Raw genomic sequence first — 55,429 nt, forward strand, 5'->3', positions numbered from 1 at the left:
TCATAACGGCGGCTCGACCAATAGATATCGCCTCCGTCCTGAACGCATTTCCAGCCGCGGCGGCGAAGGGGTGGACGCAGCATCCGGTTAAACCAGCCATGCGCACAGAGAACAACGGGTCCGTTTTGTGCGGCAATGACCAGCTTGTCGGCGGCACGTTCAGCCCGCAGCTCTGCTTCGCGGCGTGTCTCCAGACCGCGCGACGCGCCAAACCACCACCATATCCGGGCATAAACGCCCCAGGTGCCGGGCTTCAGCGTGCCGATCATCTGTGGCGGCGGCAACGGGGCCTCGACGAAGTCGGGATCGATCACCAGCCGCCGATTCGGGGCCGCAGCGCGCGCCGTTTCAATCGCGCGCGGCAAGGAACTGCAAAACACCACAGACGCCTCGGCAGCGGCCTTCACCAACAGGTCAGGCGGTGTCTGACCGGGCGCAAGGCCCGCCGCATCATAGCCCTTCCACCAATGCTCATAGCCTTGCCAGTCAATGCGCACCGTCCGGTCAGCATCAGGCTGTCCATGACGGGCGATTGTAATGGAGCCGGGTTGCGGCTTTTCATGGGAAAGGGTCTCAGCCATGAAGTCCGTGGTTCGGGGCGTTACAGGGCCGCCGACCGGCTCCCCCTAGCCTATCGACAGTGATTCGGTAAATGCGGCAGCCGAACGGCCCAGCGCTCCGTTGTCGTAACCGCCCTCAAGGCAACACACAAGCCGCGAGGATGCCGTTTTGCGCGCCAAATCACACAGCCGCGAGGCGGCCCAGATATAATCGCCCTCATCCAGCAGCAGTCCCCCCAAAGGGTCCGCCCTGTGTCCGTCAAATCCGGCAGAGACCAAGAGAAATTCCGGTTTGAAGGCGGCAATGCGCGGAAACAGGTCATTGTCCAGCCGCGCGCGCCACGTCGCGCCATCGCAACCGGCGCCAACCGGGACATTGACGACATTTCCATTCAGTCCGGTTTCGTCTTCCATGCCGGTGCCGGGATAGAGCGGCGACTCATGGATCGACGCAAACATGACGCGCGGCTCGCTTTCAGCCAGATCCTGCGATCCGTTTCCGTGATGCACATCGATATCGATGATGGCGACACGCGAGAGGCCGTGATGCTCCAGCGCATGCATGGCCGCCACGCCGACATTGTTGAACAGGCAGAACCCCATCGGGCGGTCGCGCTCTGCATGATGTCCGGGCGGACGGGTGGCGCAGAAGGCTGCCTCCCCGTTGCCCGCCATGATCATGTCGACGGCCTGCACCGCAGCACCGGCCCCGCGCAGGGCCGCATTCAGCGATCCCCGGCACATGAAGGTGTCGAAGTCGAAGCCATGAAAGGCTTCATGGTCGGCGGGCTCGCCGTTGAACACGGCGTCGACATGGCGGGCCGTATGCATCCGCCCCACTTCCTCGCGGCTTGCCGCCCGCGCCTGGATTCGATCCAGACCCGCCAGAGAGGGTGTATCGGCCATGGCATCAAGAACGGCCCGCAAGCGAACGGGATTTTCGAAATGCGGCGGTGGCACGCGATGATCAAAGCCGGCATCGGAGGTCAGAATGAGTATTTTCATCCTCCCGATCTAGACCGATGAAGCTCTGGCGGGAAGATGTCAGATATGCCGGTTCTGAAAATCCTGCACACGCGACGGCAGGATCACGAGACTGGGCATGAATTCGTTGTAATTACAGGTCAGCTCCTCGCCCTTGCGGATCGCCCGCCGGGCAAAGCCGTCACCGTCGGCGCGAAACTCGATCGCCGCATCATCGCTATGGTTCAGAAACCGGGAATGGTCGCCATCCAGAAGATAGCCGCCCAGACCGGCATCGAAATAGGCATAGCGCTCTATGAAGCGCTGATAGACCGGCGAGGCGCGCTCCAGTTCTTCAGGGGTCACGACCCGGTCGATGGAGAGGTCGAGTGTCCAGACGCGCGCGCCTTTCCGGACCGGCTCGGCAGCAAACACGCCAACGCCCTCGATCAGGCTGGGACCGGCAAAAGTATCAATGAGCAACATGGGTCGAAAACGCCAATACAGCCTGCGTCGACAGGCTGGAAAGACAAGCGAATCTACCGATCCGCAGAGTACGACGCTCCAACGCCCATATTGGGAGTTTTACGAAAAACGCAAATCACATTTTTCGGTACACCGATCAGTGCGTCAGCGACACATTCATGATGTTGACGCCGTCCGGCGCAGGCGGGTTTTCCGGCACAAAGAAGTCCGGCAGCAATTCCTCGCCCGGCGAGACCGAATACTGGTCCAGATCGGTCACGCCTTCGGACACCAGGAAGCTGTCATCGATCAGGAAATTGCCTGTGAAACTCGCCGCCGGCTTGTTCAGTACATGATAGGCTGTGTCGGCCAGAATCTCCGGCTTGCGGCAATTCTTGAAGGCTTCCGTGCCGGCCAGAACATTGGCAATCGCGGCGGTGGCGACAGCGGTGCGCGGCCAGATGGCGTTTGCGGCAATCTTGCCCCTGAACTCACCCGACCAGCCCAGAATGCACAGGCTCATGCCGTATTTCGCGCTGGTATAGGCGACATGCGGCGCGAACCATTTCGGATCCATATCCAGTGGTGGTGACAGCGCCAGGATGTGCGGGTTTTCGGATTTTTCCAGATGCGGCAGGCATTTTTGCGTCACCAGAAAGGTGCCGCGCGCATTGACCTGATGCATCAGATCCCAGCGCTTGATCGGCGTCTCGGCCGTGGACCGCGGGAAAATCGCCGAGGCATTATTGATGACCGCATCAATGCCGCCGAAATGATCCACGGTTCTGGCGATGGCCTGTTCGACATTGTCCTCCTCGCGGATATCGACGACCAGCGGCAAGGCCTTGCCGCCAGCCTTCTCGATCGCCTCGGCGGCGGTATAGATCGTGCCTTCCAGCTTCGGATGCGGATCAGTCGTCTTGGCAGCAACAACAATATTCGCCCCGTCGCGCGCACAGCGCTCGGCGATTGCGAGGCCAATGCCCCGGCTCGCGCCGGTAATGAAAATCGTTTTTCCTTCAAGCGACATGTCGCCCTCCCCCGGGACTAGTATTGTAATCCGCGCCAGACCCGTCCGGTCGGGCAATAAAGCCCGTCCTCACGGCGGCAACGATTCAGCGTGAACATGACGGTCTCTGCCCGGCCAACGACTTCCGTGAGATCGATATAGCCGGGGCCACCGCCTTGCGGATATTGCGGATTGGGCGCAACGCGGCTGTCGGTCGAGCTGTCACGATTATCGCCCATCACGAAAATCTGGCCCGCCGGCACACGGAAGGGGCCGGCATTGTCCAGAGGATAGGAATCCGAGCGCTCGTAGATGTCGTGCGTCACGCCATTGGGCAGGGTTTCCAGATAGGCATCGACGGTCACCGGCTGGCGTCCGCGATGATCGAGATAGGTGCGTTGTCCCACGGGTGCGCGCTCGACCATCTCGCCATTGATGAATAACCGACCATTCTGGACCATGATCACATCGCCCGGCAGGCCGATGACGCGCTTGATCAGATTGCGGCGCGTTTCCGGCGTCCGGAAAACAATGACGTCGCCGCGCTCGGGGTCGCGCGGGAAAATCCGTGTGTCGAGATTGTCCGGCAGATAATAGCCGAGCCCCAGCGGCAGCGAATGGCGCGAATAACCATAGGCCCATTTGGACACCAGAACCCGGTCGCCCACTTCCAGCGACGGCTGCATGCTTTCCGACGGGATGTGGAAAGGCGCAAACAGGAAGGTGATAATGGTCAGCCACACCGCGGCCACACCTGCAAAAAAACGAATTGTATCCATAACTTCACCGGCCGCATTTCCGGCCAGCCTTTTTATTGTCGACATCACTTGAGTTTTACCGCCGTTCCATAGGCCAGAATTTCTGATGACCCTTCCATAATGGCCGAGGTCGAGAAACGAAAGCTGATGATGGCGTCAGCGCCCATTTCTTGCGCATTTTTAAGCATCCGCGCATAGGCCTCATCGCGGGATTCTTCCAGCAATTCGGAATATTCATTCACCTCTCCGCCCAGAAGATTGCGGATCGAAGCGAAAATATCGCGAACAAAAAACCGCGCCTTCACGACGCTGCCACGGCAAATGCCGAGAATTTCACCCACCTCGCGGCCGGGAATGTCATGCGCCATGGTCACGGGAAGGGTCATGAAGAGCTCTTCTCATTGCCGTCCGTCCGTTCCTCGACGGCTGTCAGGAAAACCAGCGCAATGCCGGCAGACGGAATGACGGCAAGGATGAGCCATAATATCGACCAGGGAAAGGCAAGTATCCAGTCAGAAAGCCGGGCAATCGTGATCGCAATCGCCAGCGCGATGGCGCCTCCGAATACCAGCCCGTATCCGAGCCGCAAGCGGGTCTGAATGCGCTGCATGGGGGATTGCCTCCGTCGGACCTTTTCTGGTCATATTTCTATGGTGCGTTGCACCGGCAACGAAAACAAGCCTTTAAAGGTATGTCAGACGATCGAGGCGCAGATGAAAAATGTCACTCCCCAACCCGTAGCGACCGAAAATTCCGACGATCGGCTGATCGCCGGCATCGGGTATGTCCTGTTTCTGGTCGGCCCGACCAATCTGGTGACGATGATTATCGCCGCCGTCATCGCCTATATGCGGCGGGACAAGGCGCCGGAATGGATTGCCACCCACTATGAGTTCCAGCTTCGCACCCTGATTTATGCGGCCGCATTGCTTGTCGTTTCGATAATCTGCGCGGTGACTGTCATCCTGCTGCCGGTCGCCATACTCATCTGGGCGCTCTGGTCGATCTGGGTGATTGTCCGCGTGATAGTCGGCCTGATCCGGCTGGTCGACGGGCGGCCCAATCCGGACCCGACGACCTTCTGGGTCTAGGCGCCCAGAGCGGCATCATCCGCCAGCACGGCCATGCCGGACTGGATACCCGCGAGCGCGGCCGGGGCCGTACTCAGAACCGTCTCCGCAAAATGCCGCGCCAGCGTGATCTTGCCATGAGCGAAGGCCGGGTCGCCCTCGGCATTCTTCAAACGCCGCTGCGCTGAAACCGCACCGACGCACAAGAGCCAGCCGCCGGTCACATCCCCCGCCAGCTTGAGAAAGGCGGTCGCTCCGGCCAGCACATCCGAGCGATCCCGTCCGGACGCGGTCGCCCACTTGGCCGCCGCTTCCAGCGCATCTGCTGCCGGTGCGAGCCGCTTGGCCAGCTTGGGTAGTTCCGGATTGGACGAGGTCGCACAATCCTCGACGGTCTGCCGGATATCGGCCAGCAATTCGCGGATCGGCGCGCCTCCGGCCATGGACAGTTTGCGGCCGATCAGATCCATCGCCTGAATGCCGTTGGTGCCTTCATAGATCGGCGCGATCCGGGCATCGCGATAATGCTGGGCCGCACCGGTTTCCTCGATGAACCCCATCCCGCCATGAATCTGGATACCGAGCGAGGCGACCTCGACCCCGACATCGGTTGCCCAGGCCTTGGCAATCGGCGTCAGCAATTCCTCGCGACGCTTCGAATAGGCCCGGTCTTCCGCGTCCGGCTCGAATTCGGCCTCATCAGCCGACACCGCACAATTATAGCAAATGGCGCGCGCCGCCTCGATTTTGGATTTCATCGTCGTCAGCATCTGACGGACATCGGGATGGTGGATGATGGCGTGCGGCCCATCGCCTTCCGCGCCGGGCGCGCGGCCCTGTTTGCGGTCCAGCGCATAGGCCAGCGCCTGTTGATAGGCACGTTCGGCAATGCCGACGCCCTGAACGCCCACGGCCAGCCGCGCGGCATTCATCATGATGAACATCGCCGCCATACCGCCAAATTCCTCGCCGATCAGCCAGCCCTTGGCACCCGCCATTTCCATGACGCAGGTCGGGCTGCCATGAATGCCCAGCTTGTGCTCCAGGCCGATGGCCTGGATCGCATTGCGCTCGCCCAACGAACCATCCTCATTCACCAGGAATTTGGGAATCACGAAAAGCGAGATGCCTTTTGTCCCGGCGGGACCATCCGGCGTACGCGCCAGCACTGTGTGGATGATATTCCCGGCGCAATCATGCTCCCCCCAGGTGATGTAGATTTTCTGGCCACTGACCGCCCAGCTGCCATCGCCATTGGGTTCCGCCTTGGTGCGCAGCGCACCCACATCAGAACCCGCCTGCGGTTCGGTCAGCTGCATGGTCGCCGACCATTCACCGGTCAGCAATTTCGGCAGATACATGGCTTTCTGTTCGTCAGAGCCCTTGGCAATCAGCGCTTCAATCGCGCCGAAGGTCAGCATCGGGCCAAGGCTGAACGCCATATTGGCCGACTGCAGTGTCTCCATGACGGCGGCGCCGAGAACGCGCGGAAGGCCCATCCCCCCGACTTCGGTTGGAAATTGCAGGCCTTGCCAGCCGCCCTCGACGAATTGGGCATAGGCTTCCTTGATGCCTTTCGGCGTCGTCACCACGCCATCGTTCAGCGTGCAGCCTTCCAGATCGCCCGGCCGGTTCAGCGGCGCGAGCACATCGCCTGAAAACCTGCCGGCTTCCTCCAGTATCGCCGCCGTCAGATCGGATGACAGTTCCGGGAAGGCTCCCGTGGCCTTCAAGCCGTCCATGACGGCGATCTCTTCCAACGCAAAGCGAATGTCATCAATTGGTGCGCGATACATGGCCGGTCCCTCAGCTATTCCTCGCGACAAGATAACGCGGGAAAACGCCGCGTCGACCATTTGGAGATGCGGCAAAACACACTATCCTGTTTTCCATGAGATTTCTCTTGCCGGTTTTGATTCTCTCGATGGTGACGGCCTGCGTTAGTGCGCCGACACGAGACCCTGCCGAATTGCCGTCCGGCACATGGCAGCTGGATACCGATCACGCTTCGGTGCACTGGCGATCCCGGCATTTCGGACTGGCCTGGTACACGGCGCGCTTCGACCGGATAGATGCCAGCCTGACCTTTGATCCGGCCGAGCCGGGACAGGCCAGTATGACGGCCATCATCGACGCCGGTTCGGTTTCGACCGGTAATGAAACCTTCGACGACACATTGCGCGGACCCAACTGGTTTTCGGCCGAGCGTCATCCCCAAATCCTCTTCCAATCCAGCTATATCGAAGTCACGGGCGAGGAAACGGGCATTGTCGAGGGAGAGCTGACCATTCGCGGCGTCACCCGTCCGGCGCGCATGGACATCACTTTCTATGGCGGAAACTTCAACTTTCTGGAAAACAGGGATGTCATTGGTTTTGGAGCCGATATGGTCGTTGCCAGAAGTGATTATGGCATTGGTCCCTTCATTCCCGCAGCCATTGCCGGAGATGAAATCAGGATCCGGATCGAGGCGGAATTTCTTCGCGAGGAGTAGACTATGACGACGCAATCCAACCGGTACACCACGGTCGCGATCACCCTGCACTGGCTGATCGCCATCCTTATTGTCGTGATGATTTTTGCCGGCTGGCAGACCGACGATCTGCGCCAGGCCCTGTTTGAAGGTGACACTTCCGTCGATCCACAAACCGTTGCCTTTCTGTTCAACTGGCACAAGACCATCGGCATTCTCATACTGGCGCTCAGCGTTTTCCGGCTTGTCTGGCGGCTGACCCACAAACAGCCCTCTTTGCCGGACGGCATGAATGCTTTTGAACGCTTTGCCGCAACGGCAACGCACTGGGCATTCTATGTCCTGATCATCGGCATGCCGCTGGCCGGATGGATCACGGCTTCGGCATCGGGCTTCCCGAGCTTCTTTTTCAATTCGGAGAGTCTGCCGATCCCGGAACTCATGGGAGAGAATGAGGCCGTATATGGTGTTGTGTCCCAAATCCATTCGAAAAGCGCATGGGCGATTCTGGTGCTGCTCGGCCTCCATATTGCCGCCGCATTGAAGCACCATTTTATCGACCGTGACGATGTTCTGACCCGCATGGTCGTATTTCTGAAGCCAAGAGGCTGAAACCGATGAAGCTCCTCCCCCTTGCCCTGTCGCTTCTGGCGGCCGGCCCCGCCTTTGCGAGCGACTGGACACTGGACAGAGACGCCAGCACAGTACGCATCGAGACCACGGCATTTGGCCGCGAGGTCACCGGCACCTTTACGGATTTCAATGCCGAGATCCGTTTGGATCCGGCCCATCTCGACAACGCCCGTATTGAAGGTCTTGTAGACGTCACCAGCGGTGATACCGGCAATGCCCAGTATAATTCCCAGATGACGGGCAATTCCGGGCTGGACGGAGATGATCATCCGGTCGCCGACTTTGTTTCCGAGACGATCTCGCTTGGCGATGATTGCGAAGATGGTGATGGCGTTTGCTATGTGGCGAATGGCACATTGACCCTCGCCGGTAACGCCCAACCGGCCGATCTGTTTTTCCGGCTTTCGATCGACGGAGACCGTGCGGTCGCCAATGGTCAGATCACCGTCCTCCGTCAGGAATTCGGTATCGGTTCGCGAGAATGGGGCGATGCGGCAACAACCGTCGAGGTTCGCCTGCATATCGAAGCCACGCGCTAAGCGGTCTTGATCAAGCTGCGCTCCCGGCGCTAGGTGCGCATATGACGGCATCCATCCTTCCCGGCGACGACCCGGCCTCCATTGCGGCCGCCTGCCGCCTTCTGCGTGAGGGCGGGCTGGTCGGCATGCCCACTGAAACCGTCTACGGGTTAGCCGCCGATGCCACCAATGGCACCGCCGTCGCGGCATTGTATGCGGCCAAGGGCCGCCCGACATTCAACCCGCTGATCTCGCATGTGACCGGGCTGGACATGGCCGCATCGCTCGGCCGCTTCAATCCGGTCGCGCGCGAACTGGCCCTGGCTTTCTGGCCCGGTCCGCTAACGCTGGTCGTGCCGCGACGGGCCGATTGCCCCGTCAGTGAACTGGCCGGCGCCGGCCTGGAAACCCTCGCCCTACGCGCCCCGGATCATCCCGTCGCACAGGCGCTGATCGCCGCCTTCGGCGGACCACTTGTTGCCCCCAGCGCCAACCCCTCCGGCGGTGTCAGCCCGACACAGGCGGAGCATGTGGCCGACGGTTTGGGCGCGAAAATCGACCTCATACTCGATGGCGGCTCCTGCCGGGTCGGCGTTGAATCCACCGTCATCGGTTTTGACGGGGATCAGGCGCTACTCCTCCGCAAGGGTGGACTGGCCCGCCGCGACATCGAGGCCATCACCGGACCGCTCGGCCGGCCGGATGCGGCCTCCCCCAAAGCCTCTCCCGGCATGCTGAAGAGTCATTACGCGCCGCGCGCTGCACTGCGCCTGAACGCCACAAGCGCCCGCGAGGGCGAAGTCCTGCTCGGCTTTGGGAAGGTCAACGGCGCAAAGTTGAACCTGTCCTTAACCGGCGACTTGCAGGAGGCCGCCGCCCATCTCTTTGCCTGCCTTCGTGAACTCGATGCCAGCGGCGCACAATGTATTGCGGTTTCGCCGATTCCCGATGAAGGTCTGGGCGAAGCCATCAATGACCGCCTGCAACGCGCCGCGGCGCCAAGAGATGCCGAATGATTTCTGCCGATACCCTCAACGCCTTGAAGACCGCGCTTGGCCCCAAGGGCTGGAGCACAGACCCGCATGAACTGGGTCCGCACACACGAGACTGGCGCGGGCGCTGGCAGGGCGAAACGCCGATCCTCCTGAAGCCCTCCTCGACGGAGGAAGTCGCCAGCGTCGTGAAAATTTGTGCCGCGGCCCGCATCGCCATCACTACGCAGGGCGGCAATACCGGCCTCGTCGGCGGCTCCATTCCGCAAGGCGAGGTGCTTTTGTCTCTCGCCCGCATGAACGCCGTGCGTGAGGTCGACATCGCAAACGATTCCCTCACCGTGGAGGCCGGCTGCATTCTTGAGGCAATTCAAAACCTCGCCGCCGACCACAACCGCCTTTTCCCGCTCAGCCTCGGATCCCAGGGCTCGGCCACCATCGGCGGCCTGATCTCGACCAATGCCGGCGGCGTTCATGTTTTGCGCTATGGCATGATGCGCGATCTGGTGCTGGGTATTGAAGCTGTCCTGCCCGATGGCCGGATCTGGAACGGCTTGCGCGGCCTGAGAAAAGACAATTCCGGATATGACCTGAAACAATTGCTCATCGGAGCTGAAGGCACGCTGGGCATTATCACCGCCGCGACGCTCAAACTCTTCCCGCGGCCCGCCGAAATGACCGTCGCCTTTGCCGGAATCCCCTCTCCTGCCGCTGCGGTTGAATTGCTCGGCATCGCAAAAGCCGCCTCCGGCGGCACGCTCTCCGCACTCGAACTCATTCCCCGCAATGCTCTGGAAATGGTGATCGAGCACATTCCCGGCAGCCGCGATCCCCTTGCTGCCCCGCACCCCTGGTATGCCCTGCTGGAAATAGGAGCCGGACGAATCGGTGAAGGCCGCACGGCCATGGAAGCGGCGCTGGAAGCCGGACTGGAGCGCGGCCTTGTCGAAGATGCGGTCATCGCGGAAAGCGAGGCCCAGGCGCTGGCCCTCTGGCAATTGCGCGAACCCATCGCCGAAGCCGAAAAAGCCCACGGCAAAGCCGCCAAGCATGACGTCTCCATTCCGGTCTCGAAAATCGCCGCCTTTATCGAGGAAGGCACTGCCCTTGCCGGGGCGAAGGTTGACGGTGCCGAGGTCATCGCCTTTGGCCATGTCGGCGACGGAAATGTGCATTTCAACGTCGCGCGCAAGACGGCCGGTGCCGGAGAGGATTTCGTCGCCGCCTGCCTGCCGGCCACTGAAGCCATCTATGATCTGGTCCAGAAATATGGCGGGTCGATTGCCGCCGAACATGGCGTCGGCACGCTGAAAGCCGCCGATCTGGCGGCGCGCCGCCCACTCGAGGTCGAGCTGATGACGGCGATCAAATCGGCGCTCGATCCGCAGGGAATCATGAACCCGCGCGTTCTGATACCGGCGCGCTGAACTCGCACCCTTTAATCTCGACCCGCATCAGCCTAAATCTTCGATCAAGGAGATTGCCATGCTTGTTTTACTGTCGCCCGCAAAGCTGATGAATTTCGACGATGTCGCAACGCCGGCACCGACGCAGCCGGAATTACTCGACCGTGCCGCCACACTGTCGAAAACCACCCGCAATCTCACCAAAGCCAAAATCCGGGAGATGATGCATTTGTCGGATGATCTCGCCCAACTGAATTATGAGCGCTTCCGGGCCTTCGATCCCGAAAACACCGACGGAAAGCCCGCCGCGCTGACCTTCGCCGGTGATGTCTATCGCGGCCTGGACGCCAACAGCCTCGATGCCGATAGTCTGAACTGGTCTCAGGATCATGTCCGCATCCTGTCCGGTCTTTACGGCATTCTGCGGCCTTCTGACCGCATCCAGCCCTATCGCCTGGAAATGGGAACCAGGATCAAGACGCGGCGCGGCGAGACACTCTACGATTACTGGGGCAACGATATCGCCAAGGCGCTGAATTCCGCTCTGGAGACGTCACCCACGCGCACCATCGTCAATCTGGCCTCGAACGAATACTTCAAGGCGGTCGACAAAAAGACGCTGGATGCCGACATCGTCGACGTCGCTTTCAAGGAAGAAAAGGACGGCAAATCCCGGCCGCTTTTCATGTTCACCAAGCAGGCGCGCGGCAAGATGGCCCGCTGGATCATCGAGAACCGGATTGTTGATCCGGCGCAACTGAATGCCTTTGACGTCGACGGATATCGGTTTGACCCGGCGGCCTCGAGCGAAGGAAAGCTGGAGTTTTCCCGGCCCCAGCCCGCCCCCAAGGCCGCACAGAAGGCCGCCTGACATCTGAATCTTCAAATGGTGCATTGCAGCAAGTCCTGCTAAGGGCTGATGTATGAGCACGATCCAGACCGACCTCTCCGGCCAGACGGCCGTCATTACCGGCTCCACCAGCGGTATCGGGGCAGCACTCGCAGACGGCCTCGCCGCCAGCGGCGCGAATATCATTCTCAATGGTCTGGGTGACGCGGACGCCATCGAAGCCTTGCGCGCCGACATGGCCAAGCGTCATGGCGTCGAGGTGCGATATCATCCTGCCAACATGCTGAAACCTGAAGAAATTACCGCTATGGTCGGTTTCGGACACCAGGAATTCGGCCGTTTGGATATTCTGGTCAACAATGCCGGCATACAGCACGTCGAAAAGATCGAGAATTTCCCGGACGAGAAGTGGGATGCGATCATCGCCATCAATCTCACCTCCGCCTTCCACTCCATCAAGGCCGTTGTGCCGATCATGAAGGCACAAGGCCGCGGCCGCATCGTCAACATCGCCTCCGCTCATGCCCTCGTCGCCTCACCTTTCAAGTCCGCCTATGTCGCGGCCAAGCACGGCATTATGGGCCTGACCAAAACCGTGGCGCTGGAAGTCGCTGAACACGGCATTACGGTGAACGCCATCTGCCCGGGCTATGTGAGAACGCCGCTCGTCGATGGGCAGATTGCCGACACGGCCAGAGCGCGCGGCATCAGCGAGGAGGCGGTCGTGCGCGATGTCATGCTCACAGCCCAGCCGACAAAGAAATTCGTTGAATATGACGAGCTGGTCGGGCTGATGCTCTATCTGGCCTCTGATGCCGGCGCATCGTGCAACGGCGCGGCCTTCCCGGTCGAGGGTGGCTGGACCGCCGCCTGAGGTTTCGCCCGGGCATCCGGCAACCCCCTGCGCTGTCCTCTCCGTGCTGTCCGCTTGCGTTCGCTTTGAATTGCGCCACGCCATTTTTTGTCGGCTCCTGATTGCCGACTGGAAAAAATGATGCCGGTGAACACAGACACCTGCGCTTGAATGATATCATTATTGACACTATGTTGTGCGGGTGACGTCGTTGGACAAAACCCTGAACCAAATGAAATCCGCGCCGCAGAACGTGCGCTTTTCGGATTTGGCGGCGGTGTGTGCACACCATTTCGGTGAACCACGCCAGCAGGGCACGAGCCATCACGTCTACAAGACACCATGGCCTGGCGACCCGCGGGTGACTATCCAGAAAGCCAGGAACGGCAAGGCAAAAGCCTATCAGGTGAAACAGGTGCTCGCCGCTATCAAAAAGCTGAACGAGCAACAGAAGAAGCGAAAAGAACAACGCAAGGAGAAGGGCGATGATTGACCATAAACAATATGCATATCGGGTCATCTGGTCCGATGAAGACGCTGAGTTCGTCGGACTCTGCGCCGAGCTTCCGAGCTTGTCACATTTGGCTTCGCAGCAATCTGATGCGCTTGAAGGTATCGTCACCCTCGTCGGAGAAATCGTGGCGGATATGGCCGCGAATGGCGAAACCCTGCCCGAACCCCTTAGCGGAAAGCGCTATAGTGGGAAATTCCAGGTCCGCATGCCACCCGAACAACACCGGAATCTGGCGATCAAGGCTGCTGAACAGGGAATCAGCCTGAACAGGCTCGTTTCATCGCTTCTCACAGCCTGACCCGCCGCCTAGGCCGCCGCTACCGTCAGCGTGCCGTCCGGCGCGGGTGCCGCCATTTCCAGCAGCATTTGCGGATCGGCTTCGGGATCGAGCCAGATTTTCTGCGCCTTCTCGTCAAGGACCACCGGCATGCGGTCATGATAATCGGCCGCATCGGCATTCGGCGTGGTCGTCAGCACGGTGAAGGTCAGCTGCTTTTCGCCATCGCCGCGATCACGCGCCTCCCACAGGCCGGCGAAGATCAGGAGCGATCCGTCGGCTTTTGAAAACCGCCACTTCGTCTTCGCCCCCGGCTTGCCCGTCCATTCGTAGAAAGCCACGGCGGGAACAAGGGCACGTTTGCGTTTGAATGCGGCCCGGAACATCGGCTTCTCGGCGACCGTTTCGGCGCGCGCATTGAACATCGGCCGGGTGGGCTTTTCCTTCAACCAGCCGGGTTCCAACCCCCAGCGCATCAATACGACCTTGGTCTGCCCGTCCTGACCGACGGCAATGACCGGGCCGGTATCGCCCGGCGAAAAGTCCGCATCGCGCACAAAATCCGGCACATCCAGCCCGAGCATTTCGCTCAGCGCCTTGGCGTCGACCTCTATGTCATAACGTCCACACATGGGGTGTTCCTGCCGTGATTCCGGTCTAGCTTGGCGCCCAGCACATGATCGTCAAGGATGGAAAATGACCAAGCAAAAGCGACCATTGGCCTGTGTCGGCGTTGTTTGCCGCCGCGGCAATGATGTCCTGCTGATCAAACGCGGGCGCGAGCCGCTGAAGGGCAAATGGTCCATCCCCGGCGGCAAGATCGACTTCGGTGAAGCCGTTCGGGACGCCGCCCTGCGCGAGCTGAAAGAAGAAACCGGCGTCGAAGGGCGGATCACCCGGCTGATCGATGTGGTCGATTCCATCATTGACGGCCAACACTATGTGCTGATCGATTTCGAAGCGGAATGGGTCAGCGGCGAGCCGGTGGCCGATGATGATGCCGCCGCCGCAGAATTCGTGCCCGTGGAAGAGGCGATGCGGCGCGTCAGCTGGGATGAAACCCGCCGCGTCATCACTCCCGCCTAGACCTTGCCGCAATCCTTTGCCAGAGAGTGTCCATGCGCTGGATTGTGATCCTCTGTCTGACCCTGACTGCCCCGGCCCTTGCCCAGCAAAAGCCGGGCACGGGCGCGTCGGCCATGACCGGAAGAGTCACGCAGGATGAGACCGATCCGTTTCGCGATCCGGGCCGCACCCTGCCCTATCTCGCTTATACGCTGGGGCAATTGCACTATCTGGCATTTGCCTGCGAAAGCGATGACACGCAGGAATGGCGCAATCGCATGATCGAGCTGCTCGAACTCGAGGCCCCGCTAAGCGGCAATCGTCGCGAGCGTCTTATTGATGCCTTCAACGATGGCTATCGGGTCGAGGAACGCGCTCGCATTCGCTGCGGCGCGGATGCAGAAGCCGAACGGCGTGACCTCGCCCGCCGCGGCGCGCAAATGAGCCAGGCTCTGCTCAACGAAGTTCTGGACTAGCCGTAATAATCGCCTTCGGCCGCCCGCAGCTTGGATTCTTCCTTGTGCGGCGGAAAGACTTCCAGCTTCACATGCTGGCGGCGATTGGTGGAAATCACGAAAAACCGCTTGTCCGGATAGTCCATCTTGCACTCCAGCATGGCCGAGGTGATGAGGTCGACATTCTTGGTGTCATCGTCCGACATGCCGAAACTGTGCGGCAGATCGCGCCCGTGGGCATCCAGCCCGCGTTCAACGCACATGCGGATCGCCTTGCGCTTCAGGCCCGCTGTGGTCAGGTGCGGTCCCAGCTCATTGCGGACCTCGGTGTTGGAAACGCCAAAAATCGCGATGTAGAGTGGATCTTCGGGTAATTCGCCGGCCTCTTTCAGGATGGCGATGCCTGCCTTGATCGTTTCGCTGGAGTGCTGGCGGGCGGTCACAAAGGCCACCGGCCGCTTCTTCAACACGGCATAACGGAAAATGTCCCAGGAGGGGCCTTTCCAGCCATCGCCCGCCTTCAGCGCCCGGCGGATATCGCGGTGCAGATATTCCTCGCCATTGCGATCTTTGCCATCGGCAAATTCACGAAACGCCCGTTCTGGCGGTGCCGCCCAGTCTTCCCAGTCGCCGGCCACGCCGAGATAGGCCCGGATGCCTTCAAACTCGCGTTGCGACATCGACATCTCTTCACCGGTAACGGTATTCAGCAAATGCACCTTGGTCGGCAGGTGCAGGATGTTCTCGTCAATATCGAAGAAATAGAAACTGGTCCGCTCCGCCATTACGCGGTCTCCTCGGGCAGCGATTCCATGAAGCGGACCGGCGCGCCCTTGCCCTGCGCCAGCAATTCATCGTCGCGCATGATCGTTTGCCCCCGCACAATGGTCGCCATCGGCCAGCCCCTGGCGATCATGCCCGTGAACGGTGACCATCCGCATTTCGAGGCCACCCAGTCTTCGGTGATTTCGCGTTCCGCCTTCAGGTCAACAATGGTGAAATCGGCATCCCAGCCGACCGCCATGCGGCCTTTGCTGGCGATCGCGAATATGCGTTGTGCGCCATGGCTGGTCAGGTCGATAAAGCGTTCAAGGCTCAGCCGGCCTTCGGCCACATGGGTCAGCATCACCGGCACCAGCGTCTGCACGCCGGGCATGCCGGACGGGCTCTGCGGATACGGCCGTTCCTTTTCTTCGCGTGTATGCGGTGCGTGATCGGAACCGACCACATCAAACAATCCCTGATCCACGCCCTTCCACAATCCGGCAACATGATGTGCGTCACGGATGGGCGGATTCATCTGGGCAAAGCCCTTCAGGCGTTCATACGCTTCCGGCGCGACCAGCGTCAGGTGTTGGGGCGTGACCTCACAGCTGGCGATATCGCGATTGTGCTGGAGAAATTCGACCTCTTCGGCGGTCGAGATATGCAGGACATGAATCCGCTTGCCAGTCGCGCGGGCAATCCGCACCAGACGCCGGGTCGACATGATCGCCGCTTCCGCATCGCGGACCTCCGGGTGGCTCGTCCAGTCCCCGTCACGGGCCAGCTTGCGCCGGTCCGCCAGACGGTATTCATCCTCCGAGTGGAAGGCCGCGCGGCGCTTGATCGCGCGCAAAACGCGCTCCACGCCCGCATCGTCCTGCACCAGCAGGGACCCGGTTGACGCGCCCATGAAGACCTTGACGCCGCAACATCCCGGCATCTGCTCCATGATGGTCAGATCCGCGGCATTCTCATTGGTAGCACCGGCATAGAAGGCATGATCGCAATGCATACGATCCTTGGCCCGTGCCAGCTTGTCGATGAGCGCATCCGGATCAGTTGTGGCCGGCTCGGTATTCGGCATCTCGAAAACGGTTGTGACACCGCCCATCACCGCGGCCAGCGATCCCGATTGCAGATCTTCTTTCCATTCCAGCCCCGGTTCCCGGAAATGCACCTGGCTATCAATGACACCCGGCAGCACGGTCAGGCCGGAGGCATCAAACACCTCGCCGGCATCGGCTTGTGACAGATCGCCCATTTTTGCGATTTTGCCGTCGATCACACCGATATCAGCCTTGCCGCGGCCAGCATGATTGGCGACGTCGCCATTACGAATAATCAGGTCATAGGTCTGGGTCATTTTTCTTCCGTCCGTTCCAGTAGCCGGTTTGCAGCCTCCAGCACTGCGCCGACACTCAAATCATCCAGCAGACTGGACGGGTGGTGCCGCCAGTCAGGAAACTGCGTTTTCGTTTCTTCCAGCCCGCGCGGTCCGCGCACGGTCGCACATTGATCACCATAAGGTCCATACAACATCTCGTCCGAAGGACCGAACAGGCCCAGCGTGGGCGTGCCCATGGCCGCCGACATGTGCATCAGGCCGGAATCATTGCCGATAAACAGACGCGCCCGCTCAACAACAGCCGCAACGTCAGAGAGGTATAGCTTTCCGGTCAGATCCATCACGCCATTGTCCGGCAGGGCATTGATGATCGGGATGGCATGGTCTTCGTCCCCGGGGCCGCCGACGATGACGACACCCGCCCCCGCCATGGCCCCTCCTGGCGAAACCAGCGCTTTCACCACCTCCGCGAAATTCGTCGCCGGCCACATCTTGAAGGGCAGGCTGGCAGAGGGGCAGACCGCCAGCCAGTCGCGCCCCGGCGGCATCCAGGCCAGCGCCCGCTCCCGGGCTTCTTCGGCAAGGTATATTTTCGGCGCGGGTGGCGGATCCAGTCTCAGAACACCGGCCGCTTCCCGTACCTTGTGCATTTTGACCTTGGTACTTTTCAGCGGTTTGCGCTGATCCGCGATCAGCAGGTATGAAATGGCGGATCCGCGAAGATCAACCACCAGATCCCAATGCCGCATCACCACACGCCGCCAGAGCCCGAACCAGTGAAGGCCAAAGGGCTTTTTCCGAACGATAATCAGGCGCTCCAGACCGGGCGTGTTTTCCAGCACCGGTTGGGCCAGCGGCCCGCAGGCAATAGTGAATTTCGCTTCTGGCCATTGCCGAACGAGATAGTCGAGCACACCGGAATTGATCACGGCGTCGCCAATGCGCGTAGAGGTGATGAAAAGTATCCGCTTCATCACCTGCGGCTTAAACCATGCCTTGCCCCTTGGCCAGCACAACCGGCAATGCCATATGGCTGCCATGAGCAATCCGGTTTTCCACCTTGCGGACCGTGCCGTTATCAGGATTTGCGGCCCGGACACGCGCGACTTTCTGCAACGCGTCATCACAAATGACCTGAAGCTTTGTGCGTCTGGCACCTTGCAGGCCGGCGCGCTGTTGACGCCGCAAGGCAAGATCATTTGCGACTTCCTGATCCATGGTGAAGACGACGGTGTCGTGCTCGACATCCATGCCGATTCCGCGGAAGCCCTGATCAAGCGCCTGACGCTTTACCGCCTTCGTGCCAACGCCGACATTACGCTGGACAGCAGCGCGTTCGTGGTCGCCGGGACAGGCCTGGCCGATCCGCGATCTCCCCAATTGCCACAGCGCACCATCGCGTCGGACAAACCGGCCGCGGACGGCACAACGCGGCAGGCCGAACTGGAAATTTCAGCCGGCATTCCAGCCTTCGGGCGAGATTATGGCGAGGCAGAGGTTTTCCCGACAGACGTCAATCTCGACCTCTATGGCGGTATTGCCTGGAAGAAAGGATGTTTTATCGGACAGGAAGTCCTGTCGCGGATGAAGCGCCGCGGCACGATCCGCAAACGCACTGTCGCTGTGGCCGCAAATTCAGCCGAACCGGCAATGGGCGACGTCATTACGGCAGGCGATGTGCCACTGGGAAATATCACTTCGTCGGCGGGCAGACATGCGCTGGCGATTCTGCGGCTGGACCGGCTGGACGCCGCCAGTGAAGCGCCAACCCTCAACGGCGAAGCCGTGACAATTTCACCGCCCCCGATTTCGCCGGACTGAATTCCCCCACTCGCCAACGGGACAAGTGGGGTCTAAAGCGGAGCCATGACGGTTACACCGATTTCGCGCTGTCCCTGGGCGCCGGACCACGATCCGCTCTATTCCGCCTATCACGATACGGAATGGGGCGTGCCGGAGTATGATTCGCGCGCGCTCTGGGAAAAGCTCGTTCTCGACGGCATGCAGGCCGGACTGGCCTGGATCACCATTCTCAGGAAACGCGACACCATTCGTGAAGCGTTTAACGGATTTGATCCGGTAAAAGTCGCCGCTTATGATGACCGGGATATGGACCGTCTGCTAGCCAATCCCGGCATCATCCGTTCGGGCGCGAAAATCCAGGCCGCCATTGGCGGCGCCCGCCTCTTCCTCGACATGCAGGAAAACGGCGAGGATTTTGCGGAGTATCTCTGGGCCTATACCGGCGGCAAGCCCCTGCAGAATGAGTGGGAAAGCATGTCCGACGTTCCGGCCAAGACACCTTTGAGCGAAACGATCGCGAAGGACCTGAAGAAGCGGGGTTTCAAATTCTGCGGACCTGTTATCGTTTACGCTTTCATGCAAGCCGTTGGCATGGTCAACGACCACCTTGTTGCCTGCCCGCGCCATTCAGATGTTCAGAAAATGGGAGTGCGCTGATGTTTCGCGGAATGATCTCCATCCTTTCCCTTCTGGCTTTGGCCGGATGCTCGACCCTTGAATGGCCCGGTCGCGATGACGACGACCTGACGGCGCAGGAATTGGGCGACGCAGACTGCCGTCTGGCACGGCCGTCCGATCCGGCAGGGCGGGGCGAATGGGTTTGTGAAAATCCAAGAACCGGCGAAATAGAGCGGCAATCCGAAAATCCGGTTTTCGGAAACGAATAGCGTTGAAACCGAACGGACAGAATTCATGACAAATGCGGTTATCCGGTCCTCGGGTCTCTGGACCCCGCCAGACAGTGTCAGCAATGACGAGTTGGTGGCTTGTTACAATGCGTGGGTCGAGAAGTGGAATGGCGAAAACGCCGATGCCATCGCCGCCGGTCACACCGAGGCGAAATCCCCCTCCTCCTCGGGCTTCATCGAGAAAGCATCCGGCATCAAGGCGCGGTATTCCGTCGACAAGGCGGGCGTGCTCGACATTGACCGCATGCGTCCGCAAGTCCGCCGCCGCGAGGATAGCGAGATATCCATGATGGCCGAGGCGGGTCTGGCCGCCGCGCGCGAAGCGCTGGAAAGCGCTGGGCGCGACCCCAAAGACGTGGACGGTGTCATCTGCTCGGCCACCACCATGCAACGTACCTATCCCTGCATCGCGATCGAGATCCAGCATGCGTTGGGCATTGACGGTTTTGGCTATGATATGAGCGTCGCCTGTTCATCGGGAACATTCGGCCTCATCAATGCGGTCAACGCAATCCAGACCGGGCAGGCCAAATCCGTCCTGCTCGTAACGCCGGAAATCACCACACCGCAGCTGAATTTCCGCGACCGCGACAGCCATTTCATCTTCGGCGACGTCGCCGTCGCCCTCCTCATCGAACGCGATGACATGTCCGCTGATGGCTGGAGCATTCTCGATACGCGCATGAAGACATCCTATTCGAACAATATCCGCTCGAATTTCGGCTTTCTGAATGCCTGCGAAAGTCCGGAACCGGCGTTCGAGGACCGCTATTTCACCCAGGAAGGCCGCCGGGTCTTCAAGGAAGTCTGCCCGATGGTCGCAGAACTGATCAATGATCAGCTGGCCGCAAATGACCTGTCTGCAACCGACATGAAACGCCTCTGGCTTCACCAGGCCAATATCAACATGAATATGATGATTGCGCGGAAAGTCTTCGACCGCGAATTTACGGTCGAGGAGGCCCCCGTCATCCTCGATGAATTTGCCAATACGGCGGGCGCCGGCTCGCTGGTGGCCTTTCATCGCCATGCGGACGGATTTGCCGAAGGCGAAAAAGGTCTCCTGTGTTCCTTCGGCGCAGGTTATTCGATAGGCTCTGTGATCTTGGAGAAACGAGCGGTATGAGAGATTGCGTCATTCGATCGGTCGGCTGGACCGCCCCGGAAGCCAGTATTTCCAATGAGGAACTGGTAAAGGTTTTCAATACCTATGCGGATCGGTTCAACGCCGAAAACGCCGATGCCATTGCGGCGGGAACGCTGGCCGAAATACCCCATTCCAGCGAGAAATTCATCGAGCAGGCTTCAGGCATTCTGAACCGCCATGTTGTTGACAAGGCCGGCCTGATGGATCTCGACCGGATGCGTCCACGTATCCCCCACCGCGAAAAGGAAGCCCTCGCCTATCAGGCAGAGTTCGGGCTTTCGGCAGCAAAAAAGGCACTGGATAAAGCCGGGCGCACGGCGGACGATCTCGACGGCGTCATTGTCGCCTCATCCGCACAGCAGAGAAATTTCCCGGGCGTGTCGGTTGAAATCCAGAATGCGCTCGGCATGACGCGCGGCTGGGCGTTTGACATGACCATGGCCTGCGCCTCGGCCATCTTCGCCATGCAGCAGGCGCGCGAACTGATCCGTACCGGTCAGGCCGATGCGATTCTCATCGTCTGCCCGGAAATCATGAGCGCGATCAACCACTACCGCCGCCGCGAAGTGCACTTCATCTTCGGCGATGCCTCGGCCGCTATTCTTCTGGAAGCCGGTGATCGCGAGCCCGGCGGCTGGGAATTGCAGGGCGTGCGTCTGGAAACGAAATGGTCAAATGCCCTGCGCTCCGATTTCGGCTTCATGAACCACACCGAATTCGAGGATGACGAGCCGTTTGAAGCCTTCGTCGATCAGGACGGTCACCGCGTTTTCCGCGATGTGATCCCCATGGCGTCTGGCGTATCATCAAAGCTGATCGCGGATCTGGGCTATCAGCCGCACGATATCCGCCGCGCCTGGTTGCATCAGGCCAATATCCGGATCGTTCAGGCCGTCGCCAAGAAGGCGCTGGATCGGGAACCGACCGCGGATGTCGCGCCGATCATCCTCAACGAATACGGCAATACCTCGTCATCAAGCGTATTGATGACGTTCGACATGCATTCCAGTGATATGAAGCCCGGCGAGCGCGGCCTGATGTGCGCTTTCGGGGCCGGCTATGGCTGCGGCGCCGCAATCATTCAAAAAAGATAGGGTCACAAGATGAGGCAGGAATTCAAATGGACCGCCGGACTTGCCGCGCTGCTGCTGGCATCGTGCAGCGGTCCGGCAGATACGCCCGCCGAAACTGATGATATGTCGGACGCAGCGGCCACTTCTGACCCGGCTCCGGCCGCGACCGATCTTGCTGCAAACGAAGCGACCGATGACGCCGCCGATGCAGGCGCCCTGCCGGCTACCGATATATCGCTGTCCACACTGGTCTGGATTGACGGCCTGCCGCGGATTGCCGACCGGCGCGTGGTGACACAGCGCGGGCTCTACGATAACCAGCCGGCCTTCGATGGTAATGGCGGCTTGTACTTCACCCGCGAGACCGAAAACAACCAGACCGACATTTTCCGTCTTGATACCGCTAGCGGCGACGCGGTCCCGGTCACACGGACGCCGGATGAGAGCGAATATTCGCCGCGTCCGTCGCCCGACGGCGCTTCGGTCACCTATATTCATCAGGCACCGGGCGGTTATGGCGGCCAGGTGTATCGGCACATGCTGGATGGTTCATCGACCGGCGCTGCCCACGAATACGGCCCTGCCGGCTATTATGCCCTGTCGGCGGACCAGTCACAGATGCTGCTATTCGCCCTGACCGATCCGCTCAGCCTGCGCTGGGTCAATCTGGCTCTGGACATCGAGGCCGAAGTAACGACGGGTCTCGGGCGCGCGCTCTATTCGGCGCCGGACGGTCAGTCGGCCTATTTCACGCTGGAACATCCCGAAGGCGGATACATCATCAATCAGTTCAGCTTTGACGATTCCGCGGTGACGCCGGTTTTCCGCCTGCCCGGCGAGACCGAAGACTATGCCGTTTTCACCAATCCGCAGGGCGAGCTCAGCTGGCTGGCGGCGTCTGACGGCACGCTCTACTATCGCGCCACACAATCAAGCTGGCAGCCGGTCGATGATCTGGCCGCGATGGGTTTGACCGGCATTTCACGCCTGGCCGTGTCACCGGGCGCTGATCAGCTCGCCATTGTCGCCGAAGAATGAAGAATAGAGTCGTCAGACTTTCACGACATCCGTGATTTTATAGGTGAGATCCTCGCCATCCGCTTCGTGGATGGTGAGGTATTCGCCGAGCCGCAGGGCATGATCCCCCAGCCGGTAGACCGGTTCACCCGGTCCTTCATCTTCCTCGTCATAGCGGAAATACCAGTGACTGCCGCGATGCGTCAGCCAGCCATCGGCCTTCTCGGCGTCGTCCGGAGAAAACCGCAATACGGTGCAGTCCTGCTTGTTGGCACGCCAGAGTTCGAGGTCGAGATGTCCCGAAGCATCCAGAGGCGCGACAACGGTATAACCCCGATGGTCATCACCATCGGGATGGCTGGTTCCCGGATTTCGGGTCAGTCTCATCACAACGCGGGACAATACCATTCAAGCCTCCATAAATATCCATAATCTCAGGAGGGAATTAAACATCGGCACCGTCAATGGGCAAGCAGCATTGCCGGACCATCTGACGCAGCCAGAAGCGTCCGGGTCACGCCACCAAACACAAACTCGCGCAGGCGCGAATGGCCATAGGCGCCGGCCACCAGAAGGTCCACACCTTCGGCACCCTGCAAAAGGCGCTCACCGACACTCCCTTCCAATTTATCAATATTGATCATCTCTGCACGTTTTCCGCGGACCGAGAGCCAGTCGAACAGCCGGTCGATCGAGGCCGCCCGCCGATCGCGGTATTCGAGACCGCGCTCGGACTGGAGAATACGCACCTCTTCAGCCGCACCAATGAGCGGCGAGCCGGCATAAATCGCGCGGGCCGCCTCCCGGGACCCGTCCCAGGCAATCGCCACGCTGGCAGGGGGTACATCCTTGTCCTTGCAAACATAGATCGGCGTTTGTTCGTCAATCAGAATGGCGGTCACCAGTTCCGCCAGTGGCCCGTTTCCCGAAGCGGCGTAATGCGACGTCACCACAAGCCGCGCCAGGCGCGTCTCGGCCGCAGCATCTGCCGGTTGATCCGAAATCCGCAGGAATCGGCCACGCACCGCCGTCAGTTCGGCATATTCCAGTGCATCAATGAAGGTATTCTTGGCATTCTCGGCGCTCTTGTCCGATTCCGACTGAATGGAACTCAACGCCCCGGCCATGACGGAAGCTGCGGCACCGCTGGGCCCGGCCCACATCATGAAATCGCTCGGATCAGGCTCCAGCAGAACGGCATCCAGCGTCGCATCAAACCGCGCTGCCAGCCGCGCCGCCGCGCGCGAGGGTATCAGGTCGTACTCATCTCCCTGCAGGGTGACGATGATCCGCTCTTTGGCCATGATGGTCTCCGGGAGCTAACAGACAGGCTTGATCTCGAATGGATCAAGTTTAGGAACTGATAGAAATAGTAGCGGCTGCCTAATCAAGGATAAAGGGAATTGCGAAAGCCAATACACGCAAAGGATGCTCCACCGCGCGCGTGGCAACGCATGCTCTCCGGCCGCCGGCTGGATTTGCTCGACCCGTCGCCACTGGACGTGGAGATTGATGACATTGCCCACGGTCTGGCGCGTGTGGCCCGCTGGAATGGCCAGACCCGCAGCGCTTATGCCTTTTCCGTCGCCGAACACAGCGTGATCGTCGAGAACATTGTCCGGACCCTCTATCCCAGGCTCGATCGGCGCTGGTATCTCGCCGCCCTGCTGCACGATTCATCCGAATATGTGATCGGCGACATGATCAGCCCGTTCAAGGCGGCACTGGGCGTGAACTACCGGGAGTTCGAGGACCGGCTCGAAGCCGCCATCCACATCCGCTTTGGCCTGCCACCGAAGGCCCCCTTGGCCATCAAGCGCAAGATCAAGCGCGCCGACCGGATATGCGCGCACCTGGAAGCGGTACAGATTGCCGGCTTTGGCGAGGATGAGGCGCGGCAGTTTTTCGGTCCGGTGCCGTCAGACATCGATATCGAAATCCGCCCGGTTCCCGCCAACAAGGCCCAGACCCTCTTCCTCTCGCGCTTCCATGAATTGATGGCGGATCTGGAACCGGCAAGAAAGCAGCGCTCCGCATGAGTATTCCACCTGTCGCCGTCGGCCTGAATGCCGTCGTCATGGCGGCAGGTGAGACTGCGCCGCAAGTGCTGGTCGTGCCCCGCGGCGAGGAAGAACCCGCCCTGCCCTTCGGCCCGTTTGATCCGGCCCGGCACCGGACGTTCGAGATCGGCTTGCGCGAATGGGTCAGCGAGCAGGCCCACTTCCAGCTGGGCTATGTCGAGCAACTTTACACATTTGGCGACCGGGGCCGCGAAGCCCCCCTCGCAGACCTTCCGTCGTCAGAAGAAGCCCGGATTATCTCGATTGGTTATCTGGCGCTGACACCGGACACCGCCGATCTGCCCTCAGGCGGTGGCGAATGGCAGAGCTGGTACCGCTTCTTTCCGTGGGAAGACTGGCGCACCGGCAAGCCCGCCATACTCGACGGCCAGATTGAACCGGCCTTGAGACGCTGGATCGACGAAGCGGAAACCGAAGGCCGCCGGGAAGCCCGCCGTGATCGCGCGCGACTGACATTCGGGCTCGACGGCCGCGGATGGAATGAGGAACGCTGCCTTGATCGCTATGAATTGCTCTACAGCTCGGGTCTGATCACCGAGGCCGCACGCGACCGCAGGGAAGCGCAAGGCATGACCGCGGTCAGCCGCTCCATGGCGTCCGACCATCGCCGGATTGTGGCCACAGCCATCAGCCGCCTGCGCGGCAAGATCAAATACCGGCCGGTCGTATTTGAACTGATGCCGGATTTGTTCACCCTGTCGCGCCTGCAACAGGTCGTTGAAAGCATTGTGGGCTTTCCGCTGCACAAGCAGAATTTCCGCCGCGCACTCGACCGCACCGGCTTCGTGGAAGGTACTGGAAAGGTGCTCGCCGGCACGGGCGGCCGCCCGGCTGAACTCTTCCGCTACCGCCGCGATGCTGTGCGCGATACCCAGGCCACCGGCATCACCATTCCGCGCTCGCGATAGTTTACAGCCACCGCCCGTTTCCGGGCTTGACGCCGGACAGGTCGGGGCCTATTTAGGCTCAATAAGAGCAAAAGGCGGCGATCACATTTGGCCGCCTTTCTCTGAACCTTATAAATGCTCAATTTGAGCATAAATGGAGAGACCAATGGACCGTATGGACTGGACCCGCCCCAACTGGCGTTGCGATTCGGAACCGGCGGATCATTCTCCGGAAGAAAAACTGGTTTATGACGACGAGGTCAAAGCGGAGACCGATCATCTCTATGACCGCGTCAAGGACGTCATCCTGCCGGAGGAATGGCCCGCTCACGCCCCGCTGATCGCGGCCATCAACCGCCTCAAGAAAGAGCGTGGCGCGATCATCCTGGCGCACAATTACATGACGCCGGAAATCTTCAACTGCGTCGGCGATCTCTCGGGCGACAGCCTCGCCCTCGCCCGGATGGCCGCTGATGTCGAGGAAGACATCATCGTCCAGGCCGGCGTCCACTTCATGGCCGAAACCGCCAAGATCATGTGCCCGGACAAGACCGTTCTGATCCCGGACATGCGCGCGGGCTGTTCGCTGGCCGAAAGCATCACCGGCGAGGACGTCGCCGCGATCAAGGCGAAATATCCGGACCTGCCCATCGTCACCTATGTCAACACATCCGCCGCCGTGAAGGCCGAGGCCGATGTCTGCTGCACCTCCGGTAATGCCGTTCAGGTCGTGGAATGGGCAGCAAAGGAGTGGGGCACGGACACCGTCATCCTCATCCCGGATGAATTCCTGGCAAAGAATGTCGCCGCCAATACCGATATCCGCATCCTGACCTGGAAAGGCGCCTGCGAGGTTCATGAGCGCTTCACCGCCGAAGATGTCGAAGCGCTGCGCGAAGGCCATCCCGGCGTTGTGGTCCTGACCCACCCGGAAAGCCCGAGCGACGTGGTCGCGGCCGCCGACTATGCCGGATCGACGGCGGGTATGGCGGCCTATGTCAAAAACAACCAGCCGGCCAAGGTCGTCCTCCTGACCGAATGCTCCATGAGCGACAATGTGGCGATCGAGAATCCGGGCGTGAAATTTGTCCGCCCCTGCAATCTCTGCCCGCACATGAAGCGGATCACCTTGCAGAATATCTATGATGCGCTGCTCTATAACCAGTACGAGGTCGAGGTCGACGAGAAAGTCGCCGAACGTGCCCGCGTCTCGATCCAGCGCATGCTCGATCTGCCCAAGCCCGACAGCCCGGCCATGTTCAACAAGGACCGCCCGGCAGTCGCCGTGGAACTGGTCTAATGCGCAATTGGATAATCTTGCTCTGTTTGTTTTTGATGTCGCCGTCCGCCAACGCGCAGGATATCGACAGAAGAGATGATCTACGTATCTGGATGCCAAACTCGTCAGAGTGTGATGCGCCTGATTCCGGCCCAGGATCTTCTCGAGAGCAACCTGCTGAAACGTCAATAGCTACCCTATTGGCACACGCCCGGTCTCGACACGAGAATGGCACAGTCGACGGCCTTATCAATTGCCAATGGGTCCGTGTCAGCGGGCATTTCCGGGCAATAGAATACTGGCACTATGCAGGAAGACTGCATCCGAGCCCGGAAGCTATCTATTCTGGTTCACGTGACAGCCTGTTGATTGAGAGTTTCGCCAATGAAACGCCCAGCAAATTCATGTTGAACGGGACCAATTTTGAGTTGGTCGGATTTTTTTATGATTTGTGTTTTGAAGCCCAAAACATCGAATCCGATGCCGAAGCAAACGGCATTGCATTGATGAACATGGGCGGGCCTTGCCACTACGGAAATCTTGAAGGTTTGATGATTCAGAACGCCGAAATTGTCCAGCAAGACGTTTTGGAGCCAGTTTATTTTCGCGGCGAGGTCAACCGCGGCCTGATTGGTAATGTGCAAGTACTATCGAGCTCGACAGCCGCATATCAAAACGCCCTTGATCAAACCCAGGCTTGGCTGGATTCAATTATTTTCGACGAATATGAGTGGCTGACTTCGCGGAATTTCGGCGATGAAATTTTGCAGATGTGGCTTGAAGACCCGAATGATTGGTCCAGCTTCATCACAGATCCCGAACAGTCTCCCATCAGAAATCTTGGGTCATTGACAGCATCCAATTTTCGAGCGCTGCAAAGCTCTCAACACTTCCTGTATCGAAATCGAATGGAACGAGAAGATCATTATTTCGAGTATGGTTGTGTTTGCACAGCCAACGACTGCGAGAATATATGGCCACTCTATAGCGTTGATCTTGAACCAGGATTCCCGGATCATTTCATTTGTCTGAGTACCGGGCATCGCCGGGAAATCACGGCAATAGAATGACCACCCCCACCCTCATCATCGGAGCCGGGATTGCCGGCCTCTGGACGGCGCTGAAGCTGGCGCCGCAACCGGTTATCCTTGTGACCGGCGCACCGCTGGGTGAAGGCGCGGCCACGGGCTGGGCGCAAGGCGGCGTCGCTGTTTCAGCCGGTCGCGAAGACAGCGCCGAGGCTCACACAAGGGATACGATTGCCGCAGGCGCCGGCCTCACCCGGCGGGATGCGGCCCATGCTCTGGCTGCAGGCATCGGCGCGGAAATCGACGCCCTGCGCGGGCTCGGTGTGCCGTTTGAAACAGATGCGGCCGGCGAACTGGCCATGGGGCTGGAGGCGGCCCACAGCCATCCGCGGATCGCCCACATCAAGGGCGATCAGGCCGGGGCCCTTATTCTGGAAACACTCATCCGGGCTGTCCGCGCTGCTGGTCACATCACCATCCGCGAAAACATGTGGGCGACCGCGCTACTGCCATCGGCAGACGGCGGCTGCGCCGGGGTCGTGGCGCGAGACGCATATGGCCGTCGTCATGAATTGATCGCCGCCCAGACCGTTCTCGCAACGGGCGGCTATGGCGGCTTGTTTGCCGACACGACAAGCCCGCGTGGCGCAACCGGTCAGGCCATGGCCATGGCCGCGCGCCTGGGCGCTGAAATCCGCAATCCCGAATTTGTGCAATTTCACCCCACCGCCATCCGCACGGGGTCCGACCCCCTGCCGCTCGCCACCGAGGCGCTGCGTGGCGATGGCGCGGTTCTGGTGGATCGTGACGGCCACTCCATCACCGCCGGACAAGACCTTGCGGCGCGCGATATCGTCGCCCGCGCCGTCCATCGCGCACTTCAAAGCGGGCGCGGCGCCTTCCTTGATGCGCGTGACGCCGTCGGCGCGCATTTCCCTGAGGCGTTTCCCGGCGTCTTTGCAGCCTGTATGGCCGCCGGCATTGATCCACGGACCACACCCATTCCGATCGCGCCGGCGGCGCACTACACGATGGGCGGCATCGCGACCGACATTGAGGGGCGCACCACGATCGACGGTCTCTGGGCAGTCGGGGAATGTGCCTGCAACGGATTGCATGGCGCCAACCGGCTGGCGTCCAACTCCCTCGCCGAAGGCCTGGTCTTTGGCCATCGGGCGGCGCGGGCGCTCCGCTCGGCAACACGCCCCCGCTTCGCCCCCCTCCCTGCGAGCGAGCCACCCGTCCTGCCGCGCATCGTCCTCAACGGCCTGCGCCGGGCGATGAGCGACCTGGCCGGCGTGATCCGGAGCGAGGCTGGACTGGCCGATCTGCTCAGCCGGATTGATCGTCTGACGACGCGCTTTGGCGAGACCAATGAAATCCTTGTGGCACGCATGGTCACCGAAGCCGCGCTGGACCGCACCGAAAGCCGCGGCGGACATTATCGCGAGGACTATCCACAGAGCCGGGCGCAGGCTATCGACACGGTGTGCAATCCTGCTCACATGGAAAGATTGGTCGCTGCCGAATGATACCGCCCTTGCCCACCGATATTGTCCGGGACGCTGTCCGCCGCGCCTTTGCCGAGGATCTGACCGGCGCAGGAGACGTCACATCGCTGGCCGTCATCCCGGCAGATGCCAAGGCGCGCTTTGAAATCCGCAGCCGCGAGAATGGCATTGTCTGCGGGCTTCAGTCAGCGATGGAGGCCTTCATTCAGGCAGGACCGGATCTGTCTCTGGACGTGCTCGCCCATGACGGTGACCCGGTGGAGCCCGGCGATGTCGTCTTGATTGTCGATGGTCCGGTTCGCGAAATCATGCTCGCGGAACGCACCGCCCTGAACTTTCTCGGACGCCTGAGCGGCATTGCCACCCTCACCCGCCGCTATGCCGATGCCGTGGTCGGGACAAAAGCGAAAATAGTCCATACCCGCAAGACCACGCCGGGCCTGCGCGCCTTCGAGATACAGGCCGTGCGCGCCGGTGGCGGGTCGCCGCATCGCTATAATCTGTCCGACGCCATCCTGATCAAGGACAACCACATCGCCGCCGCTGCCAGTCCCGCGGCGGCTGTCCGCCCGGCACGTGAATATGCCGGGCACATGATGGTGGTCTCCTGCGAGATTGACCGCCTGGAAGATCTCTCCAGCGTCATGAAGGCGGGCGCCGATGTTGTCCTGCTGGACAATTTCACTCTGGAGGATTTGCGCGCCGCTGTTGTTCAGGCCGCCGGCCGCGTCACTCTGGAAGCTTCGGGCGGTGTCAATCTGGACACCGTTGCCGCCATCGCGGACACCGGCGTCGACATCATCTCCGTCGGCGCGCTGACGCACTCGGCACCCAATTTCGATTTCGGACTGGACGCGGTCTAAAGGTCGCGTTCGCGCAGCTCGCGGCGTTCCCGGCTGTTCGGGAAGCGATAGAAGACGTGCACCCCGATCTGGCCGGTCTGGACGAGCGAGTCATTCCAGTGCGGATCAACCGCAGTGGTATGGTAATGCGTGGCGCGGCGGGTGCGGGGTGGGGCAAAGCCGATGGCGACGTGCTCGGCGACCAGCTGCGAACGGCGCCAGGAGCGGCCACGCGGAGTCCGGTTCATCGAGCCATCACAGGTAAAGCTGAACTGACAGCCGGTGGACCGCTCGGAGCCCTCATAGACAACGCCGCAAATCGTATCCGGATAAACCCGGTGATTGACGCGATTCATGATCACTTCCGCCACAGCAGTCTGTCCGGCAAAATTTTCGCCGCGGGCTTCGTAATAAACGGCCTCCGACAGGCAATGAATCTCGGCGGCATCAAAGCGGGCGCGCTGGATGTGTGTGGCGTCAAATGTGCGCAAATCTGCGCCGACGGGGCGCATCAGAACGCGGGCACCCTCGACTTCATCAGCGGCAAGCGTCAGAGAGGCGGCGCGCAAACCATAAGGTGCCGACCAGCCCAGCAAGTCTTCCGACTCGACATGCCGCTCCGCCAGATCGCGCCAATAGGCAGCGTCGTCTTGCGACTGCGCCCGCATGGCGGCCAGCGGCAGAAGCGCGGCACAAAGCACCAGCGTCAGCACGGCAGCTGAAATCCTGACAATGCGCTTCTGCGCACTGGAGAGTTTTGTCACGTCTGCAATCATTCCAGCCCATTCCCGGATCACGTCACGCTTCGTCTATTCTATGCAATTAGATGACCAATCGCTGAATAGAGACAAGTTGAAGCGTGCGGTCGATTATAGCGGCCACCCGGCTACGTCAATCATCTGTCATAATTACAAATGGGTCATTCAAGGCGGCATTTCAACACCGCCAAGTAATCACATCAAGGATTCAGGGGCTTAACCCCGGGCCTTCAGGGCGGCCTGTGCGGCCGCAAGCCGCGCTATCGGCACGCGGTATGGCGAACAGGACACATAATCGAGGCCGACCGAATCACAGAAATGAATCGATGCCGGGTCGCCGCCATGCTCGCCGCAAATGCCCAGTTTCAGACCGGGGCGTGTGGCCCGGCCACGCTCTGCGGCAATCCGGACGAGATCACCGACGCCGGATTGATCCAGCGTCACGAACGGATCCTTCTCGAAAATACCCTGGGCGATGTAATCCGGCATGAACTTGCCGGCATCATCGCGCGACAGGCCGAAGGTCGTCTGCGTCAGATCATTCGTGCCAAAGGAGAAGAATTCGGCCTCCACCGCGATATCATCCGCCCGCAGAGCTGCACGCGGCAATTCGATCATCGTACCGATCAGATAGACCGGCACCGTGCCGCTTTCCGACGCCACTTCATCGGCGATTTTCGCGACGGCGGCTTTCAGGATGGAAAGCTCCTTGGCCGTTGCCACCAGCGGGATCATCACCTCGGCGACCGGCTTGATGCCCGTTTTCTTCTCGACATTGACCTGCGCCTCGAAGATGGCGCGCGCCTGCATTTCATAGATTTCCGGGAAGGTGATGCCCAGACGGCACCCGCGATGGCCCAGCATCGGATTGGATTCCGACAGGGCCTCGGCACGCTGCATCAGCAGGGCCGCGGACAGGCCCGTCGCTTCGGCAACAGCGTGAACATCCTCCTCGGTATGCGGCAGGAATTCATGCAGCGGCGGATCGAGCAGGCGGATCGTGCATGGACGCTCCTCCATGATCTCGAAAATGGATTCGAAATCGGCGCGCTGCATCGGCAGGATCTTGACAAGCGCGGCCACACGGCCGTCCTTGTCATCCGACAGGATCATCTCGCGCACCGCAGCAATCCGGTCCGCGTCAAAGAACATGTGCTCGGTGCGGCAAAGACCGATGCCTTCCGCGCCGAAATCCTTGGCGGTCTGCACATCTGCGGGGGTTTCCGCATTGGTACGGACCTTCATGCGGCGCACCTTGTCGGCCCACTCCATCAGACGGCCGAAATCACCGCTCAGCTCCGGCTTGATCATGTCGATCGCCCCGGCCAGCACTTCGCCGGTCGAGCCATCAATGGTAACGAAATCGCCTTCCTTCACGGTGCGGCCACCGGCGGTGAATTGCTTGGCGGCATAGTCGATGCGGATACCCCCGGCACCGGAGACGCACGGCCGGCCCATGCCGCGCGCCACCACGGCTGCGTGCGAGGTCATCCCGCCGCGCGCCGTGACAATGCCTTGCGCAGCGTGCATGCCGTGAATGTCTTCCGGGCTGGTTTCAATCCGGACCAGAATGACCGGCTCGCCCTTCTTGGCCCGCAATTCCGCCTCATCGGAATCAAACACCACGACGCCCGCTGCCGCCCCCGGAGAAGCGGGCAGGCCGGTCGCCAGCACGTCGCGCTTGGCGTCATCGGCAATGGTCGGGTGCAGCAATTGATCCAGCTGGGCCGGATCCACGCGCATGACGGCTTCTTCCTCGGTGATCAGGCCGGACTCGGCCATATCGACCGCAATCTTCAAAGCCGCCTTGGCGGTACGCTTGCCATTGCGGGTTTGCAGCATCCACAGACGGCCGCGTTCGACGGTGAATTCAATGTCCTGCATGTCGCGGTAATGGCGCTCCAGCACGTCAAACACCGCGGCCAGCTCGTTATAACTGTCCGGCAGGGCTTCCTGCATGGAGGGCTGGGTATCGCCCATCTCCTCGCGCATTTCCTGAGTCAGACATTGCGGCGTGCGGATGCCGGCGACCACGTCCTCGCCCTGCGCATTGATCAGGAATTCACCGTAATAGCTGTTGCGCCCGGTCGACGGGTCGCGCGTGAAGGCGACGCCGGTCGCGGACGTCTCGCCCATATTGCCGAACACCATGGCCTGGACATTGACCGCCGTGCCCCAGTTTTCGGGAATGTCATGCAGTTCGCGATACTTGATCGCGCGCGCCGTCATCCAGCTGTCAAAGACCGCGCCAATCGCGCCCTGCAATTGCTCGCGCGGGTCGGTCGGGAAATCCCGGCCCAGCTCGTCTGCTGCGGCGCGCTTGTATTCGTCCACGATGACCACCCAGTCATCGGCCGACAGCTCGGTATCGAGCGAATAGTCGTTCTCTTCCTTGAACGTCTCCAGGATCTCCTCGAAGATCGAGTGATCAAGGTCCAGAACAACGTCGGAATACATCTGGATGAAGCGGCGATAACTGTCATAGGCAAAGCGCTTGTCGCCTGAGAGTTTCGCCAGACCTTCGGCGGTTTCATCGTTCAGGCCCAGATTGAGGACGGTATCCATCATGCCGGGCATGGAGGCGCGCGCACCGGAGCGCACGGAGACAAGCAGCGGATTCGCCGGATCGCCAAACGCCTTGCCGGTCACGCTTTCCAGATTCTTCAGCGCCGCATCGATTTGCGCGTCGAGCTCGGCGGGATAGGCCTTGTTGTTTTCGTAATAGGCGACGCAAACCGCCGTGGTGATGGTAAAGCCCGGTGGCACGGGCAGGCCCAGCTTGGCCATTTCCGCAAGGTTCGCGCCCTTACCGCCCAGCAATTCCCGCTGGCTGGCATCGCCCTCGCTGGAACCGCCCCCGAATGCATAGACCCACTTTGTCACGCTCATTGCGTCGTCCCTTTTGTCTTCCCCCCTTCGAGGCATTCGTTCCGAATGCACCTCAGGGTGAGGTAGAGCTACACTTGTTTTTCACCTCATCCTGAGGTGCCCGCGCAAGCGGGCCTCGAAGGAGGAGGGGAAAAATTATCCCTCGATGCGGCCGAAATCGGCCACGGTGTGCGCCGCTTTCCGGATCGACGCCAGAAGGCGCAATCTGTTGCGGCGCAGCATGTCGTCTTTATCGTTCACGGTGACTTTGTCAAAGAAGGCATCAACCGGTCCCCGCAGGGAAGATAGCGCGCGCATCGCGCCGTCAAAGTCTTCCACGTCCACCGAGGCCTGAATCGCCGGGCGCGCCTTTTCCAGCGCGGCAATCAGCGCCTTTTCCTCGGCCTCGACCGGGGCGTAACCGCCGTCGAGTTCGCCCTCGAACGCGCCCTCGCCATCGGTTTTTTCCTCGGCCTTGAGAATATTTGCCGCACGCTTGTATCCAGCGAGCAGCGCCTTGCCGTCCTCGGTATCGAGGAAGCCCTGCAGAGCGCGGGCGCGGTTCGTGACACGCACCAGATCATCATCGCCCAGCGCAAACACGGCATCGATCACATCGTGTGAAATGCCGTCATCCTTCAGGTGAACTTTGAGACGGTCGGCGAAGAAAGCGAGGAGGTCCGAAATCGGCGGTTCTTCGACCGATAAGAATTGATACGGCGCCGCCCACAAATCGTCGCCGACCTTGTTACCTTCGCTGGCGACAGACCAGTCGGCACCCAACTGGTGACACCGATTTTGAAGTTCATCGTAAAGCTGGCGGTTTCCATTAATAGCCGCCAAGCGTATTGCATCATGGAAAGAACGGCCAATAGCCATCTGAACGGAATAACTTCCGCGATTTGGTTCGTTGAAGCTGACCAATGGCAACCTAAAGCCACCATCCAGCAGTATCCGTATCACGCCCAACGCCGCACGGCGCAGGGCAAACGGGTCTTTCGAGCCGGTCGGTTTTTCATCAATCGCCCAGAACCCAGCCAACGTATCCAGCTTGTCGGCGAGCGCCACGGCGGCACTGACCGGTGCGGTCGGCGCGGCGTCGGACGGGCCTTGCGGCCTGTAATGATCGCGGATCGCATCGGCGATCTGTTGGGCTTCGGATTCAGAAAGGCCCTCGAGAACCCCGCCCCGGGGTCCCCGGACTTGATCCGGGGATCCATCTTCCTGGGAATCGATGGACCCTCGGCTTCCCCGATCAGGGTCGAGGATAGGCGAGCCCGAGGGACCCGGTTGGGAATCAACTTCCACCTTATCCTGAGGTGCCCGCGTAGCGGGCCTCGAAGGATCGGAAGGCGGATTGCGCCATTGCTCCATGACGTAATACCGGCCCATCGCGCCCTGAAGCTCGGGGAATTCATAGACCATTTCCGAGACCAGATCGGCTTTAGAGAGGCGCGCCGCGCGCTCGGCCATGGCCGGATCGGCCCCGACCGCCGGAGCCAGTTCACGCGCCAGTGCAGCCACACGCTCTACCTTGTCGGCCACACTGCCGAGCTTCTGGTGGAAGGTGACCTTGTCCAGCTGGGCCGCCATATCCGAGAGCAGCGTCTTGCGATCATTGTCCCAGAAATGCCGGGCATCGGAGAGACGCGCGGACAAGACCCGCGCATTGCCCGCCGCAATCGCCTTGCCGCCATCGGGCGCGGCCTGATTGGCGACGACAACGAAATTCGGCGCAAGCGCGCCCGTCTTGGGGTCGCGCACGGCAAAATATTTCTGATGCGTCTTCATCGACAGCTGGATGACTTCCGGCGGCAGGTCCAGAAAGTCCGGATCCATCCGGCCGAGCAGCGGAATGGGGTGCTCGGCAAGGCCGGCCACTTCCGTCAGCAGTCCGGCATCCTCGATCAGTTCCAGCCCGGCCTTTTCACAGACTTTCTTCGCGCCCGTGAGGATCAGGGCTTCACGATCCGCGCGATCAATGAGGACATGCCCCTCGTCTTCCAGCTGGGTCTTGTAGTCGGCAAAATCTGAAACCGTGAACGGTCCCGGCCCGTGCATGCGATGGCCTTCGGTGACATTACTGGCCGTCAGGCCGAACACTTCGACCGGCACCACCTTGCCGCCAAACACGCAGACAATGCGTTGCAGGGGGCGTACCCAGCGCTGGGTCTTGTCGCCTTCGCCAAACTTCATCGATTTCGGCCAGGGGAAAGACTTCACCAGATCGGGGATCGCCGCCGCAATCACATCAGCGGTCGAAACGCCGGGCTTTTCAATCACGGCGACGTAGAATTCGCCCTTCTTGTCCTGCCGTTTTTCGCATTGATCGAGACTGGAAATGCCCGCCCCGCGCATGAAGCCTTCCAGCGCCTTTTCGGGTGCATCGGTGCGTGGTCCCTTGCGCTCCTCGCGCACATCCTCGGTCTTTTCCGGCAGACCCTCGATGACACAGCCCAGACGGCGCGGCCCGGCGAAGGTTTCAATGCCATCCCATTTCAGGCCTGCATCCTTCAACACGGCCGACAGCAGCCGCTCAAGATCGGCTTCCGCGCGCGGTTGCATCCGCGCAGGGATTTCTTCGGAAAAGAATTCAAGCAGCAATTGGGGCACGTCGTGTTTTTCCTAACCCGCAAAGACTTTCTGGAAGGCCGGCCGCGATTGCACTGCCTTGATATAGTTTTCGTAACCCGGACGCATTTCGAACATGCCGAATTGTACGGCCCAGCCGAGCGCACCACCGATCAGCACGTCTGCGGCCGTAAACCAGTCACCGAACAGATACGGGTCGGCTTTGGCCAGGCGCGCATCCAGCACATCCATGACCAGTTCGACATTGCCCCAGGCCGCTTGCTGGCGCGAGGTCTCGAATTTCAGGCCCGCCTGCATCATCGCCGGATCAATACACGCACTCTGGTAAGCCACCCAGCGCAGATATTCGCCGCGCCGCGGATCATCAATGCCGGGTGCCAGATCATTCGGCGTTTTGTATTTGTCGGCCAGATAAATCGCGATGGCGGTCGTCTCGGTGACGATGGTGTCGCCATCCTTGATCGCCGGGATTTTCCCCATCGGATTGATCGCCAGGAATTCCGGCGTCCGCATCGAGCCATCCTCATAGGCGACCGGTCTGATCGTGTAGTCGCAGCCGATCTCTTCGAGCAGCCAGTGCGTCATCGCCGCCCGCGATTGCGGATTGTGGTAGAATTCAAGGCTCATGCCGCTTCCCCTTTTTCCGAATTAACCCAGGCTTCCGCGCAGCCCTTGGCCAATTCGCGCACCCGCGCAATCCAGCTGGCGCGCTCGGCGACCGAAATCGCGCCGCGCGCATCGACCAGATTGAAGAGGTGGGAGGCTTTCAGGCAGTAATCATAGGCCGGCAGCGGCAGGGGTTTGTCCAGCGATAACAGCGCCATGCATTGCTTTTCGGCATCGGTGAATTGCCGCATCAGCATGTCGACATCAGCATGCTCGAAATTGAAGGCGGAATATTGCCGTTCGGCTTCCTGAAAGACATCGCCATATTTCAGGCCGGCGCCGTTGAAGTCCAGATCGTAAACATTTTCAACGCCCTGCACATACATGGCGAGGCGTTCCAGACCATAGGTCAGCTCGCCGGAGACGAGATCGACATCCAGCCCTCCGACTTGCTGAAAATAGGTAAATTGCGAGACTTCCATCCCGTCGCACCAGACCTCCCAGCCCAGCCCCCAGGCGCCCACCGTGGGGTTTTCCCAGTCATCCTCGACAAAGCGGACATCGTGCAGATTGCGGTCAATGCCGATGGCATCCAGCGAACCCAGATAGAGCTCCTGCAGATTGGCCGGGCTCGGTTTGAGTAGCACCTGAAACTGATAGTAATGCTGAAGCCGGTTCGGGTTTTCGCCATAGCGCCCGTCTGCCGGACGCCGCGAGGGCTGCACATAGGCGGCCCGCCACGGCGTCGGCCCGAGCGAGCGCAACGTCGTTGCCGGATGCAGCGTGCCCGCACCCACCTCGACATCATAGGGCTGCAGGATCGCACAGCCCTGCTCACCCCAATAGGCCTGCAGACGAAGGATCAATTCCTGAAAGGACGGCGCAGCTTTTGTGGTCATGGAAATATCAGCCCCGACAGCCGGAAATCCGGCTCTGGATAAGTCGCGCGGACACTAGGAAAGCAGGGCCCGTCAATCAAGCAAGGATGGCGGTTGGAGCGGTGACCTATATTGACGTTCGCAAGCTCGATTTTCCCCTCCCCTTGATGGGGAGGGTGGCCCGCAGGGCCGGGTGGGGTGATCAGCGCTGTGTTGGGCACCCCCCCACCCCTTCCCCTCCCCACACCGGGGGAGGGGAAATTACTGGCTCGATGGCTCAAAGTCTGGACCCCTCCTTCGAGGCTCACTTCGTTCGCGCCTCAGGATGAGGTGGAGTGAATTTCGATGCGCTAATTTACCTCATGCTGAGGAGCTTTCCGTCCGGAAAGCCTCGAAGCACGCACATGTCACCGCACTTCAATCCGGTCAGACCCCCGCAGGATGGACTCCGCCTCGGCCGTGTATTTCCGGTCGGAGCCATCATGTAGAACCAGTGGCGGCAAGAGCTTCATCGGACCGCGCACACCCTTGCGAGCCGAGACCAGAATGCGCTTGGCCGGTTGATCGGCATAGGGCGCGACCGGCTTGACCACGACATCGCCGAACCATTTTTTCATCAGCAACAGAATATCATCGAGCCGGTCAGCGCGATGCACCAGCGTCACGCGTCCCTTGGGCACCAGCACCTTGTTGGCCAGGCTAATCCATGTTTCCAGCGGTACCCCATGGCCCATATAGGCAGCCTGTTTCTGGAATTTCGGCGGCACCATTTTCTTCGGATCATCATAATAGGGCGGATTGAAAAACACCTGATGCGCCAGTCCCAGATGACCCGGATTGGCGACATCAGCATGAAAGGCGACAATGCGATCTGTCCAGCCATTTGCCGCGATATTCTCGTCGGCAAAGCCCAGCATCACCGGGTCCGTATCGAAGCCCTGAAACCGGCTGACCCTGTTGTGATACGCCGCCACCAGCATCGCCGCGCCCGATCCGCAACCAAACTCAATGCCCACATGTTCCGGCTTCAGGTCGATCGACGCGCCCAGCAACACCGCATCCAGCCCGGAGCGGAAACCGGCGTCCGACTGCCGCGCAATGACCTTGCCGTCCAGAAGCGTGACCGGCTCAGTCATCCGGCAAGTCGTCAAAAGCCACTTTCAGCGCGGATCTGGCCTGATGGGCTTCCTCGTCAATCACCATGATCCTGCGTTTGATGAAGGGCAGCGCCCCGGCATAGGCACCGGCGGTTTCGCTATCCAGAACAATCGGTTCCAGTCCCGCCTGCCGCAAGACATTCTCGGCAAAATTCAGCTCCACGGGATCATTCGTTCGAAAAACCTCGATCACGGACAGATCGCTCCTATTTGATGGGCTGCGACGATCAGCGCAGCGTTGCCAGCTTGCGGCAGTGTCTTCGCGTTTCTATTGTCGCTCAAGTCTAATGGGCCGTGGCTGTCGAAGGAAACCGGTTTGGATATCAGCGCAATTGCCAACCAGGCGCTCGAGCGCGCGGGCGAAGCGGTCGCGTCAAAGCCCAATGCTGCCGAGAAACTGGCGCGTCTGGCCGATGGCGAGATGAAGGCTGTGAATGCACTCATTCTCGAGCGCATGGGCAGCCCGGTGCCCCTGATTCCCAAACTCGCAAAATATCTGGTCGAGGCCGGCGGAAAGCGCGTGCGCCCGCTGGTCACCATCGCCGCCGCCAACATGATCGGCTATTCCGGCGAGGCGCATCTGAAGCTCGCCGCGGCGGTCGAATTCATCCACACCGCCACCCTGCTCCATGACGATGTGGTGGACGAAAGCGATCTGCGCCGCGGCCGCAAACCGGCCAACCTCGTCTGGGGCAATGCGCCCAGCGTTCTGGTCGGCGACTTTCTCTTTGCCCGCGCCTTCATGCTGATGGTCGATGCCGGCTCCATGGCGGCGCTGAAATCGCTCTCCCAGGCCTCCAGCATCATTGCCGAGGGCGAAGTCCGCCAGCTCGCCGTCAAGGGCGATATCGACGCCACGGTCGGCTCCTACATGGAAATCATCGAGGCCAAGACCGCGGCTCTTTTTGCCTCCGCAGCTGAGGTTTCCGCCATCGTCGCGGAGCGCCCGGCAGAAGAAATCGCCGCGCTCGACACCTATGGCCGCGAACTGGGCCTCGCCTTCCAGCTGGTCGATGACGCGCTCGATTATGGCGGACTGGCACAGGCGCTCGGCAAGAATACCGGCGATGATTTCCGCGAAGGCAAGGTCACCCTGCCCGTCGTTCTGGCGCTGCAGAAGGGCAATGACAGCGAAAAGCGCTTCTGGGCCCGCGTCATGTCCGAGGGCGAGCAATCCGATGCCGACTTCGAGACTGCGCTCGAATTGCTCCACAAGCATGATGCGCTGAAATCCACGCTGGCCACTGCCGAGGACAAGGCCCGGACGGCGCAGGCCGCGCTCGACATATTCCCGGATAATGAATGGAAAACCGCCCTGCACGATCTGGCGGAATTCGTCGTGCAACGCGCCAGCTGATCAGCACTTCAGATCAAGCCCGGCTTTCGCCGCCTTGCGGCGGATCAGCGTATGCAGGGCAGTCAACACGAGGACGGCGGTTATAAAAGCGGCAAAGGGTGCCATTCCGCCAAGGAATCTGGCCGCAAGCGCCAGACCCACGCACACCGACGAAGCGGCAAGATAGGCCAGCGCCACGCGCGGGTGCGGCCAGTTCATCCTGACCAGCAATTGATAGGCATGTGTGCGGTGCGGGCTCAAGAAACCGATCCGGTTTCTGACCTTGCCGACCAGCGTCAGCAACACATCCGCCAGCACCGGCAGGATGAGCAGCGGAAACAGCCAGATATCCGTCGGTGTTTCAATCAGCTGCAACCCCGCCACGGCGACAATCGCGCCGATGGCCAGCGAACCGACATCGCCCAGAAACAGATAGGCTTTCGGCACGTTGAAGATCGAAAACCCGACCAGTCCCGCCGCCAGCGCAAACCCCGTAATCGACGTCACGCCTGCGCCGATGACGCCCAGGCCCAGCCCGACCGGAATGAAAATGGCAACGATCAGCCCGTCCGATCCGTCCATGAAATTGGTCGCATTTGAAGCCACGAATATCCACAAGACCGCGCCGGCAAAGCCCACCACCCAGGGCAACGCCACGGCCATGTCCGGCGTGATCCCGATCGCGGCCACCGGTCCGGCCATCCAGACCGCCAGACTGGCCAGCCCGACGATGATCACGAATTTCAGCCGCGTGCCCAGCGCCAGAAGGTCATCGCCCATTCCCAGCAGGCCAAAGCCCAGCGCGGCCAGCGCGATCGGCCGCACGTCCTGCCCCATCCACATCGCCAGTAACAGACCCAGGCTGATCGCGGCGAGCACGCCCAGCCCGCCACCGCGTGGAATGGGCGTCGAATGGCTCGAACGGTGATTGGGATGATCGAGCACGCCGGCCCGCTTCACCAGCCAGCAAACGCCAAGCGACAGCGCAAAACAGCAAAGGATCAGGATCGAGCTCATGCGGGCGTTATCGCCGAAGCGCCCGAAAAGACAACCGGCTGAACAAGCCAGTCCGGCCTTGTCGCCTGCAAGGGCGCTGCCGCCGCATCACGGTGGCTTGCCGTCGGATAGATCGCAAAACACGTCGCCCCGGATCCCGACATGCGAACCATATCCGGCTCACCAGTAGTGCTCAACGTGTCCAGAACATCCCGAATCACGGGCTGAACCGACATCGCGGCATCGGTCAGGTCATTGGTCGCCGCGCGGAGCGATTCGAGGATGGCTTGCATCCCCGTATCAGCCGTTGGCCGGAAAGCGGCACCGGTACCGGCAGGCGCTTGGTCAAACGCCGCAAAGACCGGCCCGGTGGCGACCGGCAGGCTCGGATTGACGAGCAGGGCGGGAAAGTCGGGCCAGGCGTCGATGGGACGAATCCTCTCGCCGCGGCCGGTCATCCGCAAAGGCTGTGACCAGACACAGGCCGGGACATCAGAACCGATCTCCGCCCCGATACCGGCCAGCATGTCCAGCGGCCACTCCAGTTCCCAGAGCCGGTTGAATGCGCGCAAGGCCGCCGCAGCATCGGCCGACCCTCCGCCCAGACCGGCGCCGGCGGGAATATGCTTTTCAAGCGTAATGGAACCGGCAGCCTCGCGTCCGGCGGCTGTCGCCAGCGCGCGGACCGCACGAGTGACAAGATTGTCGTCACCCGGCGACAAGCCCTCGGCCTGCGGACCGCTGATGCACAAGGACAGATCATCCGCCGGCGCGACGCTCAGCGCATCGCCCCAATCGGCAAAGACGACAATCGAATCGACCGGATGATAGCCATCATCGCGCAAGGCACCGACGCGCAGGGCAAGATTGACTTTTGCCGCCGCGAATTCCCGGATCAAGGCGTTTCGGCCGCCGCGTCTGCGACCCTCATATCGGCGGCTTCCGGTGCTTCACCGGCCAGACGCGCCATCAGACCAACGCGCTCATCCTCATCCGGATCGAGACCGAGCGCCCGTTCCCACTGGAAACGCGCTTCCAGTTCACGGCCAACCTGCCAATAGGCATCGCCCAGATGGTAATTGATTGTCGGCGCTTCCGGCGAGAGTTCCACCGCACGCTCGAGATGCTGAACCGCCAGCTCGTAATTGCCGCGCACATAATGGGCCCAGCCCAGACTGTCGATAATATGCCCCTGATCCGGCGAAATCGTTGCGGCCCGCTCGATCATGTCGAAGGCTTCGGCGATATTCATGTCGCGGATCACCCACATATAGCCCAGATAGTTGAGCACTTCGGCTTCGTTGGGAGAAATCATCAGGGCCGACTGGAAATCAGCTTCGGCCTGCGCCCAGCGTCCGGTCTGTTCGTAGCACATGGCCCTGAAATAATAATAGCGCCAGTCCGGCACCAGATCCTGCGCTTCACGCGCTTCCAGAGCCCGCGTGTACAATTCTGCGGCCAGAGTGAATTGTCCCGATGATCGAAGAAGATCGGCATAGACCAGCTGGGCTTCCACCGCGCCGGTCTCGTCGGAAATCTCGCGCGCCTCGTCCAGCGCTGTATCAAGATCTCCTTGCGTGGCTCGCAACCAGATGCGGTCAATATCCGCCGGCAGGCGGAACGGGCCATCCGGAACCGAATTATAGGCCGCAATCGCAGCATCCGTCAGGCCGGTATTTTCCAGCGCGCCCGCCAGAAGCATGGCGGCCGGGGCATAGTCCGTATCCAGCCGGTTGGTAAGGCGCAGATACACGACCGAAAGATCGATCTCGGCTTGAGACGCCAGCGCCGCCGACGGGCCGAAGAGGGACCGGGCCGTTGCCTGTCGAATGGTCATCGGCCGCGGCACACGGCGCGTCTCCGCGGCAATGCGACGGGCTTCGGTAATGCTGCGCTCGATCGGGTTCTGGCGCAGATAGCTGTCATACAACTCGATGGCATCCTCGCGGCGGCGCTGCCGCACCAGGAAATCGCCGTATTGGGCCACCGCAATACGCGTGAACGGGCTGTCGCTGATCGCCGCCTGATAGGCCGCATCCGCCGCGACATCATCGCCGGCATAATCGGCCAGCAAAGCGCGGTGCATGGTCAGGAAAGCCGCCGCATAACCGGGGACAGAGGCAGATCGCGCGCGGCTCAGCGCCCCGTCGATATCGCCGCTGCCCGCCCGGGCCCAATCGGACATCAGCGAAGCAATAAACTCGTTGAACGGGCCGAGCTGCTCGGCATCCAGCCAGTCCGCGGCCTCGGTATATCGCTGATCAGCGATGGCGTCGGCGGCAAGGACAAGCCGGGCTAGCCGGGTTTCATCGCCCGACAGGGCCGAGACCCGCGCCGCATTGATGGCCGTATCGCCATCTCCCGACAAAACAGCCGACAAGAAGGTCCGCTCGGCCAGAATGGCGCTTTCCGGCTCCAGCTCCCACGCCGTCGCATAGTAATCGGCGGCGCCTTCAGCATCACGTGCGGTGCCCGCAAACCGTCCGGCCAGAAACGCGCCATAGGAGGACACGCCCTCGTCTTCGGCATTGGCAAAGGGCGAGGACGGGTCTGAAGCGGTGGTCTGGCAGGCGGTCAAAGCCAGCGCAGAGGCGCCGATCAGCAGGGAGATTGAAAACTTCATACCGTCACGATACGCCTTACAAATCTGCACACAAGCCGGACGGGCCTACAGGTTGGAGTAGATCGGTCCCTGCCCGCCTTCCGGCGTGGTCCAGTTGATATTCTGGTTCGGATCCTTGATGTCGCAGGTTTTGCAATGCACGCAGTTTTGCGCGTTGATAACAAACGACATTTCACCGGACTTTTCATCCTCGACCCACTCATACACGCCGGCCGGGCAATAGCGTGCCGACGGCCCGGCAAAGACCTCCCATTCGCTGGATTTCTGCAGCGCCATATCCGCCACCTTCAGGTGAACCGGCTGGTCCTCCTCATGGTTGGTGTTGGAAATGAAGACGGATGACAGGCGGTCGAAGGTCAAAACGCCGTCCGGCTTGGGATAGTCGATCTTCTTGTGCTTGTCCGCCGGCTCCAGCGACTCAGCGTCGGTCTTGCCGTGGCGCATCGTGCCGAACAGCGACAGACCGCCAAGAATGTAATTCATCCACATATCCATGCCGCCCAGCATGATGCCAAAGAAGGTGCCGAATTTCGACCAGAGCGGCTTCACATTGCGGACCAGTTTGAGATCCTTGGCGACCCAGGAGGAATCATAATCCGACTGATAACCGCTCAGCTCATCGCCTTCACGGCCGGCCTGCACGGCCTCGAAAACGCGCTCGGCCGCCATCATGCCGGTCTTCATGGCGTTATGGCTGCCCTTGATGCGCGGGACATTCACGAAGCCCGCGGAACATCCGATCAGCGCGCCGCCCGGGAAGGTCAGCTTCGGCACCGACTGGAACCCGCCTTCGGTGATGGCCCGCGCGCCATATGACAGACGCTCTGCGCCTTCAAACAGGTCGCGGATCTTCGGATGGGTTTTCACCCGCTGGAACTCCTCGAACGGAGAGATGTACGGATTCTTGTAATTCAGGTGCACGACATAGCCGACCGACACCAGATTATCGCCCCAGTGATAAAGGAATGAGCCCCCGCCCGTCTGGTTATCCAGCGGCCAGCCCATTGTGTGCTGGACTGTGCCCGGCTTGTGGTTTTCCGGTTTGACGCGCCACAGCTCCTTCAGGCCGATGCCGAATTTCTGCGGTTCCTTGCCATCGGACAGGTTGAATTGCCCGATCAGCTGCTTGGCCAGCGATCCGCGCGCGCCCTCACCGATCAGCGTGTATTTGCCGCGCAATTCCATGCCGGGCTGGTAAGCGTCCTTGTGATGCCCGTCGCGGGCCACACCGAATTCACCGGTCACGACGCCCTTGATGACGCCGTCTTCCTCGATCAGCTCGGCGGCGGGGAAACCGGGATAAATCTCGACGCCCAGCGCCTCGGCCTGCTCGCCCAGCCATTTGCAGACGGCACCCAGAGAGCCAGTATAGCAGCCATGATTGGACATGAAGGGCGGGAAGGCGATGTTCGGGAAGCGGAAGCTGGAATGTTCGGACAGGGCGAGGAAAATATCGTCTTTCACCTCAGTCTCCAGCGGGCAACCCTGCTCGCGCCAGTCCGGGATCAGCTCGTTGAGGGCTTTCGGGTCCATGACCACGCCGGACAATATGTGGGCACCCACCTCGCCGCCTTTTTCCAGCACAGCGACGGAAATCTCCGCACCGGCCTCTGCCGCCATCTGCTTCAACCGGATGGAGGCGGACAGCCCTGCGGGCCCCGCTCCGACGATGATGACGTCATATTCCATCGACTCGCGTTGAACGTCGTCTGACATGTTGTGCTGCTCCTTGCCCCGCAGTGCTTCGCTTTCTCTATGATCTGTCATAGCTTAGCTGTTCATATACAGCTAGGGTCAGAACCCGCTTATTCCAGCCGAAAGCCGCATGTTTCCGACGATGCCCGAAGCCGACACCCGATCCCGCGCCCTCAAAGCCCTTACCGGCTGGTGGGAAGATATGGGCATCGAGGCCGAACTGGCACCGCCGGCCAGACCCGCACGTCTGGCCCCGGATCCGGCCCCCGCCAGAACCCCGCGTGATCCGCTGCAAGCGCCGCAAAAGCCCGCCATCGCGACACCGCAGGCGGCACAGGCCGCCGGCTTCGGAACGCCCTATGGCGATCCGGAAGAGGCCCGCAGGGCCGTCGCCAAAGCCGCAACGCTGGACGAATTGAAAGCGGCCATCGAAGCCTTTGACGGCTGCGCCCTGAAACGCACGGCGCGCAATACGGTTTTCGCGCGGGGCAATCCGGACGCCGCCATCATGCTGGTTGGCGAAGCGCCGGGCCGGGATGAGGACGATCAGGGCAAGCCCTTTGTCGGCAAGGCCGGGCAATTGCTCGACCGGATGATTCGCGCCTCCGGCCTTGATCCGGAAACCGACGTCTATTTCGCCAACGTCCTTAATTGGCGGCCCGCGGGCATGAATGCCCCCACAGCCGACGAAATCGCCGTTTGCCTGCCCCTGATCGAACGCCATATCGCGATGGCGCAGCCGAAAGTGCTGGTCTTCGCCGGCGGGGTTTCGGCGCAGGCCCTGCTCCGCGCCACGACCGGCATCATGAAATTGCGCGGCCGCTGGTCGGAATACCGTTTCAAGGATGCCGATGGCGAAGCCGGCGAGCACATTCCCGCCATGCCGATCTTCCACCCGGCCTTCCTCCTGCGCCGCCCGCAGGAAAAAGCCCGTGCCTGGCGCGACTGGCTGGAAGTGGTGAAAAAGGTGGAGGGGGGTAGCTAGCTCCCGTCAGCCTCCGGTTTGCCTGCTCTTGCCATCCTCCGGATTATTTATCTTCGTCGTCCTCCGGTTTAACCGGAGGATCTCGATTAAGTGCGCTCGACGTTCAGGTCCTCCGGTCAAGCCGGAGGACGACGGGAGTGTGGATTTTGACGATGACGGTGGTGCGGAAATCACCAGAAAGCGTTCTTGATTTGTTCGAATGATAGGAACATAATCCTGTCATGTCGAAAGCGCCCCGCACACCTCCCTGTCTGAACACCGACCTCACCGGCGACGCCCTGCCTGCCCCCTTGCAGCCACGCGGCCGGGGTGCGCGTTCCAATCGCACCAATCGCTTCGAGGACAAGGCCTATGAGCCCTTTGATGATGGCTGGCGCGACACCGACCCGGAGCCGGGGCAGCTGCGCACCGTCACCCTGATCGATTCCGCACGCACCATCGTCACCCGGAACAATTCGCCGGATATTTCCTTCAACCAGTCGATCAACCCCTATCGCGGCTGCGAGCATGGCTGCGTCTATTGCTATGCCCGGCCCAGCCACGCCTATTGGGGCTATTCGCCCGGCCTCGATTTCGAGAGCGTCATCTTCAAGAAGCCCGAGGCGGCACGCCTGCTGGAACGCACCTTCCTGGACCGCAATTACCGGCCCGACCCGATTGTCATCGGGGCCAATACCGATTGCTATCAGCCGATCGAACGGCGCGAGGAAATCACCCGCGATATTCTGAAGGTCTGCGCCGCCTTCAGCCATCCGGTCAGCGTCATCACCAAATCCGCCCTCATCCTGCGTGATCTGGACATCATTGCGCCAATGGCCAAACGCGGTCTGTTCCGCGCCGCCATTTCCATCACGACGCTGGATCGCAAGCTGGCGAGAGACATGGAGCCCCGCGCCGCAACGCCCTCAAGGCGGCTGGAAACCGTGCGCTCGCTCAGCGAAGCGGGCATACCCGTCACTGTCATGGCCGCGCCGATGATCCCGGCCCTGAATGATCGTGAGCTGGAAGCCATATTGAAAGCGTCTGCCGAAGCCGGTGCCATCTCGGCCGGCTATGTGCTGTTGCGTCTGCCGATGGAGATCAAGGGCCTGTTCAAGGAATGGCTGGCGACCACGCGGCCGGATTCAGCCTCCCACGTCATGTCGCTGGTGCGCCAGACACGCGGCGGAGAAGAATATGACTCGGCCTATGGCAAACGCCAGCGCGGCGATGGTCCCTATGCCCGCCTGCTCGCCAACCGTTTCCGCCGCGCGATTGAACGCTATGGCCTGAAGACGCGCGGGCCGGGCCTGCGCTGTGATTTGTTCGAACGCCCCCTCGCCCGCGGCAATCAGGGCAGTCTGTTCTGATCAATTTTGTGTTGCAATTGGCGCGATGCCGGGCAGTCTGCCGCAGAAGAGGGAGACAAATATGCGCCGTATCGCCGTAATCATTCTGTGCGTGTTTCTGGCGTCCTGCTCGGAAACCGCCTGGGGCCCCATCGTCAAGATGATGATGGATGAGGAAATGGAGGCGCGCGTCGACGCCATCACCGACGAAGTTGTCGCGCGGGACATGGACGCCGTGCAATCGCGCCTCTCTCCCTCCATTTCCGCTGATGCAGCGCGGACCGGTTTAACTGACCTTTTCAATCATCTGCCGGAGGGAGAGCCCGAAAGCACGATGGCCATTTCCTATAATTGGCGCAGCAACACATCCTTGAACGACGGCCAGTCGGGCAGCACCCGATCCGCGACGATTGTGGTCCGTCTCGAATACGAGACCGCTATTGCCTATCTGACGATCGGACTGTTTGCCGCACCGGGCGACGATTATTCCATCAACACGCTGCGGGCCAATACGGTGGAATCCGGGGCGGCGGATAGTTCTGCCTATGCACCCGAGCGCCACACTATCTGGCACGCCGTTTTCGGCATTCTGGCGTTTGCCATGCCCCTATTCATCATCGGATCGCTGATCGCCATGTACCGCATGAAGCGGATCAAGCGCCGGATTATCTGGACCTTGCTCATGCTGGTTGGATATCCCGTCTTCGCGTTGAACTGGACGACGGGTGATGTCTGGCTGGCATCGCCCGGGGTCACGACGACGGCTAATTCCTGGCATCTCAGCCTGATCGACATCAAGTTTTTCGGGGCCGCTTTCGAGCAAATTCCGGGAACGGGCATGCTCGTCTGGGTCGCGGTGCCACTGGGCGCGCTGATATTCTGGATAAAGTATTCGACGGCGGGCATTACGCGCAAACCGCCAAAGGAAACACCGGCACCTCCCGCGAACACCGACGAATAACCCGCGCGATTTAAGACGCATATCAAGGGGTGGAATGTGTCCGCCTACGAGGCTCGCACTCGCGCGGCAATCAGGGCAGTTTGTTTTAAACCCCTCACCCTCGAAAGCCGCCCACTAATGTGGACGTCTTCCTCTACCCTCTCCCCTTCAAAAGGGAGAGGGAAAGAGCACGAAATTGCGGAAGCAATGAGCGGTCTGGGTGAGGGGTTTGAGTGCCGCGCCCAACCAATTCCGCAAAATTGGGGTTTGTTCTTGATATTATATTTAAAAATGACCAATATTCTATAGATAAGAAACGCTAATCAATCCACGGGCTGACGGAAAGATAAAGTATAAAGCTACGCACTTTCAAACACTAATACCATTACTTCTTGGAGTTTTCCAATATGAAGCGCTGGATTGCTGCAGTTGCTGCAGGGAGTGCAGTATCATTGGCCACGCTAGTTCGCTTTGGCGATGAATTTGCTGATGTATTTAGGTTGGCAGACGATGCCGCTAGAAGTACGGACGATTTCGGCAGATTGGCCCGCCATATGCCGGAAGAACAGGTAGCTGCTCTGAGCCACGCAGGTCGACTTAATATCAGAACATCGCAGGATTTTATTCAGTTTGTTTCCGCTCATTTGCCAACAGAAACCGCGCTTCTAAGAGCCACCTCACCATCGCGATCTACTGCCAGCTTTGTAGACATTCAAGACCAAACGATCCGCCTGATTCAAAGGTTCGACAATTACGGAACCGACAATGCAGTTCAGATCGTATATGGGATTCACGATAACCTGAATTTTCCGTCATTAATTGAAATTTACCTTCGAATGGAGAATGGACTCAGCAACTGTCAAACGGCCAGATGCTTATTCATTGATTATATTAAGAACCAGGAACCAGCTCTATACTTATTTCTTCTATCAACAATACCTCCAAATTCAACCGAAGGCATTAGCTCGGTTAGCATTGTTAACAATTATATTATACCAAGATATTTATTATACTATTTTTCGAATTCGAATAGGCATACTGCAGAACATATCGTTTGGCTCCGCGACACTGAATATCAACGGATTTTATCTCTCCCAAATCCGCTGGACGAATGCCCGCCCTCGATCAGTATGTGGAGCGGGGTCATGACTAGGCATGGCTGGGGTGAAGCAAAGTGGAATTTAATAGATCTTGATTTCTTGATCGAATTGCATACATCAACTCGAGACATTAATCCTTACAATGGGCGATATAATAATACAGAATCCGATGAAATGCTGGAAATTTACAATGAAGAGATAAATTATATTTCTGAACGAGTCGATTTCAATTACATTGGATTGCCAGATGATGAATGGTCTAGCGCCATCCAATGGAGCTCATACAGGTTTAGCAATATTAACCGTCATTATTGTGATATTGCATTTCATACACTTGTTTATAGGTCACAGCTTTCTCAACAAATATACTCCGATTACATTGTTTGGATTAATAATCGAATCGCGAACAATTTTGCCAATTCTCGGTAGTCGAAAATGGACGTGTTTGATAAAGAGATTTTCCAAAGTTGTACGATTACAACTTGAACGGCCCGATTTGCGGAATAGATGAGGCCGGACGGGGTCCGCTGGCGGGGCCGGTCGTCGCGGCGGCCGTGATATTGCGGGAGCCTGTCGACGGGCTGAACGATTCCAAGAAGCTCAGCGAGAAACGCCGGATCGCTCTGGCGCGCGAAATTCGCGAAACCGCCCTCTTCGGCGTCGGCATTGCCGAGCCGGAAGAGATTGACCGCATCAATATCCTGCAGGCAACCATGGTCGCCATGCGCCGGGCGGCCGTCAATCTGGGCGAAGTGCCAGCCGAATTCCTGATCGACGGCAACCGCACACCCGATCAAATGCCGGCTGCGGCCAGATTTATCATCGGCGGCGATGCACTCGAACCGAGTATTTCCGCCGCCTCCATCATTGCCAAAACCGTCCGCGATGAGCTGATGATCCGCGCCGCGCAGCGTTGGCCGGCTTACGGGTTTGAAGGCCACAAGGGTTATGGGGCCCGCACCCATCTCGACGCCATTGCCGCGCATGGCCCCTGCCCGATCCACCGGATGAGCTTCTCTCCCATGCGACAACCTGCATTCGTTTAACCGCCCGTTAGGCCCGAGGCGCGATTCTGGGCCTCAACAAGGTTAATTCGGGTGGAGTAAAGCAGTGACCGGCAAGCTGCCAGTAAATCAGATTCTGCAAGGCGAGTGCGTGGATATCATGCGCTCCCTGCCCGATGAATGCATTGATCTCGTCTTTGCCGATCCGCCCTATAATCTCCAGCTGGGCGGCGATCTGCATCGCCCAGACAATTCCAAGGTCGATGCGGTCGACAATGACTGGGACCAGATCGGTAATCATGATGATTACGACCTGTTTTCCTGTGCCTGGATGGAAGAAGCCAAGCGCATACTGAAGCCCAATGGCGCGATCTGGGTGATGGGCGCCTATCACAACATTTTCCGGCTCGGCACCTTCCTGCAGGATATGGGCTTCTGGATCATGAATGATGTGATCTGGCGCAAGACCAATCCGATGCCGAACTTCAAGGGCACGCGCTTCACCAATGCGCACGAGACCCTGATCTGGGCCGCCAAGACCAAGGACGCGCGGCCGACATTCAACTATGCCGCCATGAAGGCGCTGAATGACGGTGTGCAGATGCGTTCCGACTGGGTCCTGCCGATCTGCTCCGGCGGCGAGCGCATCAAGGCCAGCGATGGCAAGAAAGCGCACCCGACCCAGAAACCGGAAGCTCTTCTGCACCGCGTTCTGCTGGCGACCACGGCACCCGGTGACATTGTCCTCGATCCCTTTTTCGGCACCGGCACGACAGGCGCCGCGGCCAAGCGCCTGGGCCGCAAATTCATCGGCATTGAGCGCGAGGATGCCTATGTACAGGTCGCAACCGAGCGCCTAGAAGCGATCCGCCCGGCAGCGTCTGAAACGCTCGCCGTCACCAGATCCAAGCGCGCCGAAGTGCGCGTCCCCTTCGGCAATCTGGTCGAGATGGGCCTCGTAAAGCCCGGCGACACACTCTATTGTTCCAAGGGCAAGCGCACGGCGCGCGTCCGCGCGGACGGCTCCATCCTGTCCGGCAAGATTGAAGGTTCGATCCACAAGGTCGGTGCCGAGATCCAGAATGCGCCGTCCTGTAATGGCTGGACCTTCTGGCATATCCGCACCAAAGGCACCTTTACGCCGATCGACACGCTGCGCGCCGAAATCCGCGCCGCAATGGAAGCCTAGAGACTGGCCCGAACTGCCTTCTTCATCAGACTTGGCAAGGCCAGCTGATCCATATCGCTGACCGCATACCAGCCGCCTGTCTCCGGTTCCCAATCATCTGCGGCCTCGGCCCGCCACATCTGCAGGTCCAGCGTGAAATGCGTGAAAACGTGGCGAACCTGCCCTCTTGTGTCCCAGTCGGCGGCAAACGGCGCATGAGTTTTTGCCTCGGCATCAGACAGCACGTCTGGGCACCACTCCGTCGAGGGCACTTCCAGCATGCCGCCGAGCAATCCCCTGGGCGGACGTTTGCGCAGCCAGATCTGCGGGCCGCGAAAAACCGCAAACCCGACGGCCTGGCGATGCGGCCTGGCGGTTTTGGCTGCCTTGACGGGATACGCCTCCGGGTTGTCTTGCGCGCGGGCGACGCATTGCGTCTGCCAGGGACAGGACGGACAGGACGGCGAACGCGGCGTGCATACCGTCGCGCCCAGATCCATGTTCGCCTGCGCATAATCCCCCGGGCGATCGGGCGAAGCCAGCGCCGCGGCTATGCGTTTGATCTCCGGCTTTGAATGCCTGACCGGCAGAGGCAGGGCGCACAGCCGCGTGATCACCCGCTCCACATTGCCGTCAACGACGCTGGCCGGCAGATCGAACGCCGCCGCCCGGATCGCCGCCGCCGTATAGGGCCCAATCCCCGGCAGAGCCAATAGAGCCGCCTCGTCACTTGGAAACGCGCCCCCGGCATCGGATACGACGCGCGCGCAGGCCATCAGATTGCGCGCTCGCGCATAATAGCCCAGCCCGGCCCAGGCCGCGAAAACCTCGTCCTCGCTGGCGGCGGCAAGATCCTGTACGGCCGGCCAGCGCTCCAGAAATTTGAAATAATAGGGCGTCGCATGCGGCACGGTCGTCTGTTGCAGCATGATCTCCGACAGCCACACGGCATAGGGGTCCGCCACCCGGCCGCTCTCGCGGTCTTCCGGGCGAATGCGCCAGGGCAGGCTGCGCCCTTCGGCATCATACCAGTCCAGCAGACGTATGCGCATGTCGGCAATGGGAAGATCAGCTTCGGTTTTCATGGCGAATAAACTTGTCTTGTGCGCGTCCTCGGGCAACGATGATTGTCATGTCATCCTCACAACGCCCTACCTCTCTGGAGACTCTGGCCGCGCGCTATCTCAACAAGCGCAGGGGCAAACCAGCCTTTCGCGGCGCGCCGCCTGCCGGACGGGCTGCGGCGAAAATCCTGAAACCGCTCGCGATGAAATTCGGCCCCGGCACGGACCGGCTGGCCGAGCACTGGAGCGAAATTGTTGGCGACCGGCTGGCCGGATGGACCGCGCCGGATGCCATTCGCGGCGGCACGCTCTACATTATCGCCAAGGGTCCGGCCGGTGCCCTGATCGAAGCGGATGCACCGAGAATTCTCGAACGATTGAAGACACTTTCGGGCCATTCGGCTCCGACACGCCTGCGCGTCAAACAGGGCAATCCCCGCCCTGTGGGGGAGGGTTCGCACAAGGTTGTGAACCGCGAAGTGAAAAAAGACATGAGTGAAGGGGTAGAGATTGACCCGGATGCGCGGCTATCCTCTGCTCTGAAACGGTTTGAGCGGGCGAATGAGCGCCGCGAACGCGGAGAATGAACAAATGACATTTACACGCCGGGCTCTGGCCCTGACCTCGATTGCTACGGCTGCCCTTCTCGTGGCGTGCGGCGGAGGCGGATCCTCCTCGTCCGGAGGCGGAACCCAGTTTGAACGGGCCGGCGACCGGGCTATCGGATCGACCAACGCGCCTGTCACGCTGATTGAGTATGCCTCGACCTCCTGTCCGCATTGCGCCGACTTCCACGATGAAGTCTATCCGACCATCGAGTCGCGCTATGTCGAAACCGGACAGGTCCGCTTTGTATTCCGCGAAATGCTGACGGGTCAGCCGCAGCTCGCACAGGCCGGCTTCATGCTGGCACGATGTGCGCCTGAAGACCGCTATTTCGACGTCATTGGCCTGCTGATGGATCAGCAACAAGCCATCTTCCAGGCCGCCGGCAGCCCGACGGGGGCGCGCGGTGAATTCTGGAATATCGCACAGACGGTCGGGATGACGCGCGACCAGTTCAACGCCTGCATCACCGATGCGGAGCTGCGTCAGGCCGTTGGCGATGCGCACAATCAGGCCATCGAAGACGGCATTGATGGCACGCCGCGCTTTATCATCAACGGTCATGTTCTGGATGCGGACCGCACCGGCGGGCAGCTGGTCTATTACTGGAATGACGCGCCCCTCATGATCGGCGGCGAAACCGTGCCGGCCACCGTGGATCAGGAAACCTTCGTGCGTATTCTCGATCACTTCGTCGCTGAATCCGGCGGCACCGTCGCCCCTGCCGACACTCCGGAGGAATAATGACTTTCAGGCTTCTGACCCTCGCTTTCTGCACGCTTCTGCTGACAGGAAACGCCTCGGCGCAAACCCCTCATCCGGGCGAAGAACGTCCGGATGACCGGGCCATCGGTGAAGTCGATGCGCCGATCCGCATGGTGGAATACGCCTCAGTCGCCTGTCCGCATTGCCGGTCCTGGTATGAAACCGTCTGGCCCATGGTGCAGGACGAGTTCATCTCGACCGGCGAAATGCGCTTCATCTATCGGGAAATGCTGACCGGCCAGCCACAATTGGCCGCGATCGGTTTCATGATCGCGGACTGCGCGCCGGACGACCAGTATTTCAACGCCCTGCACCTGCTGTTCGAGACACAGACCGAGATTTTCGGGCTGGTTCAGGAACAGCAAAGCTCCGCCCCGGTCTATTACCGTGTGGCGAATGCGCTGGGTCTGTCT

General features: G+C 60.4%; 60 protein-coding genes (2 of these 60 only partly in view). 34 read left to right on the plus strand and 26 right to left on the minus strand.

Going from position 1 to position 55,429, the window contains the following annotated elements:
- The 7 genes from HXX25_RS07650 to HXX25_RS07680 all read right to left on the minus strand — a co-directional run.
- On the minus strand, positions 1–581 hold the 5' portion of the coding sequence (locus HXX25_RS07650) for a histidine phosphatase family protein (RefSeq protein ID WP_187165351.1). It extends 13 nt beyond the left edge of the window; the window shows 581 of its 594 coding nt (coding positions 1–581); the start codon lies at positions 579–581; its stop codon lies off the left edge, out of view.
- A gap of 45 nt (positions 582–626) precedes the next feature.
- The gene (locus HXX25_RS07655; protein ID WP_187165352.1) at positions 627–1,565 is read right to left on the minus strand and encodes a histone deacetylase family protein; all 939 of its coding nucleotides are present in this window, start codon (positions 1,563–1,565) and stop codon (positions 627–629) included.
- Between the two features lie 39 nt (positions 1,566–1,604).
- A complete protein-coding gene (locus HXX25_RS07660) occupies positions 1,605–2,009 on the minus strand; it encodes an SET domain-containing protein (RefSeq protein WP_187165353.1) in 405 nt (134 codons plus the stop codon).
- A gap of 136 nt (positions 2,010–2,145) precedes the next feature.
- On the minus strand, positions 2,146–3,018 hold the full coding sequence (locus tag HXX25_RS07665) for an NAD(P)-dependent oxidoreductase (RefSeq protein ID WP_187165354.1): 873 nt from the start codon (positions 3,016–3,018) through the stop codon (positions 2,146–2,148).
- 17 nt (positions 3,019–3,035) lie between these two features.
- A complete protein-coding gene (gene lepB / locus HXX25_RS07670; protein WP_233346592.1) occupies positions 3,036–3,776 on the minus strand; it encodes a signal peptidase I in 741 nt (246 codons plus the stop codon).
- 44 nt (positions 3,777–3,820) lie between these two features.
- Positions 3,821–4,141: a YbjQ family protein gene (locus tag HXX25_RS07675; RefSeq protein ID WP_187165356.1), complete on the minus strand. Its 321-nt coding sequence runs from the start codon at positions 4,139–4,141 to the stop codon at positions 3,821–3,823.
- Positions 4,138–4,365: a hypothetical protein gene (locus HXX25_RS07680; protein WP_187165357.1), complete on the minus strand. Its 228-nt coding sequence runs from the start codon at positions 4,363–4,365 to the stop codon at positions 4,138–4,140. Before HXX25_RS07680 ends, HXX25_RS07675 begins: the two co-directional genes overlap by 4 nt.
- 103 nt (positions 4,366–4,468) lie before the next feature.
- Between HXX25_RS07680 and HXX25_RS07685 the strand changes: the two genes are divergently transcribed.
- Positions 4,469–4,846, plus strand: a complete 378-nt coding sequence (locus HXX25_RS07685; RefSeq protein ID WP_187165358.1) for a hypothetical protein — start codon at positions 4,469–4,471, stop codon at positions 4,844–4,846.
- Here HXX25_RS07685 and HXX25_RS07690 read toward each other — a convergent pair.
- Complete coding sequence (locus HXX25_RS07690; protein WP_187165359.1) at positions 4,843–6,621, minus strand: acyl-CoA dehydrogenase; 1,779 nt, start codon at positions 6,619–6,621, stop codon at positions 4,843–4,845. The two genes, HXX25_RS07685 and HXX25_RS07690, sit on opposite strands and share 4 nt — an antisense overlap.
- A gap of 107 nt (positions 6,622–6,728) precedes the next feature.
- Here HXX25_RS07690 and HXX25_RS07695 point away from each other — a divergent pair, with 107 nt between their 5' ends.
- The 9 genes from HXX25_RS07695 (at position 6,729) to HXX25_RS07735 (ending at position 13,362) form a co-directional block, all read left to right on the plus strand.
- A complete protein-coding gene (locus HXX25_RS07695) occupies positions 6,729–7,319 on the plus strand; it encodes a YceI family protein (RefSeq protein ID WP_233346593.1) in 591 nt (196 codons plus the stop codon).
- A 3-nt stretch (positions 7,320–7,322) separates the two neighbouring features.
- Positions 7,323–7,910, plus strand: coding sequence for a cytochrome b (locus HXX25_RS07700; protein ID WP_187165361.1), 588 nt, complete (start codon positions 7,323–7,325; stop codon positions 7,908–7,910).
- 5 nt (positions 7,911–7,915) lie between these two features.
- Positions 7,916–8,470, plus strand: a complete 555-nt coding sequence (locus tag HXX25_RS07705; protein WP_187165362.1) for a YceI family protein — start codon at positions 7,916–7,918, stop codon at positions 8,468–8,470.
- A gap of 41 nt (positions 8,471–8,511) precedes the next feature.
- Positions 8,512–9,465: an L-threonylcarbamoyladenylate synthase gene (locus tag HXX25_RS07710; protein ID WP_187165363.1), complete on the plus strand. Its 954-nt coding sequence runs from the start codon at positions 8,512–8,514 to the stop codon at positions 9,463–9,465.
- Complete coding sequence (locus HXX25_RS07715; RefSeq protein WP_187165364.1) at positions 9,462–10,868, plus strand: FAD-binding oxidoreductase; 1,407 nt, start codon at positions 9,462–9,464, stop codon at positions 10,866–10,868. Before HXX25_RS07710 ends, HXX25_RS07715 begins: the two co-directional genes overlap by 4 nt.
- Positions 10,869–10,926: 58 nt before the next feature.
- The gene (yaaA, locus tag HXX25_RS07720) at positions 10,927–11,718 is read left to right on the plus strand and encodes a peroxide stress protein YaaA (RefSeq protein ID WP_187165365.1); all 792 of its coding nucleotides are present in this window, start codon (positions 10,927–10,929) and stop codon (positions 11,716–11,718) included.
- Between the two features lie 52 nt (positions 11,719–11,770).
- Positions 11,771–12,571 (plus strand): 3-hydroxybutyrate dehydrogenase, encoded by an 801-nt coding sequence (locus HXX25_RS07725; protein ID WP_187165366.1) that lies wholly within the window; start codon positions 11,771–11,773, stop codon positions 12,569–12,571.
- A gap of 211 nt (positions 12,572–12,782) precedes the next feature.
- Positions 12,783–13,043, plus strand: coding sequence for a toxin HicA (locus tag HXX25_RS07730; protein WP_187167784.1), 261 nt, complete (start codon positions 12,783–12,785; stop codon positions 13,041–13,043).
- Positions 13,036–13,362: a type II toxin-antitoxin system HicB family antitoxin gene (locus tag HXX25_RS07735; protein WP_187165367.1), complete on the plus strand. Its 327-nt coding sequence runs from the start codon at positions 13,036–13,038 to the stop codon at positions 13,360–13,362. The genes HXX25_RS07730 and HXX25_RS07735 overlap by 8 nt, the downstream gene beginning before the upstream one ends.
- An 8-nt stretch (positions 13,363–13,370) precedes the next feature.
- Here the strand turns inward: HXX25_RS07735 and HXX25_RS07740 are convergent, their stop codons facing one another.
- Positions 13,371–13,973, minus strand: coding sequence for an SOS response-associated peptidase (locus HXX25_RS07740; protein ID WP_187165368.1), 603 nt, complete (start codon positions 13,971–13,973; stop codon positions 13,371–13,373).
- Positions 13,974–14,037: 64 nt separating this feature from the next.
- Between HXX25_RS07740 and HXX25_RS07745 the strand changes: the two genes are divergently transcribed.
- Complete coding sequence (locus HXX25_RS07745; RefSeq protein WP_187165369.1) at positions 14,038–14,427, plus strand: NUDIX hydrolase; 390 nt, start codon at positions 14,038–14,040, stop codon at positions 14,425–14,427.
- Positions 14,428–14,459: 32 nt separating this feature from the next.
- On the plus strand, positions 14,460–14,882 hold the full coding sequence (locus HXX25_RS07750; protein ID WP_187165370.1) for a TIGR02301 family protein: 423 nt from the start codon (positions 14,460–14,462) through the stop codon (positions 14,880–14,882).
- Here the strand turns inward: HXX25_RS07750 and HXX25_RS07755 are convergent.
- From HXX25_RS07755 to HXX25_RS07765, 3 genes are read right to left on the minus strand one after another with little or no spacing between them, the layout of a single operon-like run.
- Complete coding sequence (locus HXX25_RS07755; protein ID WP_187165371.1) at positions 14,879–15,646, minus strand: hypothetical protein; 768 nt, start codon at positions 15,644–15,646, stop codon at positions 14,879–14,881. The two genes, HXX25_RS07750 and HXX25_RS07755, sit on opposite strands and share 4 nt — an antisense overlap.
- On the minus strand, positions 15,646–16,989 hold the full coding sequence (locus HXX25_RS07760; protein ID WP_187165372.1) for a dihydroorotase: 1,344 nt from the start codon (positions 16,987–16,989) through the stop codon (positions 15,646–15,648). The genes HXX25_RS07755 and HXX25_RS07760 overlap by 1 nt, the downstream gene beginning before the upstream one ends.
- Positions 16,986–17,945, minus strand: coding sequence for a glycosyltransferase family 9 protein (locus HXX25_RS07765; RefSeq protein WP_187165373.1), 960 nt, complete (start codon positions 17,943–17,945; stop codon positions 16,986–16,988). The genes HXX25_RS07760 and HXX25_RS07765 overlap by 4 nt, the downstream gene beginning before the upstream one ends.
- A gap of 55 nt (positions 17,946–18,000) precedes the next feature.
- Between HXX25_RS07765 and HXX25_RS07770 the strand changes: the two genes are divergently transcribed.
- From HXX25_RS07770 to HXX25_RS07795, 6 genes are read left to right on the plus strand one after another with little or no spacing between them, the layout of a single operon-like run.
- Positions 18,001–18,792, plus strand: a complete 792-nt coding sequence (locus HXX25_RS07770; protein WP_187165374.1) for a folate-binding protein YgfZ — start codon at positions 18,001–18,003, stop codon at positions 18,790–18,792.
- A gap of 45 nt (positions 18,793–18,837) precedes the next feature.
- On the plus strand, positions 18,838–19,431 hold the full coding sequence (locus tag HXX25_RS07775) for a DNA-3-methyladenine glycosylase I (RefSeq protein WP_187165375.1): 594 nt from the start codon (positions 18,838–18,840) through the stop codon (positions 19,429–19,431).
- Positions 19,431–19,661 (plus strand): hypothetical protein, encoded by a 231-nt coding sequence (locus HXX25_RS07780; RefSeq protein WP_187165376.1) that lies wholly within the window; start codon positions 19,431–19,433, stop codon positions 19,659–19,661. Before HXX25_RS07775 ends, HXX25_RS07780 begins: the two co-directional genes overlap by 1 nt.
- A gap of 25 nt (positions 19,662–19,686) precedes the next feature.
- Entirely contained in the window at positions 19,687–20,808 is a 1,122-nt protein-coding gene (locus HXX25_RS07785; protein ID WP_187165377.1) for a beta-ketoacyl-ACP synthase III, read from the plus strand.
- The gene (locus HXX25_RS07790; protein WP_187165378.1) at positions 20,805–21,923 is read left to right on the plus strand and encodes a beta-ketoacyl-ACP synthase III; all 1,119 of its coding nucleotides are present in this window, start codon (positions 20,805–20,807) and stop codon (positions 21,921–21,923) included. Before HXX25_RS07785 ends, HXX25_RS07790 begins: the two co-directional genes overlap by 4 nt.
- A 9-nt stretch (positions 21,924–21,932) precedes the next feature.
- Positions 21,933–22,940: a hypothetical protein gene (locus tag HXX25_RS07795; RefSeq protein ID WP_187165379.1), complete on the plus strand. Its 1,008-nt coding sequence runs from the start codon at positions 21,933–21,935 to the stop codon at positions 22,938–22,940.
- A 12-nt stretch (positions 22,941–22,952) separates the two neighbouring features.
- On the opposite strand, the gene HXX25_RS07800 is transcribed toward HXX25_RS07795, so the two are convergent.
- Positions 22,953–23,327 (minus strand): hypothetical protein, encoded by a 375-nt coding sequence (locus tag HXX25_RS07800; RefSeq protein WP_187165380.1) that lies wholly within the window; start codon positions 23,325–23,327, stop codon positions 22,953–22,955.
- Positions 23,328–23,380: 53 nt separating this feature from the next.
- Positions 23,381–24,223 (minus strand): universal stress protein, encoded by an 843-nt coding sequence (locus HXX25_RS07805; protein ID WP_187165381.1) that lies wholly within the window; start codon positions 24,221–24,223, stop codon positions 23,381–23,383.
- A 150-nt stretch (positions 24,224–24,373) separates the two neighbouring features.
- On the opposite strand from HXX25_RS07805, the gene HXX25_RS07810 reads away from it, so the two are divergent.
- The 6 genes from HXX25_RS07810 (at position 24,374) to nadC (ending at position 30,568) form a co-directional block, all read left to right on the plus strand.
- A complete protein-coding gene (locus HXX25_RS07810) occupies positions 24,374–24,958 on the plus strand; it encodes an HD domain-containing protein (protein ID WP_187165382.1) in 585 nt (194 codons plus the stop codon).
- Positions 24,955–25,908, plus strand: a complete 954-nt coding sequence (locus HXX25_RS07815) for an NAD regulator (RefSeq protein ID WP_187165383.1) — start codon at positions 24,955–24,957, stop codon at positions 25,906–25,908. The genes HXX25_RS07810 and HXX25_RS07815 overlap by 4 nt, the downstream gene beginning before the upstream one ends.
- 145 nt (positions 25,909–26,053) lie before the next feature.
- Positions 26,054–27,187: a quinolinate synthase NadA gene (gene nadA / locus HXX25_RS07820; RefSeq protein WP_233346595.1), complete on the plus strand. Its 1,134-nt coding sequence runs from the start codon at positions 26,054–26,056 to the stop codon at positions 27,185–27,187.
- Positions 27,187–28,236, plus strand: a complete 1,050-nt coding sequence (locus HXX25_RS07825; protein WP_187165384.1) for a hypothetical protein — start codon at positions 27,187–27,189, stop codon at positions 28,234–28,236. The genes nadA and HXX25_RS07825 overlap by 1 nt, the downstream gene beginning before the upstream one ends.
- The gene (locus HXX25_RS07830) at positions 28,233–29,726 is read left to right on the plus strand and encodes an L-aspartate oxidase (RefSeq protein ID WP_187165385.1); all 1,494 of its coding nucleotides are present in this window, start codon (positions 28,233–28,235) and stop codon (positions 29,724–29,726) included. Before HXX25_RS07825 ends, HXX25_RS07830 begins: the two co-directional genes overlap by 4 nt.
- Before the next feature lie 8 nt (positions 29,727–29,734).
- Positions 29,735–30,568, plus strand: coding sequence for a carboxylating nicotinate-nucleotide diphosphorylase (gene nadC, locus HXX25_RS07835; protein ID WP_233346596.1), 834 nt, complete (start codon positions 29,735–29,737; stop codon positions 30,566–30,568).
- Here the strand turns inward: nadC and HXX25_RS07840 are convergent.
- The 7 genes from HXX25_RS07840 to HXX25_RS07870 form a co-directional block, all read right to left on the minus strand.
- Complete coding sequence (locus tag HXX25_RS07840; protein ID WP_187165387.1) at positions 30,565–31,323, minus strand: cell wall hydrolase; 759 nt, start codon at positions 31,321–31,323, stop codon at positions 30,565–30,567. The two genes, nadC and HXX25_RS07840, sit on opposite strands and share 4 nt — an antisense overlap.
- Positions 31,324–31,521: 198 nt before the next feature.
- Positions 31,522–34,194, minus strand: coding sequence for a pyruvate, phosphate dikinase (gene ppdK / locus HXX25_RS07845; RefSeq protein WP_233346597.1), 2,673 nt, complete (start codon positions 34,192–34,194; stop codon positions 31,522–31,524).
- A 135-nt stretch (positions 34,195–34,329) separates the two neighbouring features.
- Positions 34,330–36,786: a glycine--tRNA ligase subunit beta gene (glyS, locus tag HXX25_RS07850; protein WP_187165389.1), complete on the minus strand. Its 2,457-nt coding sequence runs from the start codon at positions 36,784–36,786 to the stop codon at positions 34,330–34,332.
- A gap of 12 nt (positions 36,787–36,798) precedes the next feature.
- Positions 36,799–37,392 carry a glutathione S-transferase family protein gene (locus HXX25_RS07855; RefSeq protein WP_187165390.1) on the minus strand — a complete coding sequence of 198 codons (594 nt, stop codon included), beginning with the start codon at positions 37,390–37,392 and terminating at the stop codon, positions 36,799–36,801.
- A complete protein-coding gene (locus HXX25_RS07860) occupies positions 37,389–38,270 on the minus strand; it encodes a glycine--tRNA ligase subunit alpha (RefSeq protein WP_187165391.1) in 882 nt (293 codons plus the stop codon). The genes HXX25_RS07855 and HXX25_RS07860 overlap by 4 nt, the downstream gene beginning before the upstream one ends.
- A 386-nt stretch (positions 38,271–38,656) precedes the next feature.
- The gene (locus tag HXX25_RS07865; protein WP_187165392.1) at positions 38,657–39,385 is read right to left on the minus strand and encodes a tRNA1(Val) (adenine(37)-N6)-methyltransferase; all 729 of its coding nucleotides are present in this window, start codon (positions 39,383–39,385) and stop codon (positions 38,657–38,659) included.
- Positions 39,378–39,599: a DUF2007 domain-containing protein gene (locus HXX25_RS07870; RefSeq protein WP_187165393.1), complete on the minus strand. Its 222-nt coding sequence runs from the start codon at positions 39,597–39,599 to the stop codon at positions 39,378–39,380. The genes HXX25_RS07865 and HXX25_RS07870 overlap by 8 nt, the downstream gene beginning before the upstream one ends.
- A 228-nt stretch (positions 39,600–39,827) precedes the next feature.
- Here HXX25_RS07870 and HXX25_RS07875 point away from each other — a divergent pair, with 228 nt between their 5' ends.
- Positions 39,828–40,763 carry a polyprenyl synthetase family protein gene (locus HXX25_RS07875; protein ID WP_187167786.1) on the plus strand — a complete coding sequence of 312 codons (936 nt, stop codon included), beginning with the start codon at positions 39,828–39,830 and terminating at the stop codon, positions 40,761–40,763.
- Here the strand turns inward: HXX25_RS07875 and HXX25_RS07880 are convergent, their stop codons facing one another.
- Genes HXX25_RS07880 through HXX25_RS07895 form a run of 4 tightly spaced genes read right to left on the minus strand, consistent with a single transcriptional unit; the run spans position 40,764 to position 46,077 of the window.
- Positions 40,764–41,759 carry a glycosyltransferase family 4 protein gene (locus HXX25_RS07880; protein ID WP_187165394.1) on the minus strand — a complete coding sequence of 332 codons (996 nt, stop codon included), beginning with the start codon at positions 41,757–41,759 and terminating at the stop codon, positions 40,764–40,766.
- A complete protein-coding gene (locus tag HXX25_RS07885) occupies positions 41,756–42,637 on the minus strand; it encodes a 4-(cytidine 5'-diphospho)-2-C-methyl-D-erythritol kinase (protein ID WP_187165395.1) in 882 nt (293 codons plus the stop codon). Before HXX25_RS07885 ends, HXX25_RS07880 begins: the two co-directional genes overlap by 4 nt.
- A complete protein-coding gene (locus HXX25_RS07890; protein ID WP_187165396.1) occupies positions 42,634–44,361 on the minus strand; it encodes a tetratricopeptide repeat protein in 1,728 nt (575 codons plus the stop codon). Before HXX25_RS07890 ends, HXX25_RS07885 begins: the two co-directional genes overlap by 4 nt.
- Before the next feature lie 45 nt (positions 44,362–44,406).
- Complete coding sequence (locus HXX25_RS07895; RefSeq protein WP_187165397.1) at positions 44,407–46,077, minus strand: electron transfer flavoprotein-ubiquinone oxidoreductase; 1,671 nt, start codon at positions 46,075–46,077, stop codon at positions 44,407–44,409.
- Positions 46,078–46,186: 109 nt separating this feature from the next.
- On the opposite strand from HXX25_RS07895, the gene HXX25_RS07900 reads away from it, so the two are divergent.
- The 6 genes from HXX25_RS07900 (at position 46,187) to HXX25_RS07925 (ending at position 52,602) form a co-directional block, all read left to right on the plus strand.
- A complete protein-coding gene (locus HXX25_RS07900) occupies positions 46,187–47,041 on the plus strand; it encodes a uracil-DNA glycosylase family protein (protein ID WP_233346599.1) in 855 nt (284 codons plus the stop codon).
- A 221-nt stretch (positions 47,042–47,262) separates the two neighbouring features.
- Positions 47,263–48,390, plus strand: coding sequence for a PA0069 family radical SAM protein (locus HXX25_RS07905; RefSeq protein ID WP_187165398.1), 1,128 nt, complete (start codon positions 47,263–47,265; stop codon positions 48,388–48,390).
- Positions 48,391–48,451: 61 nt separating this feature from the next.
- On the plus strand, positions 48,452–49,330 hold the full coding sequence (locus HXX25_RS07910; protein WP_187165399.1) for a hypothetical protein: 879 nt from the start codon (positions 48,452–48,454) through the stop codon (positions 49,328–49,330).
- A gap of 386 nt (positions 49,331–49,716) precedes the next feature.
- A complete protein-coding gene (locus tag HXX25_RS07915) occupies positions 49,717–50,838 on the plus strand; it encodes a hypothetical protein (protein WP_187165400.1) in 1,122 nt (373 codons plus the stop codon).
- 38 nt (positions 50,839–50,876) lie between these two features.
- The gene (locus HXX25_RS07920; RefSeq protein WP_187165401.1) at positions 50,877–51,455 is read left to right on the plus strand and encodes a ribonuclease HII; all 579 of its coding nucleotides are present in this window, start codon (positions 50,877–50,879) and stop codon (positions 51,453–51,455) included.
- Positions 51,456–51,573: 118 nt separating this feature from the next.
- Entirely contained in the window at positions 51,574–52,602 is a 1,029-nt protein-coding gene (locus HXX25_RS07925; RefSeq protein ID WP_187167788.1) for a site-specific DNA-methyltransferase, read from the plus strand.
- Here HXX25_RS07925 and HXX25_RS07930 read toward each other — a convergent pair.
- Positions 52,599–53,666: an A/G-specific adenine glycosylase gene (locus HXX25_RS07930; RefSeq protein WP_187165402.1), complete on the minus strand. Its 1,068-nt coding sequence runs from the start codon at positions 53,664–53,666 to the stop codon at positions 52,599–52,601. The two genes, HXX25_RS07925 and HXX25_RS07930, sit on opposite strands and share 4 nt — an antisense overlap.
- A gap of 47 nt (positions 53,667–53,713) precedes the next feature.
- Here HXX25_RS07930 and HXX25_RS07935 point away from each other — a divergent pair, with 47 nt between their 5' ends.
- The 3 genes in view from HXX25_RS07935 to HXX25_RS07945 are tightly spaced (at most 4 nt apart) and all read left to right on the plus strand, a layout consistent with a single transcriptional unit that may run on beyond the window.
- On the plus strand, positions 53,714–54,232 hold the full coding sequence (locus HXX25_RS07935; RefSeq protein WP_187165403.1) for a DUF721 domain-containing protein: 519 nt from the start codon (positions 53,714–53,716) through the stop codon (positions 54,230–54,232).
- Between the two features lie 4 nt (positions 54,233–54,236).
- Positions 54,237–54,995 carry a DsbA family protein gene (locus HXX25_RS07940; RefSeq protein WP_187165404.1) on the plus strand — a complete coding sequence of 253 codons (759 nt, stop codon included), beginning with the start codon at positions 54,237–54,239 and terminating at the stop codon, positions 54,993–54,995.
- On the plus strand, positions 54,995–55,429 hold the 5' portion of the coding sequence (locus HXX25_RS07945) for a thioredoxin domain-containing protein (RefSeq protein ID WP_187165405.1). It continues 288 nt past the right edge of the window; the window shows 435 of its 723 coding nt (coding positions 1–435); it begins with the start codon at positions 54,995–54,997; the stop codon falls past the right edge of the window. Before HXX25_RS07940 ends, HXX25_RS07945 begins: the two co-directional genes overlap by 1 nt.

This window comes from Hyphobacterium sp. CCMP332 (assembly GCF_014323565.1).
GTDB lineage: Bacteria > Pseudomonadota > Alphaproteobacteria > Caulobacterales > Maricaulaceae > Hyphobacterium.

Bases quoted from the DNA above. Each gene is read 5' to 3' on its own strand.
- HXX25_RS07680 (WP_187165357.1), bottom strand. From the start codon at position 4,365: ATGCAGCGCATTCAGACCCGCTTGCGGCTCGGATACGGGCTGGTATTC.
- HXX25_RS07745 (WP_187165369.1), top strand. From the start codon at position 14,038: ATGACCAAGCAAAAGCGACCATTGGCCTGTGTCGGCGTTGTTTGCCGC.
- HXX25_RS07795 (WP_187165379.1), top strand. From the start codon at position 21,933: ATGAGGCAGGAATTCAAATGGACCGCCGGACTTGCCGCGCTGCTGCTG.
- HXX25_RS07905 (WP_187165398.1), top strand. From the start codon at position 47,263: ATGTCGAAAGCGCCCCGCACACCTCCCTGTCTGAACACCGACCTCACC.
- HXX25_RS07910 (WP_187165399.1), top strand. From the start codon at position 48,452: ATGCGCCGTATCGCCGTAATCATTCTGTGCGTGTTTCTGGCGTCCTGC.
- HXX25_RS07815 (WP_187165383.1), top strand. From the start codon at position 24,955: ATGAGTATTCCACCTGTCGCCGTCGGCCTGAATGCCGTCGTCATGGCG.
- HXX25_RS07895 (WP_187165397.1), bottom strand. From the start codon at position 46,077: ATGTCAGACGACGTTCAACGCGAGTCGATGGAATATGACGTCATCATC.
- HXX25_RS07750 (WP_187165370.1), top strand. From the start codon at position 14,460: ATGCGCTGGATTGTGATCCTCTGTCTGACCCTGACTGCCCCGGCCCTT.
- HXX25_RS07655 (WP_187165352.1), bottom strand. From the start codon at position 1,565: ATGAAAATACTCATTCTGACCTCCGATGCCGGCTTTGATCATCGCGTG.
- HXX25_RS07690 (WP_187165359.1), bottom strand. From the start codon at position 6,621: ATGTATCGCGCACCAATTGATGACATTCGCTTTGCGTTGGAAGAGATC.
- HXX25_RS07705 (WP_187165362.1), top strand. From the start codon at position 7,916: ATGAAGCTCCTCCCCCTTGCCCTGTCGCTTCTGGCGGCCGGCCCCGCC.
- HXX25_RS07880 (WP_187165394.1), bottom strand. From the start codon at position 41,759: ATGAGCTCGATCCTGATCCTTTGCTGTTTTGCGCTGTCGCTTGGCGTT.
- HXX25_RS07700 (WP_187165361.1), top strand. From the start codon at position 7,323: ATGACGACGCAATCCAACCGGTACACCACGGTCGCGATCACCCTGCAC.
- HXX25_RS07890 (WP_187165396.1), bottom strand. From the start codon at position 44,361: ATGAAGTTTTCAATCTCCCTGCTGATCGGCGCCTCTGCGCTGGCTTTG.
- HXX25_RS07780 (WP_187165376.1), top strand. From the start codon at position 19,431: ATGTTTCGCGGAATGATCTCCATCCTTTCCCTTCTGGCTTTGGCCGGA.
- HXX25_RS07675 (WP_187165356.1), bottom strand. From the start codon at position 4,141: ATGACCCTTCCCGTGACCATGGCGCATGACATTCCCGGCCGCGAGGTG.
- HXX25_RS07810 (WP_187165382.1), top strand. From the start codon at position 24,374: ATGCTCTCCGGCCGCCGGCTGGATTTGCTCGACCCGTCGCCACTGGAC.
- HXX25_RS07715 (WP_187165364.1), top strand. From the start codon at position 9,462: ATGATTTCTGCCGATACCCTCAACGCCTTGAAGACCGCGCTTGGCCCC.
- HXX25_RS07725 (WP_187165366.1), top strand. From the start codon at position 11,771: ATGAGCACGATCCAGACCGACCTCTCCGGCCAGACGGCCGTCATTACC.
- HXX25_RS07765 (WP_187165373.1), bottom strand. From the start codon at position 17,945: ATGAAGCGGATACTTTTCATCACCTCTACGCGCATTGGCGACGCCGTG.
- HXX25_RS07900 (WP_233346599.1), top strand. From the start codon at position 46,187: ATGTTTCCGACGATGCCCGAAGCCGACACCCGATCCCGCGCCCTCAAA.
- HXX25_RS07685 (WP_187165358.1), top strand. From the start codon at position 4,469: ATGAAAAATGTCACTCCCCAACCCGTAGCGACCGAAAATTCCGACGAT.
- HXX25_RS07935 (WP_187165403.1), top strand. From the start codon at position 53,714: ATGTCATCCTCACAACGCCCTACCTCTCTGGAGACTCTGGCCGCGCGC.
- HXX25_RS07755 (WP_187165371.1), bottom strand. From the start codon at position 15,646: ATGGCGGAGCGGACCAGTTTCTATTTCTTCGATATTGACGAGAACATC.
- HXX25_RS07660 (WP_187165353.1), bottom strand. From the start codon at position 2,009: ATGTTGCTCATTGATACTTTTGCCGGTCCCAGCCTGATCGAGGGCGTT.
- HXX25_RS07915 (WP_187165400.1), top strand. From the start codon at position 49,717: ATGAAGCGCTGGATTGCTGCAGTTGCTGCAGGGAGTGCAGTATCATTG.
- nadA (WP_233346595.1), top strand. From the start codon at position 26,054: ATGGACCGTATGGACTGGACCCGCCCCAACTGGCGTTGCGATTCGGAA.
- HXX25_RS07860 (WP_187165391.1), bottom strand. From the start codon at position 38,270: ATGACCACAAAAGCTGCGCCGTCCTTTCAGGAATTGATCCTTCGTCTG.
- HXX25_RS07930 (WP_187165402.1), bottom strand. From the start codon at position 53,666: ATGAAAACCGAAGCTGATCTTCCCATTGCCGACATGCGCATACGTCTG.
- HXX25_RS07735 (WP_187165367.1), top strand. From the start codon at position 13,036: ATGATTGACCATAAACAATATGCATATCGGGTCATCTGGTCCGATGAA.
- HXX25_RS07790 (WP_187165378.1), top strand. From the start codon at position 20,805: ATGAGAGATTGCGTCATTCGATCGGTCGGCTGGACCGCCCCGGAAGCC.
- HXX25_RS07875 (WP_187167786.1), top strand. From the start codon at position 39,828: ATGAAGGCTGTGAATGCACTCATTCTCGAGCGCATGGGCAGCCCGGTG.
- HXX25_RS07730 (WP_187167784.1), top strand. From the start codon at position 12,783: ATGAAATCCGCGCCGCAGAACGTGCGCTTTTCGGATTTGGCGGCGGTG.
- HXX25_RS07665 (WP_187165354.1), bottom strand. From the start codon at position 3,018: ATGTCGCTTGAAGGAAAAACGATTTTCATTACCGGCGCGAGCCGGGGC.
- HXX25_RS07940 (WP_187165404.1), top strand. From the start codon at position 54,237: ATGACATTTACACGCCGGGCTCTGGCCCTGACCTCGATTGCTACGGCT.
- ppdK (WP_233346597.1), bottom strand. From the start codon at position 34,194: ATGAGCGTGACAAAGTGGGTCTATGCATTCGGGGGCGGTTCCAGCGAG.
- HXX25_RS07800 (WP_187165380.1), bottom strand. From the start codon at position 23,327: ATGGTATTGTCCCGCGTTGTGATGAGACTGACCCGAAATCCGGGAACC.
- HXX25_RS07710 (WP_187165363.1), top strand. From the start codon at position 8,512: ATGACGGCATCCATCCTTCCCGGCGACGACCCGGCCTCCATTGCGGCC.
- HXX25_RS07825 (WP_187165384.1), top strand. From the start codon at position 27,187: ATGCGCAATTGGATAATCTTGCTCTGTTTGTTTTTGATGTCGCCGTCC.
- HXX25_RS07925 (WP_187167788.1), top strand. From the start codon at position 51,574: ATGCGCTCCCTGCCCGATGAATGCATTGATCTCGTCTTTGCCGATCCG.
- lepB (WP_233346592.1), bottom strand. From the start codon at position 3,776: ATGGATACAATTCGTTTTTTTGCAGGTGTGGCCGCGGTGTGGCTGACC.
- yaaA (WP_187165365.1), top strand. From the start codon at position 10,927: ATGCTTGTTTTACTGTCGCCCGCAAAGCTGATGAATTTCGACGATGTC.
- HXX25_RS07740 (WP_187165368.1), bottom strand. From the start codon at position 13,973: ATGTGTGGACGTTATGACATAGAGGTCGACGCCAAGGCGCTGAGCGAA.
- HXX25_RS07785 (WP_187165377.1), top strand. From the start codon at position 19,687: ATGACAAATGCGGTTATCCGGTCCTCGGGTCTCTGGACCCCGCCAGAC.
- HXX25_RS07805 (WP_187165381.1), bottom strand. From the start codon at position 24,223: ATGGCCAAAGAGCGGATCATCGTCACCCTGCAGGGAGATGAGTACGAC.
- HXX25_RS07760 (WP_187165372.1), bottom strand. From the start codon at position 16,989: ATGACCCAGACCTATGACCTGATTATTCGTAATGGCGACGTCGCCAAT.
- HXX25_RS07775 (WP_187165375.1), top strand. From the start codon at position 18,838: ATGACGGTTACACCGATTTCGCGCTGTCCCTGGGCGCCGGACCACGAT.
- HXX25_RS07865 (WP_187165392.1), bottom strand. From the start codon at position 39,385: ATGACTGAGCCGGTCACGCTTCTGGACGGCAAGGTCATTGCGCGGCAG.
- HXX25_RS07830 (WP_187165385.1), top strand. From the start codon at position 28,233: ATGACCACCCCCACCCTCATCATCGGAGCCGGGATTGCCGGCCTCTGG.
- HXX25_RS07770 (WP_187165374.1), top strand. From the start codon at position 18,001: ATGGCTGCCATGAGCAATCCGGTTTTCCACCTTGCGGACCGTGCCGTT.
- HXX25_RS07855 (WP_187165390.1), bottom strand. From the start codon at position 37,392: ATGAGCCTTGAATTCTACCACAATCCGCAATCGCGGGCGGCGATGACG.
- HXX25_RS07840 (WP_187165387.1), bottom strand. From the start codon at position 31,323: ATGATTGCAGACGTGACAAAACTCTCCAGTGCGCAGAAGCGCATTGTC.